This is a genomic window from Microbacterium sp. P2_F9 (assembly GCF_056403635.1).
Map to the genome: position 1 here is coordinate 1 of NZ_JBFUFC010000010.1, position 41034 is coordinate 41034.

Consider the following 41034-nt stretch of genomic DNA (forward strand, 5'->3'; position numbering starts at 1 on the left):
ATGCCGGGGATGACGCCGAGGTTGATCTCGGGCTGGCCGAACTTCGCGGTGTCGGCGGCGTAGATGATGTCGCACATCATCGCGAGCTCGCACCCGCCGCCGAGCGCGTACCCCGAGACCGCGGCGATGACCGGCGTGCGGACCGCGGCGAACCGCCCCCACGCGCCGAAGTGGTCGCCCATGATCATGTCGAGCCCGGTCTTGGACTCCATCTCCTTGATGTCGGCACCGGCAGCGAAGGCGCGCTCGGAGCCGGTCACGACGATGGCGCCGATGCCCTCGTCGGCGTCGAACGCGGTGGCCGCGACGACGATGTCGTTCATCACCTGCGAGTTGAGGGCGTTGAGCGCCTCGGGACGGTTCAGGGTGATCCAGCCGACGCGCCCGCGCGTCTCGACGATGATCGTCGTGTATTCAGTCATGCGGCCCATCGTTTCATGCGGTCAGGAGCGGAGGAGCTCGCGGCCGATGATCACGCGCATGATCTCGTTCGTGCCCTCGAGGATCTGGTGCACCCGGAGGTCGCGCACGACCTTCTCGATGCCGTAGTCCTGCAGGTAGCCGTAGCCGCCGTGCAGCTGGAGTGCCTCGTTGGCCACCCGGAACCCCGCATCGGTGGCGAAGCGCTTGGCCATCGCGCACTGCATCGCGGCATCCGGCGCCTTCTCGTCCATCGCGATCGCGGCGTCGCGCACAAGCGCCCGCGCCGCGCGCAGCTCGGTCGCCATGTCGGCGAGTGTGAAGACCACGGACTGCCGTTCGGCGAGCGGCTCGCCGAACGTGAACCGCTCCTTGACGTACTGCGTGGCCCGCTCGAGCGCCCACTGCGCACCGCCCAGCGAGCACGCGGCGATGTTGATGCGCCCGCCGTTGAGGCCGGCCATCGCGATCTTGAACCCCTGGCCTTCGGCCCCCAGCAGGCTCGTCGCCGGCACCCGCACCTCGTCGAGGATCACCTGCCGCGTCGGCTGGGCGTTCCACCCCATCTTCCGCTCGTTCGCGCCGAACGAGAGGCCCGGCGCATCGTCCGGCACGAGGAAGGCGCTGATTCCGCGCGCCCCTGGTTCACCCGTGCGCGCCATCACGACATAGACGGATGCCTCGCCCCCACCGGAGATGAACTGCTTGACGCCCGTCAGCACGTAGTCGTCGCCCGACCGGATCGCGGTCGTGGCGATGGCCGCGGCATCCGATCCCGCCCCAGGCTCGGTGAGGCAGTAGGCGCCGAAGTCGTTCATCGCGGTGAGCCGCGGCAGCCACTCGTGCCGCTGCGCATCGCTGCCGTGGGAGTCGATCATCCACGCGACCATGTTGTGGATCGAGATGTAGGCGGCGATGGACGGGTCGGCCTTCGCGAGCTCCTCGATGACCTGCACCACGACCGACCGCGGCAGAGCCGACCCGCCGATGTCTTCGCGGACGTACAGCCCGCCGAGCCCGAGTTCGCCGCCGCGCTGCAGGACCTCGCGGGGGAAGTGCTTCTCGGCGTCCCACTCGATCGCGTGCGGCGCGAGCTCGGACTGCGCGAAGTCGCGCACCGCCTCGAGGATCGCGTCACGCTCGTCGGCGGTCAGTTGTGGAGCGGATGCCTCGGCTACCGCGGACTCCGGGGTCATTGTGTGGTCCTCTCGCCAGACGTCGATGTCAGGCTGATCAGTTTACATGGACATCCTACTATTTTGTCGGGACTCCATGGATCAGGCTCTTTCCGAAATGTTCACCCGGACGACACCTTTCGCGGGTAGACCAGAAGCGACCCCGCGGAGATGCTGATCCCCAGAGCGTCTCCGCCCCGCGCCGGCTACGGCGCATGGCCCGCCCTCGCAGTGGCGGGTGCGTGAGTCCCGGACGACTTCGGGTGTCGTCCGGGACTCACCCTTCTCTGCCGCCCTTCCGCTCGGCGTGCACGCCTGGGATCCCGTGGCGCGCGGGGGCCGTTCCCCTGAGGCCCGCTCGCCCGGCGGAACGGGGCCTTATCCTCGATTCRGTGCGCATCGATGCGCGGCGATGGAGGGGACGGACGGCCTGTTCACGATCCTCCGCATGCGCCAGCGTGCCAGCCTGTTCATCGGCCTCTTCATGGTCGGTGCGATCATCACCGGCGTCTGCGCCGGAGTAGTCGGCTTCCTGTCGTCTTCGGCGACGACGGGTGTGCGCGGTGCGCTGGCAGCGACTCCTGCGACCGACCTCTCCCTGGGCATCACGATGCCGCTGGCGCCCGATGCCGCCGAGCAGGCGCGCGTGACCGCCCAGACCCTGCGCAACGTCTTCCATGACGGAGCCCGCGCGATTCCGATCTCGATCGAATCGACTGTGCAGAGCGTGATCGCGCTCGAGGATCCGGGTGCCGATTCGGGCGCCGCCACCCGGCGCGCCGGTGTCGCGACCGCGTCTCATCTGGACTCCGACGCGCAGATCGCGGCCGGTCGATGGGGCTCGGATCCGGGCGAGGCGACACTGCAGGCGGATGCCGCTGCCGCACTGGGAGTGGTCCCCGGCGACACGCTGTCGATCGAAGGACGCGAGGTCACCGTCGTCGGCACGTGGCGGCTGGCCGATGCGAACGACGCCCGCTGGATGGCCGACGAGTTGTGGACAACGGGAGCCGATGGCAGCACCGTAGGCCCGATCATCATCGATCCGTCCCTCTGGAGCACGCTCAACGCCGAGCCCTGGGTCAACTGGACGATCATCCCCGACGCGGGACGCCTGCAGGCCACCGACCTGGCGGCGATCGATGAGGCGTGGGACGAGACATCCGCCGCCCTGAAGGCTGCGGGTCTTCAGACCGGCGTCCGGTCCGGCCGGTTCCTCGCCTCAGCGGGTGAGCTCGGCACACGACTCGCCGCGCTTCAGACCGCGATCCCCCTCGCCCTCGTCACCCTCGCCGCGATCGCGGCGCTCACCCTCTGGGAACTCGCCGGCCTCACCACCCGCACCAGGGCGACCGAGACGGCGCTGCTGTGGTCACGGGGCGCGACGACCGCATCGCTCTCCGTGCGCGCCGGCGCCGAAGCCGCGGTGGTGACCGCGATCGGGTCGGCGGTGGGCGTGTCGGTCGCCGCGCTGCTGCAGTGGAATGCCGGAGGGACGGATGCCGCGGCATCCGCTCTCGCCTCCGGCTGGTGGGCAGCCGCCGCCGTGATCGCGGTGACGGCGCTGGCCTTCGCGGTCCGCGCGGCGCGCACCGCGGGTCCGGCGCGGGCAGCCGATCGTGCGGGTCGCGCGCGCAGGTTCGCCGGTGCGGGCGGGGTCGTGCTCCTCGTCATCGCGGCGGGACTCTCGACCTGGCAGCTGCTCACGTACGGGCCGATCACCGGGACGGGCATCGGCGGCACGAGCGTTGACCCGATCACGGTCGTCGCGCCGGCCCTCATCCTCGCGAGCGGAGTGCTCCTCGGCCTCTACGCATTCCCGCTGCTCGCGGGCGCGGCCGAGCGCACGGCGACGCGCACGACCGGTATGGCACTCGCCGTGCGCGGCGTGTCCCGCCGCATCGGAGCAGCGGCTGCGGCCATCGTCATGATCGGGCTCGCGGCGGGGCAGCTGATCGTCGCGGCGGGGTACAGCGCGACGTGGTCCGCGGCATTCACCCAGACGCAGGAGCTGGAGGCGGGGACCGCGCTGCGTCTCGCGGCCGGTTTCGACGGGGTCGCGGAAGCTGACCTCGATCGTGCGGCGGCGGCGACGGATGTCGTCGGGCTCGCCCCCGTGCACGTCGTGTCGTTCAGCATCGGCGGAGACCGCGCGAGCCTGGTGGGTGTCGCCCCGGCGGCGATCGCCGACCTGATGGCGGACGGACGGGGCCTCATCGACCCCGTCGCCGTGTCGGTCGCGATCCCCTCGCCGTCGGCCGCGATCCTTCCCGACGGGGCGACCACGGTCAGCGTCGACGTGGGGTCGTCACCGGCCATCGCCGAGTCCGTCTGGCTCACGGACGCGTGGGGTCGGCTCGAGAAGCTGACCCTCACCACGTCGACACCAGGAGTCGCCACCGCCGTGCTCCCGTCCGAGGACCGGACACCGTGGCGGCTGGCCGCGATCGATCTCGCGCCGACCGGCGACGATGCCGCAGCCACGACCGACGAATCCCTCATTGCCGTGGAATCGGTCACAACCGACGCGGGGGCGGTGAGTCCGGTGCCCTCGACCCTGGCCGCCTTCCGCGACGGGGGCGCTCTCATGTCGCGGGCCGAAATCGCCGCCAAGGGTCTGCTGCGCGGCAGCGGCGCGGTGCTGCGCCTGCTCCCTGCGGCGGGTGTCAGCCCGATCGCGATCTCGGAGACGCTCGCCGAGCGCATCGGGGCCGAGATCGGGTCGTCGATCGCGATCACCGTTCCGCCCGCCACGATCCCCCTGCAGACCGTCGTAGCGGCGATCACCCCGGCGATCCCGGGCAGCCATGACCCGTCAGCGGTCATGATCGACGGCTCGGTGATCGATGCCGAGGCGCTCCGGACCGCTGTCGGTCCCGAGCCCGCCGCGACCGTGTGGGTGGGATCGACCCGTGCGAGCGAGAGCGCGGAGTCGCTGCGCGCGCTGCTGCCCGCGTCCGTCCGGGTCCGCGAACTCGGTGCGGAGCCCGATCTGCCGATGCTCGCCGCCGGGGCGACGGCGCTGTGGCTCGCGGCCGGCGCCGGCTCGGTGCTCGCGATCGCGGGTCTCGTCGCCGTATGCGCCGGCCAGCAGCGCGAGCGACGACACGAGATCGCGGTGCTCCGGGCAGTCGGGCTCTCTTCGGGCCAGCAGGGCGGGGTGCGACGAGGCGAACTCGCCCTCATCACCGGCTGGGGGGCGATCTGCGGGGTGGCCGCCGGAACCGTGACGCTCCTCGTCGTCGTGGCAACTCTGGCCCGCGCCGCGATCCCCGGTGCGTACCCGAACATCCTGACGCCAGTGCAGTGGGATCCCGTCACAGGTGCCACCGCCCTAGGTGCGCTCCTGATCGCGGTGACGGTGGTCATAGCGATCGCGGGAGTGCTCACGGAACGAAGTGCCCGGTCGCTCACGCTCCAGGAAGCCGAAGGATGAGCCGGGAGCGCCGTGGTGCGTGGGGGCTGCTGACCCGGCAGGCCGCGACCGACCTGCCCCTCGCCGTGATCGTCGCGGCCGTGGTCGCGGTGGGCTCGCTGCTCGTGACCGTCGGCCCCGGCGCGCTCGCTCAGGTGGCCGACCGCGAAGTGCGGCACACGCTGACCGAATACTCCGCACTCCGCCATGACCTCACCGCTTCGGCGCCGTTCAGCTACCCGAGCGGGCGCGCCGAGGTGACCTCCGATCCGGAGCGCGACTTCACGGCGATCACCACGACAGTCGAGGGCGTCGGACACGGTCTGAGCGAACCGCTCGCCTCCCTCCTCGGCGCGCCGCAATGGGCGGCGATGTCTACGCGTGAGTTCGCGACGGTGCGGGATGACCGGGACCTGACCGCCGCACCGGTGCTCGGTCTGGTGGCGGCTCCGCAGTGGCGCGAGCTCATCACCTTTGTCGAGGGTGTCGCGCCGACGCCGGGGGCGGCAGCCGAAAGCGAAGAGGGCGAGCCGTCGTCGCATACCCCGGTTGAAATCGCACTGTCGGTCGCCGCCGCCCGTCAGGTCGGGCTGGTCGTCGGCGATGTCATCGACACCGACACTGCCACGTATGCGGTCTCCGGCCTGTACGAACCCGCCGATCCGGGCGACCCGTTCTGGGGGCATCTGTCGCTCCTGCAGAGCCCGGCGCCGGGCCGCGGCGACGATGGAAGGCCGAGCTACTCCCTCGACGCGCTGATCGCTCCCGCATCGACGGCCGCCCTCCCGCAGCGGTTCAAGATCGCACGCCTCGAGGCGTGGTACCCGGTGCTGATCGACGAGGTCGCGTTCGCCGACCTGCCGGTCATCGCGGAGCAGATCCGTCAGCTCAGCTCCCAGAGCATCCTGCTGCCCTCGAACGAGACGCTGCTGTTCACGCCACGGCTCGCATTGGATCTCGACCAGGTCACCGCGCGGGTCACGGTGACCACGGCGCTGCTGGCGCTGCTCCTCGCCGGTCCGCTCGGAGTGATGCTCGCGGTGCTCGCACTGGCCGCGGGTTCGATCGCCGACCGCCGTTCGACCGCGCTGGCTCTCGCTCGGGCTCGCGGCGCCAGCGGACTGCAGCTGCGCACGGCGATGATGGTCGAGGGCGCGGTGCTCGCCGTCCCCGCGGCCGCGCTCGGGGCTGCCGCCGCATTCGCGGCGACGGGCGGCCGGACGACCATGCTCGATCTCTGGCCCGCGGTGCTCGTCGCCGCGACGCCGCCCCTCCTGTTCGCCCTCGCGGTGCCCGCGGCCGCCGACCGGCCTCGCCGCCGGACGAGCATCCGGTGGGTCGTCGAGGTGCTCGTCACCGGCCTGGCCGCCGCATCCGTCTTCCTGCTGTTCCGTCGCGGCGTCGCGCCTGCCGGCGCGGGGATCGATCCCCTCGTCGCCGCCGCGCCCCTTCTCATCGCGGCTGCCGTCACGGTGGGGGTGCTGAGGGCCTACCCGTGGCTCATGGCGGCGGCCCAGCGCGCGGCCAGCCGAGCCCGCGGGGCCGTTGGACTGGTGGGCTCGGCACACGCCGTGCGCGCGCCGTCCCTCGGCTTCGCCGCGGCGTTCGCGCTGATCGTCGGCGTCTCGATCGCCGTCTTCTCGGCCGGAGTGGCGGCCTCACTCGCCGATGCGCTCGCCGCCGAGCCCGTGCCCGGCGGYGACGCGCCCGCACTCAGCGCCGGGCACCCGCTCGTCGTCGCAGTCTTCGCGGTCCTCGCCGCGGCCGCCGCACTGCCGCTGCTCTTCTGCATCGTCGCGATCGTGCTGGCCGTGATCGCCGCCGCGCGAACCCGCAGCCGGACGGTCGGGGTGCTGCGGGTGCTGGGATTCTCGGCCAGCCAGGTGCGTGGCCTCGTGGCATGGGAGATCGTGCCCGTGGTCGTCGTCGCGATCGTCGCAGGCGTCGCGCTCGGGGTCGCGGAGGTGTTCGTGCTCAGCGCCGCCCTGGACCTGACGTCGATCGTCGGCGCCAGGAGCTCACCGGCGGCGCGCGTGGACGCGCCCGTCACGGCGGCCATCGCGCTCGCCTTCGCGGCCGCGACCGCCGTTGCCGCGGCGATCGCCACCAGGGTCGCGCGCCGACGATCGCCCGGGTACCGGATCAGGATGGGAGCCGAATGACCTCTCAGATCAGTTGTGTCGACCTCGTGCGGATCTTCTCCGCGCAGGGCGTCGAGGTGCAGGCCCTGCAGGGGCTCAATCTCGAGATCGAGGCGGGCGAACTGACCGCAATCGTCGGTGCGTCGGGCTCGGGCAAGTCGACGCTCCTCACGATCCTGTCGGGGCTCGACACCCCGACAGCAGGGTCGGCCACGGTCGACGGCCACGATCTGCTGTCGATGCGCGGGGCTGAGCGCACACGCTATCGGCGGGAGACCGTCGGGTTCGTCTTCCAGCAGACCGAGCGCAATCTGCTGCCGTTCCTCACCGCCTCCGAGAACATCACGATGGCTCTCACCGTGGCCCGCTCGCCTCGCTCGCTCCGCGCCGCACGGGTCGATGGCATGCTCGAGGTGCTCGGCCTCACCGCGCTGCGCGACCGCACCCCGGGTGAGCTCTCCGGAGGCCAGCGGCAGCGGGTCGCGATCGCCGTCGCCCTGGCCAACGCACCCCGGGTGCTGCTCGCAGACGAGCCGACGGGTGAGCTCGACGAAGCGGCATCCGCTCAGATCCTCGAGCTGCTCCGCGAGATCAATGAGCGGCTCGGCGTGACGGTGCTCATCGTCACGCACGACGAGGCGGTCTCCGGCCATGTGCGCCGGACGATCCAGATCCGCGACGGTCGCACCTCGACCGAGGTGCTGCGCTCGGTGCGCACCGACCACGAGGGCGTGCAGCAGCACATCGCCCGGGAGTACGCGGTGCTCGACCGCGTCGGGCGCCTGCAGCTGCCCCAGGAGTATCTGACCCACCTCGCCCTGCGAAACCTGGTGCGTCTCGAACTCGAGACCGATCACGTGCAGGTGCATCCGACGGGCGAAGCCGAGGACGACGCATGACCGACGACAGGGCCGTGCTGCGCAGCGCCGGCGTGACCAAGACCTACGGCAGCGCGCCGAACGAGGTGCACGCGGTCGCCGACGTCTCGGTCGAGCTGCACGCGGGCGAGCTCCTCATGCTGCGCGGGCCGTCCGGTTCGGGCAAGACGACGCTCCTCAACATCCTGGGCGGGCTGGATGCCCCGACCAGCGGGCGCGTGTGGCTGCGAGACAGCGAACTCACGGCGACACCGGAGAGCGAGCTGGTCGAGCTGCGCCGGCGCGACCTCGGCTTCGTGTTCCAGTCCTTCGCGCTGCTGCCGATGCTCACCGCCGCCGAGAACGTGGAGGTGCCGCTGCGGCTGATCGGCACGCCGGTCGCCGAGCGCACCGCTCGGGTGCGGGAGCTGCTCGAGAGCGTGGGGCTGTCCAAGCACGGGGCACAGCGCCCCGACGAGCTCTCGGGCGGACAGCGCCAGCGGGTCGGCATCGCACGCGCCCTCGCCAACCGGCCCGCCGTGCTGATCGCCGATGAGCCGACCGGTCAGCTCGACTCCCGCACCGGGGCGGCGATGATGGACCTCATCGCCGCACTCGTGCACGAGCACGAGGTCGCGGCGATCGTGACGACCCACGACCCGAAGCTGCTCGGCCGCGCCGATCGCCTGCTCGAGATCGCCGATGGTCGGCTGACCTAGGCGTGATGCCTCGCCGCCATCGATCCCGGCAGGTGAGGCAGGCGCTCAGAGCCGCTCGATGATCGTGGCGTTGGCCATGCCGCCGCCCTCGCACACGGTCTGCAGCCCGTAGCGACCGCCGGTCGCCTCGAGGTGCGCAAGCAGCGTGCCGAGGAGGCGCGTGCCCGAAGCGCCCACGGCGTGGCCGAGCGCGATCGCCCCACCCCAGGGGTTGAGCTTCGCCGGATCGGCCCCGAGCTCCTTCGCCCAGGCGAGCGGCACCGACGCGAACGCCTCGTTGACCTCGTACGCGTCGATCTCGTCGAGCGAGAGTCCGCTGCGCTCGAGGATGCGGCGCGTGGCCGGGATGGGCCCGGTGAGCATGAACAGGGGGTCGTCGCCGACGACGGCGAAGGAGTGGAACCGCGCGCGGGGGGTGAGGCCCAGCTGGAGCGCGCGCTCCTCGCTCATGATCAGAACAGCGGATGCCGCGTCCGTGAGCGGCGACGAACTGCCCGCGGTGATGTTCCACTCCAGATCGGGGAAGCGCGCGGCGACCTCGTCGGTGTGGAACGGAGAGCGAAGTCTGGCGAGCCCGTCGGCGGTCGTCGCTGGCCGCACGGTCTCATCGGTCGAGACGGTTCCGTGCGCAGTCTGGACGGGCACCACCTGGGAGGTGAATCGGCCATGGGCCCAGGCATCCGCCGCCCGTCGATGGGATTCGGCGGAGAATTCGTCGAGCTCCCGCCGCGAGAGGCCCCACCTGTGCGCGATGAGCTCGGCTGAGACACCCTGATTGACCGGGCCTTCGGGGTAGCGGGCGGCGAGGCCAGGTGCGAATGTTCCGCCCGTGCCCGACGAGCCGAGGGGGACGCGGCTCATCGACTCGACGCCGGCCGCGATCACGATGTCGTACGCGCCCGCGATGACCCCCTGCGCGGCGAAGTGCGCCGCCTGCTGGCTCGAGCCGCATTGCCGGTCGATCGTCGTGGCCGGCACGGACTCGTCGAACCCCGCCGCGAGTACGGCCTGCCGGCCGATGTTCATCGACTGGTCGGCCACCTGGCTGACGCAGCCCATCAGCACGTCGTCGATCTGGCGCGACTCGAGGCCGTTGCGCTCGAGCACCGCGCGCAGCACCACGGCAGCGAGATCGACGGGGTGCTCGCCGGAGAGCGCTCCGCCCGGCTTTCCACGCCCCGACGGGGTGCGGACGACATCGACGATGACAGCGGTCGTGCTCATGTTCTCTTCCCTCTGCTCAGGGCGACCGTCGGGGATCAGACGTCGGCCGACTCCGCCGGACGGGTCGTGATCGACGCGGTGACGGCATCCGGAACGTAGCCCTCGATGTGCCGCTCATCCGGGCCGTTGTAGGCCGACAGCGGGCGGATGAGCGCGTTGGATGCCGCCTGCTCCATGATGTGCGCCGTCCACCCTGTGACCCGCGCCGCGACGAACAGGGGCGTGAAGGTCAAGGTGTCGAAGCCGATCAGGTGGTACGCCGGTCCCGACGGGTAGTCGAGGTTCGGGTAGATCCCCTTGCGGGCGACGAACTCGGACTCCAGCTCCTCGTACAGGGCGGCGAGATCGTCGGCGTCGTAGTGCTCCACCAGAGTGTCGAGCGCGGCCTTCATCGTCGGCACGCGCGAGTCGCCGTGCTTGTAGACGCGGTGACCGAAGCCCATCACCTTGCGCTTCTCGGCGATGGCGGCGTCCAGCCAGGGCTTGACGTTCTCCGCCGACCCGATCTCGTCGAAGATGTGCATGACGGCCTCGTTCGCACCACCGTGCAGCGGACCCTTGAGCGCGCCGATCGCACCGACGACGGCGGAGTAGAGGTCGGCGATCGTCGAGGTGATCACGCGGGCCGTGAAGGTGGACGCGTTGAAGGAGTGCTCGGCGTACATGATCATCGACACGTTGAACGCTGCGGCGACGACGGGGTCGGGCTCCTCGCCGAACGTCATCCAGAGGAAGTTGTGCGAGTAGTCCAGATCCGCGCGCGGCTCGACGAGCTCCTGGCCGCGCCGACGCCGCTGATCGTAGGCGACCATGGCCGGCAGCTTCGCGAACAGGCGCCGCGACTTGCCGAGGTCGGACTCGCGCGAGGTGTCGTACGCAGCGGGATCGGATGCCCCGACCACCGAGACGGCCGTGCGCAGGACATCCATCGGATGGGCGTCGAGCGGCAGCAGGTCGATCGTCTGCTTGATCGCGTCGTCGAGGGCTCGGTGGGCGCGCTCCTCGGCCGTGAACTCCGCGAGCTGCTCGTCGGTGGGAAGCTCGCCGTACCAGAGCAGGTACGCGACGGCCTCGAACGACTGCGTCGCGGCCAGCTCCTGCACGGGGTAGCCCCGGTACAGCAGCGAGTTCGTGTCGGGGTTGACCTTGCTGACGGCCGTGTAGTCGGCGTAGACGCCGACGAGGCCCTTCTTGATGTCGGTCGGTTCGGTCATGCTGGCGCTCCTCAGTGCTGAATCTGGAAGTTGAACACCGAAGTGTCGAAGTGGTTGTAGGCCTCGTAGTCGATCAAGTCGTAGAGCTCGGCGCGGTGCTGCATCTCGCCGAGCTTCGAGGTGAGATGACCCTCTTCGAGGAGCGTATCGAGACCTCGGCCGGCGGCGCCCATCGCGATGCGCAGGAGTGACACCGGCCAGATGACGATATTGACCCCCGCGCCCTGCAGCTGGGCCGAGGAGAACAGCTCGCTCTTTCCGAACTCGGTCATGTTCGCGAGGATCGGCACGTCCAGCGCCGTCCGCATCGCCTCGAACTCGCGGAGGTCCCGCATCGCCTCGGGGAAGATCGCATCGGCCCCGGCATCCACGAGCGCCTTCGCGCGGTCGATCGCGGAATCCAATCCTTCAACGGCGCGGATGTCGGTCCGCGCCATGATCAGGAAGTTCGGGTCGCGGCGGGCATCGGCGGCGGCGCGGATGCGCTTGACCGCGGTGTCCTCGTCGACGACGGACTTGCCGTCGAGGTGGCCGCAGCGCTTCGGGTTGATCTGGTCCTCGATGTGGGTGCCGGCAAGGCCCGCGTCCTCGAGGGTCTGGATGGTGCGGGCGACGTTCATGGGCTCGCCGAACCCGGTGTCGGCGTCGATGATCGCCGGAAGCTCGGTCATGCGGGCGATCTGCTGCCCGCGGCCGGCGACCTCGGTGAGCGTGGTGAGGCCGATGTCAGGCAGGCCGAGGTCGGCACTCAGCACCGCTCCCGAGATGTAGACGCCCTCGAACCCCTTCTGCTCGATGAGCCGGGCGGAGAGCGGATTGAACGCGCCGGGGAAGCGGAGGAGCTCACCGGAGGCGAGAAGCTCCCGGAACAGGCGCCGCTTCTCCGCCGCGGGGGTCTGTGCGTAAAGCATCAGAACAGCCCCTTCGGGGCGGGGGCACCGGCCAGGACGCCGATGGCGGCGACGATCGTGAGCTCGCTGACCTCGTCCACCGTCAGCTCGGGCAGGCGCTGGACGAGGGCGAGGAACCGCTCGATCTCGGCGGCCTCGAGCACCGGCTCGGCGAGCAGCCGGAACTTGCGGATGTAGTCCTCGCGGGCGAACGGCCGGGCGCCGAGCGGGTGCGCATCGGCGACCGCGATCTCGTCGATGATCGTCTCGCCGTTCGTGAGGGTGATCTCGACCCGCCCGCCGAACGCCTTCTCGTCGGGGTCGTCGGAGTGGTAGCGGCGCGTCCATTCGGCATCCTCGGCGGTCGTCACCTTGTGCCACAGCTCGACGGTGTCGGGCCGCGCGGCGCGCTCCGGCGTGTACGAGTCGACGTGGTGCCAGGCACCGTCCTGCAGGGCGACCGTGAAGATGTACGGGATCGAGTGGTCGAGCGTCTCGCGGGATGCCGTCGGGTCGTACTTCTGCGGGTCGCCTGCGCCCGACCCGATGACGTAGTGGGTGTGATGGCTCGTGTGCAGGACGATCGACTCGATGTTCGCCGGGTCGGCCAGCTCCGGGTTCGAGCCGTGGAGCTTGCGCGCCAGGTCGATCCAGGCCTGCGCCTGGTACTCGGCCGAGTGCTCCTTCGTGTACGAGTCGAGGATCGCGCGCTTGGGTTCGCCCGGCTCCGGCAGCGGCACCTCGTACGCGGCATCCGGTCCATCCAGCAGCCACGCGATGACGCCGTCCTCGCCTTCGTAGATCGGGCTCGGCGAGGTCTCGCCGCGCATCGCGCGGTCGACGGCCTCGACCGCCATCTTGCCGGCGAAGGCCGGAGCGTGCGCCTTCCACGTCGAGATCTCGCCCTTGCGGGACTGCCGCGTGGCGGTGGTGGTGTGCAGCGCCTGGCCGACGGCCTGGTAGATCGTCTCGACGTCGAGCCCGAGGAGCGTGCCGATGCCGGCGGCGGCCGAGGGGCCGAGGTGGGCGACGTGKTCGATCTTGTGCTTGTGCAGGCAGATCGCGCRCACCAGGTCCATCTGGATCTCGTACCCGGTGGCGATGCCGCGGACGAGCGCCGCACCGTCGGCTCCGACGTGCTGGGCGACAGCGAGGATCGGCGGGATGTTGTCGCCGGGGTGCGAGTACTCGGCGGCGAGGAAGGTGTCGTGGTAGTCGAGTTCGCGCACGGCGACGCCGTTCGCCCATGCCGCCCACTCCGGGCTGGTGTGCCGCTCGATGGGGCAGCCGAACACGGTCGACCCACGGCCGCCGATCGACACCGCGTGGTCGAGCGCCTGCTGGCGGGCTGCGCTCACCGGCGCGCGGGTGAGGGATGCCGCGGCGACGGCGGCGTTGTCGATGACCCGGTTGATGATCATGTCGACGACCTCGGGCTGCACCTCGACCGGGTCGGCTGCGACCTCGGCGATGTGCCAGGCCAGCTGTCCTTCGCGCTCGAGGTTCTCGTCGCTGCGGTGCACGCGGGTGTGGTGGATGACGGTCATGCTGCTCCTCGGACTCTGTTGCCGGTGTTCGTGCCGGTGGCGGCTGCCGGGGCACCCTCGACCGAGTCGAGGATGTTCGTCAGCGCGTTGTGCAGGTGGACATGGGTGGCGTGCGCGGCCAGATCGGCGTCGCGCGCCGCGATCGCCGACGCGATCAGCCGGTGTTCGGCGACGGATGCCGCGAGCCGGCCGGGATTATCGCGCGCGAGCCGGCGCACCCGCACGAGATGGGTGCGGATCGTGCGCAGCGCAGCGGTGAGGTAGTCGTTGGCGACGGCGGCGTCGAGGGTTGCGTCGAACCGCGCGATCAGGTCGTAGTACTCGTCGGTCGCGGTGTCGCCGTCGAGGATCTCCGCCGTGAACTCGGCGGCGAGCGCCGCGAAGGTCGCGGGGTCTCCGCGTTCGGCGGCGAGCCGCGCCACCGTCTCCTCGAGCGCGCGGCGAGCCTCGAAGAGCTCCCGGATGTCRTCCGCGTCTACGTCGCTCACCACGGTCACACGCGGCGACTGCTGGACGACGAGCCCGTCCGCGGCCAGCCGGCCGATCGCCTCGCGCAGCGGTGTGCGGCTGACGCCGAGGCGCATCGCCTGCTCGACTTCGCCCAGGACTGTGCCAGGGGCAAGGTTTCCGGACTGGATCTCATCGAGAAGAGTGCCGTAGGCGCGATCGCTTGCTCGCATCCGACTCACCTCCTTGAGATTTACTTCCTGATTGTATACATAGATGCACCCTGCCAGCTGATTACGCGTCACTTCGCAGGTAAGCGTATACATACCCGATCCTCCCCGGCCTCGAAGCGTGCGGGTGAATTCACGTTCTTTGCTCTATTCACAAATTCATGAAATGGGCGTACGCTCGCGCGCATGGCTACCGTCATTCACACCAAAGGGCTCGTCAAGCGCTACGGAAAGGTCCGCGCACTCGACGGGCTCGACCTCGACGTCGAAGCCGGGCAGATCCACGGCTTCCTCGGCCCGAACGGCGCGGGGAAGTCCACCACCATCCGCGTGCTGCTCGGGCTCGCCCGCGCCACCTCAGGGGAGGCGACCGTCTTCGGCGGCGACCCGTGGCGCGACGCCGTCTCACTGCATCGCCGCATCGCCTCGGTGCCCGGCGATGTCAGCCTCTGGCCGAATCTCTCAGGCGGGGAGGCGATCGACCTTCTCGCGCGGCTGCGCGGCGCCCCTCGGCGCGATGCCGGCTACAAGGCCGAGAAGGAACGCCTCATGCACGAGTTCCAGTTCGACCCGCGCAAGAAAGGTCGCGCCTACTCGAAGGGCAACCGGCAGAAGGTCGCCCTGATCTCGGCACTGTCGGTGCCCGCCGACCTGTACGTCTTCGACGAGCCGACGAGCGGCCTCGACCCGCTCATGGAGGTCGTCTTCCGCGCGGAGATCGACCGGCTCCGCGCGGCGGGGGCCACCGTGCTGCTCTCCAGCCACATCCTGTCCGAGGTCGAGCTGCTGTGCGACCGGGTGAGCATCATCCGCGCAGGCAAGATCGTCGAGTCCGGGACGCTCGCAGAGCTGCGCCACCTCACCCGCACCGAGGTCTCGTTCGACGCCACCACGTCGCCGGATGCCATCGCCGGGGCCCACGACGTGACCGTGTCTGAGGGCCGGGCTCGGTTCACCGTCGACAGCGACGCCGTGAACGGCATCCTCCCCGTCCTCGCGCAGCGAAACGTCGAGGGTCTCCGGATCGAACCGCCCTCGCTCGAGGAGCTGTTCCTCCGGCACTATGGCGACGATCTGACGGCGCTCGACGCTTCGACAGGCTCAGCGACCGGATCGCGGCGATGAACGGCCTCCTGCCGCTGCTGCGGCAGCGGATGCGGCGCGACTGGAAGCAGCTGCTGATCTGGACCATCGGCACGGGGTTTTTCGCGTACGCCGCGTACGCCGGGGTCTCGCAGTCCTATGGCGAGCTGCAGGAACGCCAAGCACTTCTCGTGACGGTGATGGCGAACCCCGTCATCCTGCTCTTCCGCGGTCTGCCTTCGGGCGCCGAGCAGGGCCAGCTCATGGTCTTCCTGATCTTCCCCTGGCTGGCGATGCTCGCAGCCTTCATGAGCACCTTCCTCGCCGTGCGGCACACGCGCATGGACGAGGAGCAGGGGCGCGCGGAGCTGGTCTCCGCGACACCCGCCGGTCGCACGACCCCCGTGGTGGCGACCCTGATCCATGGGCTCATCGCGAACTTCCTCCTCGCCGCATTCACGACGCTCGGGTTCCTCGCGACCGGACTCGAAATGACCGAGGCGAACATCGCCGGTGCGAAAGTCGCCGGCTTCGCCGTCGGGGCTGTCGGCGTCGCCTTCCTCGGCATCGGACTCATCGCCGGCCAGATCATGCGCACGTCGCGCGGCGCCAACTCGCTCGCGGTGTGGACGCTCGTCATCACCTTCCTGTTGTGCGGCATCGGCAATGCGCTCGGCACGCCGAGCGACGACCTGCAGCGGATGGAGAGCTCGTGGCTGACGTGGCTCTCGCCCTTCGGCTGGGGCGAGAACACCCGCGCCTACGCCGACAACAACCTTTGGCCCGGCGTCCTCGCCCTCGTCTTCGGACTCGTCCTCGCCGGCGTCGCCATCGCGCTCCAGTCGGTGCGTGATCTCGGAGAGGGATTCGTCCCCGAGCGGCTCGGGCGCGCGGAGGCGGGACCACTGCTGTCGACCCCGACCGGGCTCGTCTGGCGCCTGACCTGGGGCACGATCCTCGGCTGGACGATCGGCGGGCTGCTCACCGGGATGCTCTCGACCTCGCTCGCGTCGGTCGTCGACCAGGTCAGCGGCGACAACCCCGCGATCGTGAACATCCTGGAGAAGATCGGGGGCAGCGACGGCAGCCTCGAGCAGGCGACCGTCTCGGTCTTCTTTCTGATGCTCGGGATCTTCGCCGCCTGCGCCGCGGTGCAGATCGTGATCCGCGCCCGTCAGGAAGAGGCGCACGGCACAGCAGAACCAGTGCTGTCCGCGGCCGTCGGTCGCGTGCGCTGGCTGGTCGACTACCTCGTTGTGGCCTTCATCGCGATGGTCCTCGTCGTCGTGGCAGGTGTGGTCGGCGCCACGCTCGGCTTGGCCTCGGTGGACGGTGGCTCGGATCTGATGGAGACCATCCTGGTCACCGCCTTCGGGCAGCTGGCCGCGGCATCCGTCTTCCTCGTCCTGACGGCGCTGGTCTTCGTCCTGGCTCCCCGGGCGACCATCGCGGTGGGATGGACGCTCATCGCGGTCGGTGCGATCTTCGGACTGTTCGGCCCCCTGTTCGGGTTCCCGGATTGGATGGCGAAGCTCTCGCCGCTCGAAGCGGCACCGAAGGTGACGATGGACGGCGTCGAACTCAACGGACTGTGGTGGCTCATCGCCGTCGTGGTCGTCGTCGGGGCGGGGGCGATCGCGCTCATGCGCCGGCGCGAACTGGCGACGGGCGGATAAGGACGATGACCGACCCGACCGCCCCGACCTACCCGGGGGCCGAGGCCGCTGAGCGCGCCGCCGCGATGCTGACCGCGGCGGGAATGCCACGGATGGCGTCGCGCGTCATGATGGCCCTCGTCGGCTCCCCCGATGAGGGCTATTCGGCCGCTGAGCTCGCAGACCGGCTCGGGGTTTCAGCCGCGGCCGTATCGGGGGCGGTGCGGTACCTGCAGACGCTCCGCATCGTGCACCGGCTCTCGCGCGCGGGCGATCGCCGCGACCGCTACGACCTCATCGACGACGGCTGGCACACGGTGGTCTCGGGCAACACCCCGCTCTACGGGATGCTCGGCGACTTCATCGATGCCGTGGCCGACGAGAATTCCGAAGCGCCGCAGTCCGTCGAGCGCGCGCGCGAGATGTCTGCGTTCTTCCGATTCCTCTCGGACAGCATGCCTAAGCTGCTCGCAGAGTGGGAGGTGGTTCGCCAGGCTCGAGCGATGCCGGATCAGCACTCCGGTCCGGCCGAGGTCGAGGCGTGACGCACCGCGGCCAGCGTCAGGTGGTTCCCTCGTAGAGTCCGATCGCGTTGCCGTCCGGGTCGTCGATCACGGCCCACCAGCTGGTCGGGCTGATCTCCGTCTTCGCCATCGTTACGGTGGCGCCGGCCTCGACCGCCGCGGCGAGCGTCTCGTCGATCGAGTCGACCTCGACGTACGACCGCGGCTGCGTGAACCCGTCGTCGCGCGGCGCGAGCCCACCGCCGCTGATCTTGTTCGGAGCCTGCCACATCGGGTAGCCCTCGAACCCCGGCGATTCGGCGATCTGCCACCCGAAGAGCCTCGAGTAGAAGGTCTGCGCGGCCTTGAGGTCGCTGACCGGAATATCGATGTGCGTGATGTCGCCGTGGGCCATGTCGTGTCCTCTCGTCGAAACCTGCTCCTGCCAGTGTGATTCTGATCAGGGGGTACGACAAGAGGGTTCAGGATGCCGCGGCGAGATGCTCCTCGAGCGCATCGAGCGCGGGCCGCTGGCCCTTCACGAGCCGGTCCCGCGCCTGGGTCAGCGACACCCATTCCGCCCGGTCGACCTCGGGGAAGGACTGCATCCGGCCCGACCGCGGCGGCCACTCCAGCTCGAACTCGCCGAATCCTTCGAGGGGCGGATCGAAGCCGGCGCCGTCCGCGACGAACACCGTGAGCCGCTTGCCCGACGAGTACGGGAAGACCCCGAGCCCGGCGTACGGGCCCGGCGGGGGTTCGACGCCCAGCTCTTCGCGGAACTCCCGCAGCGCGGCGTCGAGTTCGGCCTCGGCATCCGGGTCGTACTCCCCCTTCGGGATCGACCAGGCCGCCTCGTCTTTCGCGGACCAGAACGGCCCGCCCATGTGCGCGATCAGCACCTCCGGATCCGGCGTGAGCCGGTAGAGGAGCAGCCCTGCACTATGGACGGGCACGTCAGGCCTTACCAGGGGCGGGTCTTCGGCGAGACCTCGTAGGTCTTCTCGGGGTCGCGTTCGACGACGCCGCCGAGCGCCTCATCGATCGCGGTCATCGTGTCGGCGTCGAGCTTCACCCCGGACGCGGCGACGTTCGACGCGATCTGCTCCGGACGGGATGCCCCGACCAGCGCCGCCGACACGTTCGGGTTCTGCAGCACCCACGCGATCGCGAGCTGCGGCATCGTGAGGCCGGCCTCGGCGGCGACGGGCTTCAGCCGCTGCACAGCCTCGAGCACGTCGTCGCGCAGCAGGCGCTGGATGAACATCGCGCCGCTCTTCTCGTCGGTGGCGCGCGAGCCCTCGGGCACGGGCTGGCCGGGCAGGTACTTGCCGCTGAGCACGCCCTGCGCCATCGGCGACCAGACGATCTGCGAGATGCCGAGCTCTTCCGAGGTCGGCACGACCTTCTCTTCGATCACGCGCCACAGTGCGGAGTACTGGGGCTGGTTCGAGACCAGCTGGAACCCGAGCTGCTTCGACAGGGCGTGGCCTTCGCGGAGCTGCTCGGCCGTCCACTCCGAGACGCCGATATAGAGGGCTTTGCCCTGGCGCACGACGTCCGCGAACGCCTGCATCGTCTCTTCGATGGGCGTCTCGTAGTCGTAGCGGTGCGCCTGGAAGAGGTCGACGTAGTCGGTGTCGAGACGCTTCAGCGACCCGTTGATGCCGTCGAGGATGTGCTTGCGGCTGAGGCCGCCGTCGTTCGGTCCCTTGGGTCCGATCGGCCAGTAGACCTTCGTGAGGATCTCGAGCCCTTCGCGGCGCTGCCCCGACAGGGCCTTGCCGAGGACGACCTCGGCAGCGGTGTTCGCGTAGGTGTCGGCGGTGTCGAATGTGGTGATGCCGGCGTCGAGTGCGGCGTGCACGGTGGAGATCGCCGCCTCGTCGCCCACCTGCGAGCCGTGGGTCACCCAGTTGCCGTAGGTGATCTCCGAGACCTTGAATCCACTGTTGCCGAGATAGCGATACTGAACCATCCCTCAACGCTAGCGGCGGGCGAAGGGGTCGGCGTCGCGCGGGACGAACCGGATGCCGCGACCCGCGGCATCCGTCCCGTCAGTCCTCTTCGGGGGTCGCGGCCGCGGCCTGCTGGTCGTCTTCGGTCGCGACGAGCTGGCCGCAGGCGCCGTCGATCTCTTTGCCGCGGGTGTCGCGGAGGGTGGTCGGGATGCCGGCGGCGTTGAGCCTGCGGACGAATTCGTTCTGCACCGGCACCTCGGATGCGGTCCAGATCGAGCCAGGGGTCGGGTTCAGCGGGATCGGGTTGACGTGCACCCAGCCGCGCCCGCGGGCGTTCAGCTTCTCGGCGAGCAGGTCGGCCCGCCAGGCGTGGTCGTTCATGTCCTTGATGAGCGCGTACTCGATCGAGACGCGGCGTCCGGTCTTGTCGAAGTAGTTGCGCGCTGCGTCGAGGGCCTCGTCGACCTTCCACCGGGAGTTCACCGGGATGAGCTCGTCGCGCAGCTGGTCGTCGGGGGCGTGCAGCGACAGCGCGAAGGTGACGGGGACGTCTTCGTCGGCGAGCTTGATGATCGCAGGCACCAGCCCCACGGTCGAGACGGTGATGCCGCGGGCGCTCATGCCGAGACCGTGCTGCTTGTCGGTCATGACGCGGACGGCCTGCATGACGCGGGCGTAGTTGGCGAGCGGCTCGCCCATGCCCATGAACACGATGTTCGAGACGCGCTCGGCGGAGTGGTCGTCCTTCTTCTTTCCGCCGAGGCCGCCGTCGGCGATCAGGCGGTTCGCGCGGACGATCTGCTCGATGATCTCCGCGGCCGACATGTTGCGGGTGAGCCCCGCCTGTCCGGTCGCGCAGAACGGGCAGTTCATGCCACAGCCGGCCTGCGAAGACACGCACAGCGTGATGCGGCCGGGGTAGCGCATGAGCACCGATTCGACGAGCGCGCCGTCGTGCAGCTTCCAGAGGAACTTGATCGTGTCTCCACGGTCGGACTCCAGGCGTCGCACCTCCGTGAGCAGCGGCGGCAGCATCCCGTGCACGAATTCGTCGCGGCCCTCGGTGGGCAGATCGGTCATGTCTGCCGGGTGATGCGTCCAGTGTGTGAAGTAGTGCTTCTCGAGCTGCTTCGCCCGGAATCCGGGCAGGCCCAGCTCCTTGACCTTCGAGACGCGCTCGTCGGGGGTCAGGTCGGCGAGATGCACCGGCGGCTTGCCTCGTTTCGGCGACGCGAACTGCAGCAGCGGCCGGCCTTCGTCATCCTTCTTCTGCTTCCATCCTTCGGTCGCCGGCCGCACCTGGCGGACGCGGGAAGAGTCTGGAGGCGTCGTCATGTCTTCAGGGTAGGGGACTCACCTGAGCGATGTCCGGTGCGAGTGACGGCATGCACCGGACGGCCCCGCACATCGGAATGGATACAGATTGCCGGGGAAGTGAACGCTTGCGGGCTTTCGTAGGATATTTTCTCCCTGAACGGTGACTTTTCAACGGTGAGCCTCCCTCGCAGCACCCCGTGCTCGAGGCTCCCGGAGGGGAGCCTCTCTGGGGAGGGGAACTTGAGCGGATTCGTCGCGGCATCAGCGCTGAGCCCGCGCCTTTTCCATGGCCTCGCCGACGACGTCGACCGGCACCTGCGCATCGACGGCACCGCCGTCGTGGTCGACATCTCGGGGTTCACGACGCTGTCGGAGCAGCTCGCTGCCGCCGGGCGCGAGGGCACCGAGCAGCTCATCGCCACGCTCTCGCGCATCTTCACGGTGCTGCTGCCGGTCACCGACGACGGCGGCGATGTCATCAAGTTCGCGGGCGACGCGCTGTTCATCCTCTTCACCGGCGACCAGCATGCCCGGCACGCCGTCCATGCCGCGTGGAACATGAACCGAGTGCTGACGGCGATCGGCGACATCCATCTCCCCGCCGCACGCGCGAGACTGCGGATGTCGGTGGGCGTCCATTCCGGCACCTTCGAGGTCATCCTGACCGGGGACACGAACATCAGCGCGGTGCTCACCGGGCGCGACACGTCGCGTGTGCTTCAGCTGCAGGACGCCGCCTCGGCGGGACGGATCCTGGTCAGCGCGGAGACCGCGTCGGAGCTGCCGGCCAAGCAGGTCTCGGCCGATCCCGATCATCCGGGCGCCTATCGCCTGCTGCGCGCGGGAGCCATCGCCACCGCCTCGCTCATGGCGCTGTCGGCCGGGCGCACCGAGGCCGCCGATCGATTCCAGCCGCGCGCCTTCGCGGAGCGCCCCGACCTGCTCGGCGCCGAGCCCGACCATCGCTGGGCCGCGATCTCGTTCATCCAGGTGACGGGCGTCCCCGACGAGCCGACCGCCGACGACGTGGATCGGATGAAGCGACTCACCCAGGCGGTCGAAGAGGCGGCCGCCGACACCGGGGTGACGCTGCTGGATGTCGACCCCGTCGTCGGCGGCTACCGCTACTTCCTCACCGCCGGGGCACCGACGACCGTCGAAGACCCCGAGGGCCGCCTCCTGACGGCGGTGCAGCGGGTGGTGTCGTCCGACAGCGGCTATTCGCTCAGGGCGGGCGTCACCTCCGGTCGCGTGTTCGCCGGCTTCGTCGGCGCCATGTACCGGCAGACCTACACGGTGATGGGCGACGAGACGAACCTCGCAGCCCGGCTCACCGCCCGCGCCGAGCCCGGCACTGTGCTGGTCACGCACGCCGCGCTGGAGCGCGCCGCCGTCTCGTTCGAGAGCGAGGATCGCGGCGAGATCACCGTCAAAGGCAAGTCGCACGCCATCCCGGTCGCGATCGTCACGTCGGCCGGGAGTCGGCCGGAGACCGGTCCGGGTGAGGCTCCCTTCCGCGGTCGCCGTGACGAGATCGCGCAGGTCGTCGCGCTGCGGGAGGCTGCCGAGTCCGGGCTCGGCGGCGTCCTCACGATCACGGGCGGCGCGGGGACGGGCAAGTCCCGCCTGGTCGACGAAGCCCTGAGCGACTCCCCGCTGCGGGTGCTGCGCGTCAGCGGCGACCGGTTCGGCATCGGCGCTCCGTACCTCGGCCTGCAGACCCTGCTCCGGCCGCTCCTCGGAATCGCCCCCGATGCGTCCCCGGAGGCGGCCGGCGTCCACCTGACCAACGCCGTTGCGGGCCTGCGACGGACCCTCTTGCCGTGGCTGCCGCTGCTCGCGCCCGCGGTGGGAGCGGAGGTGGCGTCGACGCCGGCCGTCAACGACCTGGACGACGCGCACATCCTCGAGCGGACCTACGCGACACTCGCGAAGCTCATCGACGATCTGCTTCCCGAGCCGACCTGCGTCGTGATCGACGACGCGCAATGGCTGGATGCGGCCTCCGCCGAGGCCTTGAGCGCCGTCTTCGGCGATGACATCCCGCACGCCGTCTATGTCCTGCGCCGCCACGACGGCACCGGACTTGCCGCCTTGGGAACGGAGCTGGAGCTGCCGGGACTCGACGACGCGGCCGCCGAGGATCTCATCGAAGCCGTGGTCGGGCGCCATCTGCTGCCCAATGACCTCGAGCCCCTGGTCTCCCGCGCTCAGGGCAACCCGCTGTACCTCATCGAGCTGGCTGCCGGTCTCTCGGCCGGAAGCGACGCGCTCGGAATCGAGCAGCTGGTCGGCGAGCGGATCGATGCGCTCACCGAGAAGGACCGGGCCATCGTCCGTCGGGCCGCGGTGCTCGGCTGGGGCGTGCCGGTCGGACTCTTCGTGCGCTGCGTCGGTCCGGCAGAGCTCGCCGAGGCGGACGGGATCTCGGGATTCCTCGAGACGCTCGAGGAGACGATCCGCTTCCGCAGCGGCCTGTTCCGAGACGTCGCCTACGAGCAGCTCAACTATCAGACCCGGCGCGAGCTGCACCGGGCGGTGGCCGCCGCCCTCGTTGCCGACCCCACGCTGGTGGGCACGGCCGCCGATGCCATGCTGGCGGTCCACTACGAGGCCGCGGGCGACTGGGAGAAGGCGCTCGCAGCGGCCGCGCGCACGGGGGCCGCGGCCGAAGAGGCGCACGCCATCGAAGACGCGGTGCGGGCCTACCGCACCGCCGTGGCAGCGGGTGGGCGGGTGCGCCCGGTGCCGGAAGGGCTCCCCGACCTGTGGGAGTCGCTCGGCCGCGTGTGCATCGCCAGCGGCCGCGCCACCGAGGCGCTGGACGCGTACGCGGAGGCCTTGAAGCTGACGAAGGATGCCGCGTTCCGCGCGCGTCTCGACCGCGAGACCGCGTACGCGCTCAATGTGCTCGGCCGGCCGGACGAGGCGGCTCGGTCGCTGCGCAGCGCACGACGCGGGGCGGCAGCGGCGGGCGAGGACGGCACCGGCATCCTGGCATCCGTCGCCGTCACCGAAGCAGGCCTGCGCCTGCGCCAGGGCAGGTGGGCGGATGCGAAGCGGCTCGCCGCCGAGGCCATCGCGCTGCTCGACGGAAAGACGACCTCCGCCGATGACACCGGCGTGCTGGCCGACGCCCTGCGGTACCACGACATCGCCGCCGGCGAACTCGAGGGCGATGCCGCGATGGTCAACCTCGAGCGGGCGCTCGAACTCTACGACGAGGTGAACGACGAGCTGTCGCGGTCGAAGGTGCTCAACGTGCTGGGCGCGCGCGCCTACTACCGCGGCGAGTGGAGCGAAGCAGCCTCCCTGTACGGGCAGGCCCAGGTCGCCGCGGAATCCGCGGGCGACATCGTCGGGTCCGCGATCGAATCCTGCAACGCCGCCGAGATCCTGATCGACCAGGGGCGCGTAGACGAGGCGCGACCGATCCTGCGGACGGCGCTGCGCATCTTCGCCGGCTCCGACAACCCCTACCTCACCGCCTATGTCACGGCCTTCTCCGGCCGCGCGCATCTGCGCAGCGGCGATCCGGAGACCGCACGCGGCGAGTTCCACCAGGCCGCCGAGACGTTCACGGCGCTCGCCGAGACCGAAGCGGTCGTCGATGCGCGCGTGCGGGGCATCGAGGCCGACCTCGACCTCGGGGACCGCGCTGCCGCGAGCTCGGTCATCGTCGAGCTGCTCGAGGGCGACGCTCTCCACGGACCGTTGCGCGGCCAGCTGCTGCGGCACGCGGCACGGCTAGCCACGCTGGAGGACGATGAGGATCGGGCCGTCGAGTACGCCGAGGCGGCCGTCGAGGCGTCGGAGGGGTCCCGCTTCGACCGCGCACTGGCCCTCGCGCGGCTCGCGGACGCCGATGTGCGGCCGGACCTGCTCGTCGAGGCGCGTGCGGAGCTCGCCGAACTCGAAGTAGCCGACATCGACCGTCTTCTCTCCGACCGCCGCGACACGGTCTCTTCCTCCGGGGCCGCGGCGCCGGCATCCGACACCACCGATCGACCCGAAGCGAGATCCCGATGATCGCATCACCCCACCTCCTCCGCGCCGTCGCGGTGAGCTCTGTCGCGGCACTCCTGGTCGGCTGGATGGTCACCGTCGATCCCTTGGCCGCGCCCGCGGATGCGGCGACGCAGCTTCCCGCCGACGCCGAGACGTTCCTCGTTTCGGGCACCGACTCAGGCGCGTCGACCGACCCGTACGTGACGCCCGACGGCCAGAAGGTCGCCTTCGTGTCGACCGCCGACGACCTGGGCACGATCGACACGAACGGCATCGCGCACATCTTCCTCTCGACCGCGATCCAGGGTAAGGATGACCCGTTCACCGGCACGGCCGAGCTCGTCAGCGCCCCTGATCCCTTCTTCGCCGTCGAGGCCGCGAACGACGCCAGCACCCAGCCGGCGATGAGCGCCGACGGCCGGTACGTGGTCTTCACCTCCGAAGCCACGAACCTCGTGACCGAAGCATCCGCCCCGAATGTCCGCCAGGTGTACGTGCGCGACATGCAGCTCGGGACGACGGTGCGCCTCGAGGGGGCGGGCGTGCCGGACGGGCCCTCCTACGACGCCGACATCAGCGACGACGGCCGGTTCGTGGTCTTCACGTCCGATGCGACGAACCTGCCCGCCGGCGACGTGAACTCGGTGCCCGACACCAACGGCGCCGCGGACACGTTCATCGCGGATCTCGATCCTGACCGGAACGGCCACCACGACAGCGTCGCGATCACTCGGCTCCTGCAGGACCTCTCGCTGCCAGGCGGCACGGCGCAGGCGCGCATCAGCGGGAACGGCGCCTACGTGCTGTTCACCGCACGGGTCGACCTGATCGAGTTCGGCCAGCCGATCGGCTCCTTCACCCGCCCGCACCTGTTCCGCGCCGATCTGGGCGCCCGCAGCGACGCATTCCGCGTCGCCACCGGTGCCCACGACGGCGCCATCGACGCGACCGGCGACGTGGTGGCCTACATCGACGATTCCCTCTGCGGCGATCCGTCGGTGATGGCGGCGTCGATCGCCAACAACGGCCTGGCGTTCCAAGTCGCGGTGGGTCGCCCCGGGTCGATCACGGACGTCGGCGAGGTCTTCGCCCCCGCCATCTCGGCCGATGGACAGCTCGTCGCGTTCCCCACGACGCAGCCCGTGTTCGCGGGCAACGCGAACCTGCCGGCGCTGACCCGACCCGTGATCCGCGTGCAGCAGGTCATCTCGTGGTTCGACACGGGTGGCGATTTCCTCTGCGCCCCGAACTCGGGCCTCTGGTACGACGCGATCGACGGCGACGCGGTGTCCTTGTCCGCCTCGGGGCGCACGATCGTGGCATCGGGGGATTCCGCGCAATCCGCGGCCGCGGCATCCGTGTCGGCGATCGATACCCACGTGCACGACGGCATCTCCGTCAGCAACACGCTCGGATCCGTCCTGGCGCCGGGCTTCGTGACGACCATCGAGATCGCCGACATCCCCCTCGCGGACCTGCCTGACTACTCCGCAGCCTTGGCGAACGCGCCCATCTACCGGCTGCCGATCTACCGACTCCCCATCTATCGGCTCCCGATCTACCGACTCCCGATCTACCGCCTCATGGTCGACGATGCTCCGATCTACCGGCTCCCGATCTACCGGCTGCCGATCTACCGACTGCCGATCTACCGGCTCGACATCCCGGGCGGCTGGCACGAGCTGCTGCAGGACACTCCTTTCGCAGAGCTGCCGGAGCAGAACGTCACGCTCTCGCAGGTTCTGCAGTGGGCGGCGGACACGATCGCGAACCCCCCGGCCGACAACCCGAAGGCTCTACCTGCGGCGGAACGCATCCAGACCCTGGCCCTCGGTGACCTCGATCTGACCGGCAGCGGCCTGGACTCGCTGTCTCTCGCATCGATGATCCTGGGCGCCGCCCCGGTCGTGCAGCTGCCGTCGGGCGACCCCACGGCCGCGGAGAAGCGGTGGCAGGACCTCGTCGACGCTCAGGGCATCCAGCTCGACGTGAACGCCGAGACCGTGCTGGCGGAACTCGACTCCGCCGGGCTCGACATCGGCCGGTCGGGCGTGGAATCGGTGCCGCTGCGCGATCTCGCCGGCCTGCCGACGCTCCTGGACACCCTTCCCCTCAAGGGCCTCATCCTCGGCGCCACCCCGCTCGGCGCCCTCGACATCAGCACCCTCGATGAAGCGACGCGCGTTGCCCTCTTCGGCGCGGAGGCCACAGCCGGCTCGCTCGACTTCCACGTCAAGGCGTTGCCGGAGGACGCCAATCCGACGGTCGCAGACCTGGCGGCGGGCACCCCCGACTCCGTCACCCTCGGCACCCTCCTGTTCTCGATGGTGGACGCCGAGAGCTACCCGTGGGAGCAGATCGATCCAGGGTCGGTCGACCCCCGTGCGATCATCGGCGGAACCCCCGGCGACAACTGCGCCAACGGCAACCGGTGCCAGGCCTACACCGAGTTCCAGTTCACGTTCGATCCGGGCCCAGGTGAACCGACCGAGTTCGCCGCGCCGATCGCATCGGTCGAACTGCCGGCCGGCACCACCCAGGAGGGGCCGACGCTCGCGGGCGGCTCAGGCCCGCGGGACAGCTGGCGAGACACCTCGGCCTACACCGGGCCCGAACAGCACGACGGCACCCTGCAGCGCTTTCCGCTCGCCGACATGCCCGGTGGGACGGTGATCTCGTTCGAGATGCGCTACAGCGTCACGGCGAACCCGGCCGAGAAGCCGATCTCCACCGGCACGCTGACCAGCGGCGACCTCACGGCCGAGGACTCGGTCGCCAATGAAGTGCACGACGACATCACGCTCCTCCGGCGCGACAACTTCAACAACAACCGTGTGAACGGCGCGTGGGTCGGCGACCCGACGACCCTGCGCGAAGGACTCATCTCGTACGACATGATCTCGCCCCAATGGCTCGACGACCAGGGCGCCGAAGGGGGCCTGCAGATAGGCCCCGCCGACGACGAAGACTGGTACTTGGTGGATCCGCCCACCCGCGATCAGMGTCTCATCGTGTCGACGAACGCCACCGACGGGCAGATCTCGATGGCCCTGTACTCTGCGGACGCCGCGGGCACGCCGCTCGGCGCCGGCGACGCGACCGATGCACCCGGCACCGCGATCACCGAACAGCAGTCGAGCGCCGCGGACGATCCCGGTGAGGCGGGAGCGGATGCCGCGGCCCCCGTCGCCGGTCACACGCTCGTCGATCAGGCCGTCGTCGGCGGCGACRGCGTCGCCGAGGTGCAGACCGCGTCGACGGATGCCGCGGCCGGCCAGCCGCTGCTCGTGCGCGTGACCTCCGGAAACGGCGTGCCCACGACCGGTTTGTACTCGATCCGCGCGAACTACGTCGACGAGCCCCCGGAGCAGAGCTGCCCGGACTGGAGCGCGCCCGCCCAGGGGAAGCCCGGCGTGGTGGGGACGAGCGACGCAGTGACGACGGCGACGAACACTGTCTATCTCTTCGACTCGAAGCGCTACGGCGATCTCTACGGCGCCGACGCCGCCACCTCCGTGGTCGATGCCCTGCACAGCATGACGGGTGAGGGCGAGGTGGGTGCAGGCACGGTTCAGGGCGCCGTGCTCTCGCTCGATTCGAACTCCGCCGTCGCCGCGGCCCGCGCCGTCCTCGACGCGAACCCCTGCTCGATGTCGGCGCGAGCCGATCTGACCGAGGCGATCAACACCTACGTCAAGGCCGCGATCGGCAGCCAGCGCAGCCACATCTCGTCGATCGTGATCGTCGGCGGCGACGACGTCATCCCGTTCGCCCCCGTCGCGCAGCACACCTCGCAGTTCAACGAAGCCAAGCACGGCGCGGAGCTCAAGCTCCCGCATCCGCTCGCCGGCGGCGTCTGCCCTCAGGTGGTGACCGGTCAAGACGACCTCTGCGCCACTCCGCTGTCGTCGGCTGCGGCCACCAACCACATCCTGAGCGACGACCCCTATGGTCTGGCGAAGGCCTATCGCTCCCTCGGCGGCTTCCTCTACGTGCCGACGGTCGCGGTCGGGCGTCTCATCGACACGCCCGACCAGATCATCGGTGCGATCACGCGGTTCAACGGGGCCGATGGCGTGCTCGCCGCGGACTCGAGCGTCTCCGGCGGCTACGGAGCGTGGAGCGAACTGCCCGGCATCGTCACCGACGAACTCGACTGGCGCGACGCCGCCCGTGGCACGATCCTGAGCGAGCCGTGGACGAAGGCGAACGTGGATGACGCGGTCTTCAACGCGACCCAGAGCCCTCGGGTGGTCTCCATCAACACCCACGCCGACGAGCAGCTCATGCTGCCGGGCATCACCGGGGCGGAGGACGGGGCGGCGAAGCCCACCGACCTGCTCACAGCCCAGGGGCGAACCGGAAAGGCCGCACTGAACGGCGCCCTCGTCTTCATGATCGGCTGCCATGCCGGAAACAACCTCCCGACGTCGTACTACGGAGACGTGGCGGACTGGGCCGACGTGTTCTCCTCCGCCGGGGGGTACGTCGGCAACACCGGGTGGGGACTCGCCAGCAACTCCGCCACAGCCCTCAGCGAGCGGCTCCTCGGCCTCTACGCCGGCTGGGTCGGCGCGAAGGTCGGCACCACGAAGGTGTCGTCCGCGGGTGCGCTGACCTATGCCAAGCAGTCGTACCTGGGCGGCCTCGGGGTGTACTCGGGATACGACGAGAAGGTCCTCATGGAAGCCGTGTACTACGGGCTGCCCATGTACGCCTTCAGCGGGCCCACGCAGGATGCACCGCTGCCCACGATCCCGAGCGGGCTGTCCCCCATCCAGCCGAACGCCGACGGCGTCCTCACCGCGAGCCTTAATCTCTCGAACTTCCGGGTGACGCCGGGCGGCGATCCCGCGAAGGGGACGTACCTGACGGTCAACGGCCAGGAGCCGCTCGCAGTCGAGGGGCAGCCAGTGCTGCCGAAGGTCGTCTCGCAGCTGCGAGCGGAGCAGACCGGGAAGACTCCGAGGGGCGCGCTGATCACCGGCCTCACCTCGACGCAGGAGGACACTGCCAAGCCGGCGATCGCGGAGGCGAGCGTCGGAACGGGCGTTGAGCCTGGGCTGCCGGCCGGGTCCGCCTTCCCGTCGTCGCTTGCGACGATCTCGTCCCAGCTCACCCCGGATGGGCCTGTCGACCTGCTGGTGGTGACGCCGGCCCGCGTGGAAGTCGGGCGCGACGGCGCCGGGAAGACAGAGATGTTCTCGTCTCTCGATGTCGAGGTGCTCTACGGCGACGACGCCGACACCACCGCGCCGATCATCAAGGCGACCGAGGTCGACCGGGACTCCACGTTCCGCGCCACCGTAGACGGCACCGGCTCCGACGTGACCAGAGTGGTTCTGCTCATCCAGCGACCGGGCGCGCCCAAGTGGGATCCGGTTGAGCTCACGTCCGACGACAAGGTCACGTGGAAGTCCCCTCCGCTCGGCGCCGACCCGTATCGGTGGATCCTGCAGGCGGTCGACGCGGGGGCGAACGTCGCGACCGAAAGCGCCCGAGGCAGGATCGCCGTCGCGCACGCCCCTGCCCCGACCAAGGTCGAGGCGGGCGAGGACGTCGGACTGCGTGTCGGCGACCGTCTGCTGCGCACCGCTCTGGTCGAAGGAGTGGATGCCGCCACCGCCATCACCGGCTCGTTCACGGTCACGCGTGCAGACGGCTCCGTCGTCGACAGCGGGATCGCCGTCGTCAACGTCGGGGACGACGGCAAGCAGCACGCGACGATCGATCACCTGATCAGCGCGATCGGGTCCTTCACGGTCGAACTCAAGGTGTGCAGCACCGGCGGATGCACCCGGGACACCTTCGCGCTCACGGTTCCGCCGGACAACACCGCCCCGACCGCGACGGCCCGCATCACGAGTTCGACACCGCTCGTCCTGCCGACATCGACGCTCACCGCGCTCATCACGACGGCGGACCAGGATCATGACGAGGTCTTCATGACACCCGAATGGTTCCGCAACGGGGTGGCGATCCCCGGGTCCGCCTACTCGACGACGCTCGATCTGGCTGCCGTCGGCGCAGCCGGCGGGGCAGTCGTCCCCGGTGAAGTGATCGCGGTCGTCGTCCGGACGTCCGACGGCGAGGTGTCGGGCACCACCGCGCGTGCCGAGGTCGTGGTCGGCGGACTTCCGGACGTGCCCGCGCTGCCGACCATCACCGCGACCGCGACGAACGACGACGGCGTGTACACCGAGGGCTGGAGCCGAAGCGCCGTCACGGTCGCCTTCACCTGCACGTCCGGCGTCGCGGTGTTCACCTGCCCGGCAAGTGAGCACATCACCGCGGACACGAAGCCCGAAGGCACGACGATCCCCGGTACGGTGACCGATGCTCTCGGCCGCACCGCCTCGACGAGCATCCTCGTCAAGGTCGATGTCACGGCGCCGGAACTCCACCCCACCGTCGACCCGGCAACCGTTCCTCTGAATGGTCCAGCGCCCACGGCCGACGCGGGCGCAGCGGATGCGGCATCCGGAATCGCGTCGCAGTCGTGCACCGCACCCGACACCAGCACGGCGGGCATCAAGCAGGTCACCTGCACGGCGACCGACGTCGCGGGCAACACAGCCCCCGACGCCACCGCGTCGTACACGGTGACCGCCCCCCTGCCGGCCGCGCCCACCATCACCGCATCGGCCAAGGTCGGTAAAGCGGTCTACGTCGAGGGCACCTGGAGTCAAGGGCCGACCAAGGTCACCTTCACGTGCCTCTCGGGGGTGCTGGTGGTGCAGTGCTCTTCGCCGGTGACCACGTCGAAGGACACCGGCAAGGCGGGTGTCGTCGTGACCGGTCGGGTGACCGACCTGCTCGGGCGGACCGCCACCGTCCAGTTCGTCGTCCAGGTCGACCGCACGCCGCCGAAGCTCGCCCCCACTGTGACGCCGTCGACCATCCCCCTCGGCGGGACCGCGGTGGTCAAGGCGAACGCGACGGACGCGCTCTCCGGCATCGCCTCGGCGTCGTGCGGCGCCCTGCAGACGTCCACACTCGGCAAGAAGACGGTGACGTGCCGGGCGACGGATGCCGCGGGCAACACGTCCACCGCAACGGCGAACTACAGCGTGGTGAGGCCCCGATGAACGATGAGAAGTCGGCTCCCGACGATCAGACGCATGCCCTGGCCACCGAGATGCTCGGCGAGGTGATGGGCGAGATCGACCGCGCCGACTCCAAGGCCTCGCTTCTGATCGGCAGCCTCGGCATCGCCTTCAGCATCGTGCTGAGCGGTCTCCTGGGCGGCGACTGGACTCCGGAGTCGCTCAGCCTCTTCGGCCTCGTGCTCTGGGTGGTGGGGGTGCTCGCCGCCAGCGCCTCCGTCGTCGCGGCCGCCATGGCGGTGTGGCCGCGGCTGAGCAAGGGACCCGGACCAGGCGCCATCACTTATTGGGGCCAGGTGCGGGGGCTCGGGTCGCCCCAGGAGGTCGCCGAAGCTCTCGCCGAGCGTGGTCTCATGCCCCCCGAGCGCACCTACCAGCAGCTGCTCGTGCTGTCGGCGGTCGTCCAGCGCAAGTACCGCAGCATCCGCTGGTCGATGCTGCTCGCAGGGGCCGGCATCGCGCTGGTCGTCGCTTCGTTCTTCTTCGTGTCGTCCTGACACGGGCAGCTCCACCGCGCCGTGAGGCGCAGCACAGCAAGGCAGAAGTACCCMGATCGGGCTCGAGGAAGAGACCACGCATGCCAACCGCACCAGCACCCCAGCTCGGCCGTACATCGACGTCGACGCGGTCTCTTCGCAGCGTTGCGATCGCGTCGATCACCCTCGTGATCGGCGCCGGCCTCGTGGTCGTTCCGGCGACCCCGGAACCTGCTGCGGCGGCGCCCCTCGCTCCTGAGACATTCCTGGTCTCCCCGACCGACCAGGGCAGCTCGACAGAGGCCACGATCACGCCCGACGGCCAGCATGTCGCGTTCACCTCGACCGCGACCGACCTCGTCTCGAGTGACACCAACGGAGTGTCCGACGTCTTCCTCGCCACCGCCCACGGCACGGCCGATCCCTTCGGCACCAAGCCGATCCTCATCAGCGCACCCGACGCCTCGTTGACGCAGGAGCCGGCCAATGGGCCGAGCTCCGACCCGATCCCGAGTGCCGACGGGCGCTACGTCGCATTCCTGAGCTCCGCGACGAACCTCACCGCCGACGACTACGACAGCCGAGCCTGGATCGACGTCTACGTGCGCGACACGCTGCTCGGCACGACGATCCGTCTCGACGGCACGAACGGCCAAGCTCTCGGCAACGCGCGCAGCATCGACATGAGCGACGACGGCCGCTACGTCACGTTCATCTCGGATGCGTCGACCATCGTGGACTTCGACCTCAACAACGCGCAGGACGGCTTCATCGCCGATCTCGATGCCAACGGCGACGGCACCCGCGGCGACGTCACGATCACGAGTGCGCTCAGCGGCCTCGCCGTCCACGGCATGAACGACCTCGTGATCAGCGGCAACGGCGAGCACCTCGCCTTCACCGTGCCCTATCCGCTGGACGAGTTCCACGACGGGCTCGGCAACCCGCAGTACCTGTACCGGCGGCTGCGCGTCGAAGGCGGCACGGATGCCGCAGGGGCCCCCCTGCCCGAGAGCAGCCCGAACCTCGTCTCCACAGACGGCCGTCACCCCGCGATCAGCGGCAACGGCGAGGTCGTCATCTTCATCTCGGACTACGACTGCAACAGCAGCCCCACGCCGACGCCGACCATCGTCGCTTCCACCTACGACTCGGGCCAGAACTTCCTCATCGGCGTGGGCACGTTCAATGTGGCGTACTCCGTCGGCAACGTCGCTGCTCCCGCGATCTCGGCCGACGGCAGCAGGGCGGCCTGGCAGTCGACCCAGCCCTTGCTATCCGCCGTTCCCCGAGTGGAGCTTGCGCAGCCGGTCATCCGGTGGGCGACCATCGGGTGGAAGGAGGCGAACACAGCTATCGCGTGCAGCGCCACCACCTCAGGGGACGCGCAGGTCCTCGGGACCGGCGAAGCCCCGACGCTGTCGGCATCCGGGCGCACTGCCGCGTTCAGCGGGTCCACCGCCCTGTCGAGCGCACCGGCTGGCGCGATCGCGGTCGACACGCACTCGAACGACGGACTCTCGGTCACGTCGACGCAGGGCGCGCTCAACAACGTCGGCTACATGGCGGTGGCCGACATCTCCAAGATCCCGGTCTCGACGCTGACGGGCTACGCCTCGGCGCTCGCGAACGCGCCGATCTACCGGCTTCCCATCTACCGCCTGCCGATCTACCGGCTCCCCATCTACCGGCTCCCCATCTACCGCCTGATGGTGGACAGCTCGCCGATCTACCGCCTGCCGATCTATCGCCTCCCGATCTACCGCCTCCCGATCTACCGGCTCGACATCCCGGGCGGATGGCCGCAGGTCCTGGCCGACACCCCGTTCGCGGGCGACATCGCCCAGAGCACGACCCTCGCCGCGGTGCTGACGTGGGCAGCGGACGCCCGCACGCGCGTTCCGGCTGCGTCGGCCGCAGAGGTCGCAGCCGCCGATCGCATCCAGGGGCTGTCGCTCGACGACCTCGACCTCAGCAACAGCGGCATCGACTCGCTGTCGCTCGCGTCGATGGTGCTCGGCGCGGCGAAGCTCGCCGACATCCAGATCGCCGGCACCGGCACGAACACGGAGCGCTGGCAGCACGTGCTCGATGCCCAGGGAATCGCCCTGCAGGTCGACGGCACGACGGTGCTCGCCGAGGCGGATGCCGCGGGGCTCGACATCGGTCACTCGGGCGTCGAGGGCGCGATCCTGCGCAACCTGCCGATCGCCGACACCCTCTTCGACACGATCCCGATGCGCTCCGCGCAGAGCTCCCTGTTCCTCACCGACACGCCACTCGGCGACCTCGACGTCGCGACGCTCGATCTCGCGACGCAGGCGGCGCTCTTCGGATCCACCAAGACCGGCACTCTCGCGGAGAACCAGGCCGCCCTGCTCGACAGTGCGACCGTGGCCGACCTCGCCCATGGCGCTCCGGGCGATCTCACCCTGGGCACCCTGCTGTTGTCACTGCTCGACACAGGCAGCTATCCCTGGGAGCAGATCTCCCCGGCCGCCATCGACCCGAGCGCGACGGTCAGGGCAGCGGGCGGCTATGGCTGCGACGGTCAGAAGCGCTGCGGGGTCAGCGCGCAGTTCACCTTCACCTTCGACGCCGGGCCAGGCCAGCCGAATGCGTTCGCCGCCCCGACGGCATCGGTGAGCCTCCCCGCAGGAACCGTCCCGATCGAGAACAACGCCTACATCGCCAACGCCTCCGGTCCCGGAATGAGCCTGGATCGCGTCGCCTACCAGGGTCCGATCCAGCTCGACGGCAATCTCGTGCGCTTCCCGCTCGCAGATGCCGCGGGCGGGACCTCGATCGAGTTCGAGGTCGGATACACGACCTCGACGCAGCCGGGGCAGTCGTCGGCGACGGGCACTCTCACAAGCGGCGATCTCACGGCGTCCCTGCGGATGAACGCCTACTACACCGATGACCGCAGCCTCGACAATCGGGCGAACAACCGCGACAGCCAGGGATGGGTGGATGGCGAGTTCGAGCGCGAGCCGCTGCAGGACGGACGCATCTATTACGAGACTCTCGCCGCGGAGCCCAGCACCTACACCGACAACGGCCCGATTCTGGGTGCCGTGATCGATGAGGACTACTTCCTGGTCAACGCCCCGCTCCCCGGCAAGCGGCTCATCATCTCGACGAATGCGACCGACGGGCAGCTCGCGCTCGCGCTGTTCGCAACGTCCGACGCCGATGCCCCGCTCGTCACGGGGGCATCGACTCCGGTCCCAGGCACCGCCGTCACGGAGCAGACCGGTGATGCCGGCGCACCTGCGGAAACCGGCGCCGACGCCGCTGCGCCCTTCGCCGGCCACACGCTGGTCGACCAGGCGGTCGTGGGCGGTGGCGGAACGGCGCAGCTCGAAGCGGCCTCGACGGATGCCGCGCCGAACGAGGAGATGCTGCTGCGCGTGACGAGCGGCGACGGCACCGGGAGCACTGCGCTCTACTCGCTCCGCGCACACTACGTCGATGAGCCCGCCGAGTCGGTGTGCCCGGCCTGGACGTCCACCTACGTGCCCGCTCCCGTCGATGAGGGCGATCCGGCCGATGTCGCGGCGATCGGGTCGATCGACGACGTGACCGCCACCACGAACACGCTCTACCTGTTCGATCAGCTGCGCTTCGGCCAGACCCACGGCGGAAAGGCCGCGCAGGCCGTGCGCGCTGCGCTGGCGACACTGAACGGCCACGGCAGCGTCGGCACCCAGACGATCGACGGGACCACCGTCGGCTCGCCGAGCGTCCAAGGCGCCGTGCTCTCGGTCGACGCGGATCCCGGAGTGCAGGCCGCTCGCAGGACGCTCGACGCGAACCCCTGCTCGATGTCGGCGCGGCGCGCCCTCACCGCCGCGGTCAACTCCTTCGTGTCGGCGCGACTCGGCGACCATCGTGCGCAGATCACCTCGATCGTGATCGTCGGCGGCGACGACATCCTCCCGCTCGCGCCCGTCGCGCAGCAGACCGGGCAGTTCAACGAGGCCAGCCACGCGGCATCCCTCCGCCGCACGACCGCGCCCGACGGGTCAACCTGCCCCGACCCGGCCAAGCTCACGCCGGGAGCCGCCGATGTCTGCGCGACACCGCTCTCGTCCGCCGCGGCGACGAACCACATCCTCACGGACGACCCCTACGGGCTCGCGAACGCGTACGAGTCCCTCGGTGGGCACCTGTACGTGCCGACGGTCGGCGTGGGCCGTCTCGTCGACTCCCCCACGCAGATCCTCGCGACGATCCATCGCTTCGTCGACGCGAACGGCGTGCTCAAGGCCGATTCGGCCCTCACGGGTGGGTATGGGGCATGGGCGGAGCTGCCGGGCCTGGTCGCCCAGAACCTCACGTGGCGCTCGCTGACCGCGAACACGACGCTCGGCAGCGCGAATGCCGACAAGACCTGGAGCAAGGCCGATGCCGTGGGCTCCCTCTTCCCCGCGGCGGGCAAGACCGCGGGCGTGGTGTCGATCAACACGCACGCCGACGAGACCCAGCTGCTCCCCGGCGTCCTGGGCGCCGACGCCGGGCGGTTCGCGGACGGCGACCTGCTGCACGCCGGCAACTACACCGCCTCGCCCCAGCTCGACGGATCCCTGCTCTTCATGATCGGCTGCCACGCGGGCAACAACCTGCCGACCGCCTACTACGGCGACGTCGCCGACTGGGCTGACGTGTTCTCGCAGGCCGGCGGCTTCGTCGGCAACACCGGCTACGGGCTCGCCAACAACGTGACGACGGCGCTCGGCGAGCGGCTGCTGTCGCTCTACTCCAACTGGATCGGCGTCGAAGCAGCCGGTCGGCCGGTCTCGGCCGCCGGCGCGCTCACCTACGCGAAGCAGTCCTACCTCGGCGGACTCGGGCTCTACTCGGGCTACGACGAGAAGGCGCTCATGGAGGCGGTGTACTACGGCCTCCCGATGTACACGTTCGCGACGCCGACCAAGGCGCAGCCGCTCCCGCAGATCCCCGCGCTCACCAAGGTCGCCGGGCCCTCGGAGGGGCTGCTCTCGGCGAGCCTCACCCTGACCCCGTCGTTCGAGAAGAAGACGGTGAAGGATGCCGCGGGCAAGGACGTCGCGTATCTCGCGGCCGCCGCGAACTCGGCCCCCACCGCCGTGCAGGACTCGCTCGCCGTCCCCGGGCAGCCGATCCTGCCGAGGGTCGTTTCGCGCCTCGACCCCGCACTGATGCCCGCCGGAATGGTGCCGCGCGGCGCGCTCATCAAGGAGCTGACCTCCACGGTGACCGACATCACGGTGCCCGCCTTCGCCGAGGCGACGATCGGAGTGACGCAGCCGTCACCTGCGCGCAGCGACGTCGCCTTCCCGTCGACGTTCGCGAACGTCACACGGCAGGGCACCCCGACCGGCCCGGTCGACCTGCTCGTCGTCACGCCGGGGCGCGTGGATGCCCCGGCCGGCGGAAAGGGGGTCGTGGAGAAGTTCGACACGATGAACCTCGAGGTCGTCTACGGCCCCGCGACGTCGACGGACACGACAGCTCCGGGCTTCCGGGCCGTTGTGACCCCGCTCCCCGGCGCCAGGACCTTCAGCGTGTTCACCGACGCCGACGTCACATCGGTGCGGCTGCTCGTCCAGCCGATCGGCAGCGCGGGCAGCACCCCCTGGGCCTCCTACCAGATGTCCAAGCCCGGCGCCGCGTGGGTCGTTGATATCGACATCGCCGGCCCGGTCCGCTGGATCGTGCAGGCCGTCGACGCGGCCGGCCATGTCGGGATCGACACCGGGCGCGGCCGGCTGCCCACCGCGGGCCTGTCCGCTCCGCGGCTGGGCGCCCCGGGCGACGCCGTCTCGGTCGCCCTCGGCGACCGGGTGGTGCGGTCGGTCGTCGTCAACGCGAACAGCACGGACGGTCTCGACGGATCGTTCGCGATCATCGATGCAGCCGGCAACGAGGTCGCCTCCGGAGCGGCAGAGATCACCCAGGACTCTGCGCACGTCGTGCATGTCGTCCTCGACCATGTCACGACGATCCCTGGCGCCTTCAGTGCGGCCGTCACGGTGTGTCGACTGCAGCTGTGCGAGTCGACCTCGTTCCCGCTCGAGGTGACCGTCGCCAACACCCCACCCACCGCGACCGTCGAGCTCACCAGCAGCGCGGCCGCGGTCTGGCCCGATTCGACCCTCACGGCGACCGCGGTCGGCGCGGACGCGGATGGGGATGCCGTGACCCTGGCGTACGCCTGGACCCGCAACGGCGTCCCGATCGACAACGGCGCTGCCGTCCTCGCCCTCTCCGGGTTCGCTCAGCCGGGTGACGTCATCGGCGTGACGGTGACACCGGCGGACGCGCGCGGCGGCGGGCACCCGGCATCCGCCACCGTCCTGGTGAAAGAGCCGCCCGCACAGCCCACGGGACCGCACATCACGGCGACCGCGACGGCCGGCGGCGGCGCCTACGTGGCGGGCACGTGGAGTCGCACGCCGGTGACGGTGACGTTCTCGTGCTCATCCGGGGCGACGGTCGTCGAGTGTCCCGCCTCCGTGACCATCGCGAACACGGACGACGACGGCGAGGTCGTGATCGGCGAGATGCAGGACAGCCTGCACCGCACCGCCCAGGCGCAGGTCGTCGTGCTGGCAGACGGGACGGCCCCGTCCCTCGCGCCCACCGTCTCCCCGAACCCGGTGCCGTTCGGCGGCAGCGCGTCGGCCGAGGCGCACGCGGCCGATGACGGATCGGGCCTCGCCGCGCAGTCCTGCGACAGCCCGGTGACAAGCCTTCCGGGGAACTTCACCGTGGAGTGCCGGGCGACCGATGTCGCCGGTAACCGGGGCACCGCCTCCGCCAGGTTCACCGTCCAGGCTCCCACGCCTCCGACGATCTCAGCGAGCGCCACCACCGCCGGCGGCCAGCCGTACGTCGAAGGCACCTCGAGCGGCTCAGCCGTCACGGTGACGTTCATCTGCACGGCACCCACACCGCTCAAGGCCGCCTGCCCCGCCCCGCGGACGATCTCGGACGACACGCCAGCGGCCGGCGTCACGGTGACCGGGTCGATCGAGGATCTGTTCGGACAGTCGGCGTCCGCCTCGCTCGTGGTCAGGATTGCGCACTTGTGCCTCGCCAACCTCGATCGCAAGGCTCTGGCCCCCGTCAACGCCGACGGGTCGAGCGTCTTCGGGCGCTCGTCGGGGGTGCCGGTGGTGTTCAGCGCATGCGACGCTGCGGGCAAGCCGATCGGCACGAAGGACTTCGTCAAGAGCGTGACGCAGCTCTCGAGCACGCCACTGCCCAGCCAGGCGGGCGTGAACCAGCAGAAGTACCCGCCGTCGGCGAACTTCGCGTTCAACAAGGCGACGGGAACCTGGACCGGCTACATCCAGGCGTCGAAACTGACCCCCGGCAGGCAGTACGTCTACCGGGTGCTGCTCCGCGACGGCACGTCCTTCACGCTGACATTCGGAGTGCGCTGACGACACCACGCGACCCATAGCGGTGCGCGCTCCTTCGTGAGATTCTTCTCATCTGGGGCACGTTCTCAATTGGCATGCCCTTCCGGCTCGCTCGTGGAGGAGGGGGTCCGCTGAGCACTCGCACGCAGCCGCGCCGTACCGCCGCAGCCGCCGTCGCATCACTGATCGTCGTCGGCTTGGTCTCGGTCGCGCCGCCCGTGCAAGTCCCGGCTGCCGCATCGGGCATCCCCGCGCCGGCCGGGGCGGAGACGTTCCAGGTGTCGCAGAGCGCGGGCGGGTCCTCGACCGAGCCGTTCCTGACCTCCGACGGTCAGCGAGTCATCTTCACCTCCACCGCCACCGATCTCGTCCCCGGCGACACCAACGGGGTCGCGGACGTGTTCGAGTCGGTCGCAGCACCCGATCCCGCTGTCCCGTTCTCGGGAGCGGCAGCGCGCGTGAGCCTCCCCGATGGCGGTCCGGGCGCCGGACAGGCGAACGGGCCCAGCGGCGAAGGCGTCGCCAACGCGGATGGACGCTATGTCGTGTTCTCGAGCACCGCGACCAACCTCGTCGCGGCGGGCGGCACCGCGGGCCGCAAGAGCGTCTACGTGCGCGACACCCTGCTGGGCAGGACCTTCCGGGTGCAGGGCGCCGCCGAGCCCGACGGCGCGTCCTACGACCCCGACATCAGCGACGACGGTCACCTCGTCGTCTTCACCTCGGACGCGACGAACCTCTCGAGCGGCGACACGAACGCGGCGCCCGACGCCTTCCTCGCCAACCTCGACGCGAACGGCGACGGGGTCTTCGGCGACATCCAGCTCACCCGCTTCATGAGCGAGCTCTCGGTGCCCGGCGGCACCGAGCAGGCGCGGATCAGCGGGAACGGCGGCGAGATCGTCTTCGTCGCCCACCAGAACGCCCTCGACCCGAGGAATCCCGCCACTGTGACGAGCGGCGATTTCGTGTATCGCGGGAACATCGTCGCCGTCAGCACCTTCGCGGACCTCATCGCCTCGAACGCCCACGATCCGAGCATCGATGCGACGGGCGACACCGTCGCCTACATCGACGACCAGGTGTGCGATGGCCTGCCGGCGGTCATCGCGGCGACGTTCGATGCGGCCTACTACTACGCCGCCGTCGGCACCGACAGCACCGACCCGCGGGTCGGCTTCACGGCCGACCCGGTGATCTCCGCCGACGGCAGCCACGTCGCCTGGACCACGAC

The 41034-nt window shown here is 70.1% G+C and carries 23 protein-coding genes; 12 read left to right on the plus strand and 11 right to left on the minus strand.

Annotated features, from left to right (window positions below; genetic code table 11):
- Both AC1DVT_RS02060 and AC1DVT_RS02065 read right to left on the minus strand, forming a co-directional pair.
- Window positions 1–422 (minus strand): enoyl-CoA hydratase-related protein (locus AC1DVT_RS02060; protein ID WP_477386088.1); only part of this gene is annotated, 422 nt, incomplete at its 3' end.
- A gap of 21 nt (window positions 423–443) precedes the next feature.
- Window positions 444–1616 carry an acyl-CoA dehydrogenase family protein gene (locus tag AC1DVT_RS02065; RefSeq protein WP_477386090.1) on the minus strand — a complete coding sequence of 391 codons (1173 nt, stop codon included), beginning with the start codon at window positions 1614–1616 and terminating at the stop codon, window positions 444–446.
- A gap of 391 nt (window positions 1617–2007) precedes the next feature.
- Here AC1DVT_RS02065 and AC1DVT_RS02070 point away from each other — a divergent pair, with 391 nt between their 5' ends.
- The 4 genes from AC1DVT_RS02070 to AC1DVT_RS02085 are packed head-to-tail and all read left to right on the plus strand — an operon-like array spanning window position 2008 to window position 8727.
- A complete protein-coding gene (locus AC1DVT_RS02070) occupies window positions 2008–5031 on the plus strand; it encodes an FtsX-like permease family protein (RefSeq protein ID WP_477386092.1) in 3024 nt (1007 codons plus the stop codon).
- Window positions 5028–7172 carry an FtsX-like permease family protein gene (locus AC1DVT_RS02075; protein WP_477386094.1) on the plus strand — a complete coding sequence of 715 codons (2145 nt, stop codon included), beginning with the start codon at window positions 5028–5030 and terminating at the stop codon, window positions 7170–7172. The genes AC1DVT_RS02070 and AC1DVT_RS02075 overlap by 4 nt, the downstream gene beginning before the upstream one ends.
- Window positions 7169–8050: an ABC transporter ATP-binding protein gene (locus AC1DVT_RS02080; protein WP_477386096.1), complete on the plus strand. Its 882-nt coding sequence runs from the start codon at window positions 7169–7171 to the stop codon at window positions 8048–8050. Before AC1DVT_RS02075 ends, AC1DVT_RS02080 begins: the two co-directional genes overlap by 4 nt.
- Entirely contained in the window at window positions 8047–8727 is a 681-nt protein-coding gene (locus tag AC1DVT_RS02085) for an ABC transporter ATP-binding protein (protein ID WP_457099445.1), read from the plus strand. Before AC1DVT_RS02080 ends, AC1DVT_RS02085 begins: the two co-directional genes overlap by 4 nt.
- A gap of 45 nt (window positions 8728–8772) precedes the next feature.
- Here AC1DVT_RS02085 and AC1DVT_RS02090 read toward each other — a convergent pair whose 3' ends face one another.
- From AC1DVT_RS02090 to AC1DVT_RS02110, 5 genes are read right to left on the minus strand one after another with little or no spacing between them, the layout of a single operon-like run.
- Window positions 8773–9951 carry a thiolase family protein gene (locus tag AC1DVT_RS02090; protein WP_477386098.1) on the minus strand — a complete coding sequence of 393 codons (1179 nt, stop codon included), beginning with the start codon at window positions 9949–9951 and terminating at the stop codon, window positions 8773–8775.
- Window positions 9952–9986: 35 nt separating this feature from the next.
- Window positions 9987–11165 carry a bifunctional 2-methylcitrate synthase/citrate synthase gene (locus AC1DVT_RS02095; RefSeq protein ID WP_477386100.1) on the minus strand — a complete coding sequence of 393 codons (1179 nt, stop codon included), beginning with the start codon at window positions 11163–11165 and terminating at the stop codon, window positions 9987–9989.
- 11 nt (window positions 11166–11176) lie between these two features.
- The gene (gene prpB / locus AC1DVT_RS02100; RefSeq protein WP_477386102.1) at window positions 11177–12076 is read right to left on the minus strand and encodes a methylisocitrate lyase; all 900 of its coding nucleotides are present in this window, start codon (window positions 12074–12076) and stop codon (window positions 11177–11179) included.
- Window positions 12076–13602, minus strand: coding sequence for an MmgE/PrpD family protein (locus tag AC1DVT_RS02105; protein WP_477386104.1), 1527 nt, complete (start codon window positions 13600–13602; stop codon window positions 12076–12078). The genes prpB and AC1DVT_RS02105 overlap by 1 nt, the downstream gene beginning before the upstream one ends.
- Window positions 13599–14282, minus strand: coding sequence for a GntR family transcriptional regulator (locus tag AC1DVT_RS02110; protein WP_477386106.1), 684 nt, complete (start codon window positions 14280–14282; stop codon window positions 13599–13601). Before AC1DVT_RS02110 ends, AC1DVT_RS02105 begins: the two co-directional genes overlap by 4 nt.
- Before the next feature lie 183 nt (window positions 14283–14465).
- Between AC1DVT_RS02110 and AC1DVT_RS02115 the strand changes: the two genes are divergently transcribed.
- From AC1DVT_RS02115 to AC1DVT_RS02125, 3 genes are read left to right on the plus strand one after another with little or no spacing between them, the layout of a single operon-like run.
- Window positions 14466–15404: an ABC transporter ATP-binding protein gene (locus AC1DVT_RS02115; RefSeq protein WP_477386108.1), complete on the plus strand. Its 939-nt coding sequence runs from the start codon at window positions 14466–14468 to the stop codon at window positions 15402–15404.
- Window positions 15401–17038: an ABC transporter permease gene (locus AC1DVT_RS02120; protein ID WP_477386110.1), complete on the plus strand. Its 1638-nt coding sequence runs from the start codon at window positions 15401–15403 to the stop codon at window positions 17036–17038. Before AC1DVT_RS02115 ends, AC1DVT_RS02120 begins: the two co-directional genes overlap by 4 nt.
- Before the next feature lie 5 nt (window positions 17039–17043).
- Window positions 17044–17562 (plus strand): GbsR/MarR family transcriptional regulator, encoded by a 519-nt coding sequence (locus AC1DVT_RS02125; protein WP_477386112.1) that lies wholly within the window; start codon window positions 17044–17046, stop codon window positions 17560–17562.
- A 16-nt stretch (window positions 17563–17578) separates the two neighbouring features.
- On the opposite strand, the gene AC1DVT_RS02130 is transcribed toward AC1DVT_RS02125, so the two are convergent.
- The 4 genes from AC1DVT_RS02130 to rlmN all read right to left on the minus strand — a co-directional run bounded on the left by AC1DVT_RS02130 (window position 17579) and on the right by rlmN (window position 20816).
- Window positions 17579–17935 carry a VOC family protein gene (locus tag AC1DVT_RS02130; protein WP_477386114.1) on the minus strand — a complete coding sequence of 119 codons (357 nt, stop codon included), beginning with the start codon at window positions 17933–17935 and terminating at the stop codon, window positions 17579–17581.
- Window positions 17936–18002: 67 nt separating this feature from the next.
- Window positions 18003–18476, minus strand: a complete 474-nt coding sequence (locus tag AC1DVT_RS02135; protein ID WP_477386116.1) for an NUDIX hydrolase — start codon at window positions 18474–18476, stop codon at window positions 18003–18005.
- An 8-nt stretch (window positions 18477–18484) separates the two neighbouring features.
- Entirely contained in the window at window positions 18485–19498 is a 1014-nt protein-coding gene (locus AC1DVT_RS02140) for an aldo/keto reductase family protein (protein ID WP_477386118.1), read from the minus strand.
- Window positions 19499–19577: 79 nt separating this feature from the next.
- Window positions 19578–20816: a dual-specificity RNA methyltransferase RlmN gene (gene rlmN / locus AC1DVT_RS02145; RefSeq protein ID WP_477386120.1), complete on the minus strand. Its 1239-nt coding sequence runs from the start codon at window positions 20814–20816 to the stop codon at window positions 19578–19580.
- Between the two features lie 222 nt (window positions 20817–21038).
- Here rlmN and AC1DVT_RS02150 point away from each other — a divergent pair, with 222 nt between their 5' ends.
- The 5 genes from AC1DVT_RS02150 to AC1DVT_RS02170 all read left to right on the plus strand — a co-directional run.
- A complete protein-coding gene (locus AC1DVT_RS02150; RefSeq protein ID WP_477386122.1) occupies window positions 21039–24827 on the plus strand; it encodes an adenylate/guanylate cyclase domain-containing protein in 3789 nt (1262 codons plus the stop codon).
- Window positions 24824–31894: a TolB family protein gene (locus tag AC1DVT_RS02155; protein WP_477386124.1), complete on the plus strand. Its 7071-nt coding sequence runs from the start codon at window positions 24824–24826 to the stop codon at window positions 31892–31894. Before AC1DVT_RS02150 ends, AC1DVT_RS02155 begins: the two co-directional genes overlap by 4 nt.
- A complete protein-coding gene (locus AC1DVT_RS02160; RefSeq protein WP_477386126.1) occupies window positions 31891–32409 on the plus strand; it encodes a Pycsar system effector family protein in 519 nt (172 codons plus the stop codon). The genes AC1DVT_RS02155 and AC1DVT_RS02160 overlap by 4 nt, the downstream gene beginning before the upstream one ends.
- An 80-nt stretch (window positions 32410–32489) precedes the next feature.
- The gene (locus AC1DVT_RS02165) at window positions 32490–39821 is read left to right on the plus strand and encodes a TolB family protein (protein WP_477386128.1); all 7332 of its coding nucleotides are present in this window, start codon (window positions 32490–32492) and stop codon (window positions 39819–39821) included.
- 176 nt (window positions 39822–39997) lie between these two features.
- A partial coding sequence (locus tag AC1DVT_RS02170; protein WP_477386130.1) for a TolB-like translocation protein occupies window positions 39998–41034 on the plus strand: 1037 nt, incomplete at its 3' end.

What these genes read in the sequence shown, in the direction of transcription:
- AC1DVT_RS02065 (WP_477386090.1), bottom strand. Translation starts at nt 1,616, where the DNA reads ATGACCCCGGAGTCCGCGGTAGCCGAGGCATCCGCTCCACAACTGACC.
- AC1DVT_RS02120 (WP_477386110.1), top strand. Translation starts at nt 15,401, where the DNA reads ATGAACGGCCTCCTGCCGCTGCTGCGGCAGCGGATGCGGCGCGACTGG.
- AC1DVT_RS02115 (WP_477386108.1), top strand. Translation starts at nt 14,466, where the DNA reads ATGGCTACCGTCATTCACACCAAAGGGCTCGTCAAGCGCTACGGAAAG.
- AC1DVT_RS02165 (WP_477386128.1), top strand. Translation starts at nt 32,490, where the DNA reads ATGCCAACCGCACCAGCACCCCAGCTCGGCCGTACATCGACGTCGACG.
- rlmN (WP_477386120.1), bottom strand. Translation starts at nt 20,816, where the DNA reads ATGACGACGCCTCCAGACTCTTCCCGCGTCCGCCAGGTGCGGCCGGCG.
- AC1DVT_RS02160 (WP_477386126.1), top strand. Translation starts at nt 31,891, where the DNA reads ATGAACGATGAGAAGTCGGCTCCCGACGATCAGACGCATGCCCTGGCC.
- AC1DVT_RS02130 (WP_477386114.1), bottom strand. Translation starts at nt 17,935, where the DNA reads ATGGCCCACGGCGACATCACGCACATCGATATTCCGGTCAGCGACCTC.
- prpB (WP_477386102.1), bottom strand. Translation starts at nt 12,076, where the DNA reads ATGCTTTACGCACAGACCCCCGCGGCGGAGAAGCGGCGCCTGTTCCGG.
- AC1DVT_RS02080 (WP_477386096.1), top strand. Translation starts at nt 7,169, where the DNA reads ATGACCTCTCAGATCAGTTGTGTCGACCTCGTGCGGATCTTCTCCGCG.
- AC1DVT_RS02070 (WP_477386092.1), top strand. Translation starts at nt 2,008, where the DNA reads ATGGAGGGGACGGACGGCCTGTTCACGATCCTCCGCATGCGCCAGCGT.
- AC1DVT_RS02095 (WP_477386100.1), bottom strand. Translation starts at nt 11,165, where the DNA reads ATGACCGAACCGACCGACATCAAGAAGGGCCTCGTCGGCGTCTACGCC.
- AC1DVT_RS02125 (WP_477386112.1), top strand. Translation starts at nt 17,044, where the DNA reads ATGACCGACCCGACCGCCCCGACCTACCCGGGGGCCGAGGCCGCTGAG.
- AC1DVT_RS02140 (WP_477386118.1), bottom strand. Translation starts at nt 19,498, where the DNA reads ATGGTTCAGTATCGCTATCTCGGCAACAGTGGATTCAAGGTCTCGGAG.
- AC1DVT_RS02085 (WP_457099445.1), top strand. Translation starts at nt 8,047, where the DNA reads ATGACCGACGACAGGGCCGTGCTGCGCAGCGCCGGCGTGACCAAGACC.
- AC1DVT_RS02090 (WP_477386098.1), bottom strand. Translation starts at nt 9,951, where the DNA reads ATGAGCACGACCGCTGTCATCGTCGATGTCGTCCGCACCCCGTCGGGG.